We start from the raw sequence: 57,671 nt of genomic DNA, 5'->3' as shown, positions 1-57,671 counted from the left end.
GGGCAGCGAATGTCGTTGGCATTGTTCGGGATCCCGACTGCCGCGCGAGCCGACGCATGGACGTCGGAGCGGCGAACTCGAACTTTCCCGCAAGTCGGCCTCCCCTATATGGACACCAAATTAGACTGCGGCAGAAGCCCCTCGTCAAGGGGGAAGCATCGACCCGCCGGGAACAGTTAAGCGACGATCTATATCGATATGAATAACTGTCATGCATCGGGTCACGGGTTGACTCCGTGGAGGTGGTGTGCGATTTGCCCGTGATGGACTAATTGCGCAGATGGGGACAGCTGCCGCGCGATCCTTCGAGACGGCGAAGTCGAGCGGAGGAGCATGCCGCGCGACGGCTGAGTCCGCCGAGGCCGAAGTCGAACGAGCTGCGGCCGCGGGTTACTGGCAGCGACGACGCCCCTTTGGCATGAGACGGCTCGCCCGGCGGCGTCGTCGTCCCGTCCGGCTTCGCCGTTACGTGGGCGGCCGCGACCCGCACCCGACCTCGACCAGCCTCACCCGTGCAGCCCCACTTTTTGCTGCCGTCGGCCCGCAACTCGGCGGAGGGCCAGATAGGCGACCCCTGCGGCCAGCACCCAGGGTGCGGCGACGAGGACCGGGTCGAGCGGGTGGTGTACGCGGTCGACCCGCTTGCCGCGCAGCCGTGACGGGAGCCCGTGGTGGGTGAATTCGCCCAGAACGCCGGTCTCGGTGATCGGGTTGTCAGGTTGGCGGGTCAGGAACGACGCGAAGGTGCTCTCCACAGCGTCCACCCGGTCGGCGGCGAGCAGGAGCAGCCAGTGAGCCGCGCGCCCCTCGCTGTACCTGCGGTAGGAGTGCCGGCGGATCACCCCGGACAGCCCCTTGGGCGGGCACGAGGTACCGAAGACCGGGGTGAGGAACTTGTGCTCGACCGACCTTTCCCTCGGCCACTTCTCAGGCTGCCGCTCGGGGAACTCCCAGTGCGCACCGTTGAGGGACGGATCGAACCGCTCCTGCGGCACCGAGGGTCGGTCCTTCGGATCGAGGTCGACACCCCACCCGGGGATTCGCGTCCGCAGCTCATCGCTGGATTCGGCCAGTTTCGGCTTGTCTGCTGTGTAGGCCATGTCGGCTCCCGGTCGGGGTCAGGCGGGGTTCGGAACGATCAGCGGCTTGATGCAGCCGTCGAGCTTGGCGGAGAAGATGTGGTACGCCTCGGCGATGTGTTCCAGCGGAATCCGGTGGGTCACGATGTCGCTGGGCGTGAGATAGCCGTTGCGGATGTGCTCGAACAGGCGCGGCCACTGCCGCTTCACCGGGCACTGGTTCATTCGCAGGGTCAGGCCCTTGTTCAGTGCGTCGCCGAACTTGACCGCGCTGAACATCGGCCCGTACGCGCCCATGACCGAGATGTTGCCGCCCTTGCGCACCGAGTCGATCGCCCAGTTGAGGGCGACCGGGGAGCCACCCTGCAGCTTCAGCTTCGCGGCAGTGACGTGCTGCAGGAGATTGCCGTCCGCCTCGGCTCCGACGGCGTCGATGGCCACGTCGGCGCCAAGGTGGTCGGTGATCTTCTTCAGATGGACGACGATGTCGTCGTACTCGCCGAAGTTGTAGGTCTCGGCGTGGGCGAACGACGCCGCCTTTTCCAGCCGGTAGTCGAGATGGTCGATGGCGATGACCCGGCCGGCCCCCATCAACCAGGCCGACTTCGCGGCGTACAGGCCCACCGGCCCGGCACCGAAGACCACTACCACGTCGCCCTCGACGATGTCTCCGAGCTGCGCCCCGAAGTAACCGGTGGCGAGCGCGTCGGTGAGCAGGACGGCGTCGTCGTCGTCCATCCACTCCGGGATCAGGCTCGGGCCGATGTCGGCGAATGGCACCCGGACGTACTCGGCCTGACCGCCGTCGTAGCCGCCGCAGGTATGCGAGTAGCCGTAGATGCCGCCGACGGCGGTGGCGTTCGGGTTGACGTTGTGACAGTTGCTGAACAGCCCTCGGGCGCAGAAGAAGCACGACCCGCAGTAGACGTTGAAGGGCACCATGACCCGGTCACCCGGTTGGACGTTTCGCACTGACGCGCCGACCTCGTCGACCACGCCCACGAACTCGTGACCGAAGGTCATCCCGACCCGGGTGTCGGGCATCATTCCGTGGTACAGGTGCAGGTCGGACCCACAGATCGCCGCACGGGTCACTCTGATGATCGCGTCGTTGGGATGCTCGACGGCGGGACGGCCCTTCTCCTCCACCCGCAGGCGGTACGGACCGCGGTAGACCATTGCTCGCACTGACTGCCTCCTGGACCTGAGGGCTAGCGGATGTGTCGCCCCGGGTCGCGTCCGAAGCACTGCGAGTTCGGTACCCCTGTCCTCTGCCCACAAACCGGCGCCGGGATGAGCGGTGACTCAGCCGTCGGGCCGTACCGTAGCCGTGACGGCCGCAGGACTCGCGATGTTGCGGAGGAAGTTCGACCTCGTCACCGGGCTGAACGGCGGCGGGCCCGGCCTGGAGAGTGAGAACCAGGCCGGGCAACGCCAGGAGGCCGCGGAGAGTCCTCAGCTGTGCTGCGGGATGTCCGTCGTGTACGCCAGCTCGCGGCCCGCCTCCACGTCGGAGGTCAGCGCATCGATCCGGGCCTTGGCCAGCGAGTAGGAGTCCGAGCCGAGCAGTTGGTGCAGAGGAGCCTTACCCGAGACCGCCACCTCGATGATGGCGGTTGCGGCTCGGACGGGGTCACCGAGCTGGGTGCCCGGCATCGCCAGGTGCGCCTCAGTCATCTCCCGAATCGACTCGTAGCCGGACACGGTGGTCGGCGGCAGGCCAAGGGAGTGCGTACGCAGAAAGTCGGTCTGCATGTAGCCGGGCTCCACGAGGTTGACCTGCACGCCGAAATCGCCGACCTCCGCGGCCAGTGACTCGGTCAGCCCTTCGACGGCGTACTTTGCGGCGCAGTAGAGACCCCAGCCCGGGAAGGAGGTCAGACCGAGGATCGAGGAGATGTTGATGATGTGGCCGCTGCGCTGGGCGCGCAGGGACGGCAGCACCGCACGAAGAACATTCCAGAGCCCAAAGATCTGCACGTCGAACATCTGCCGGACGTCGGCGTCGGTGACCTCCTCGATGGCGGCGAGGAAGCCGTACCCGGCGTTGTTCACGACCACGTCGATCGCGCCGAAACGGTCGGTGGTGGAGCGGATCGCCGCCGCAACCGCCGGCTCGTCCGCGAGGTTCAACTCAAGTGGCAGCAGCCGGGCCCAATCCACGGATCCCAGGGCCGCGTCCAGACGCTCGGCCGACCTGGTCGTCGCCGCGACGTTGTCACCGCGCTCGAGGAGCTGCTTGACCAACTCCAGGCCGAGGCCCCGAGAGGTGCCTGTGACGAACCAGGTGGCGGGCCGGGTGGTGGGGTACGACATCGGTGTTCTCCTTGCGACTGGAGTGGCAGCGCTGCGCCCTGCCGGAAACGCATTTCATGCTGCTGCCGGGCGGGCGCGCCGAACACCTCTGGCCAGGCCCAGCCGTACCTGGGAACGACATGCCCACCCAACCCCCTGGGCGCGGCCCGCCGTGAGCGGCATCATTGGCGACATGGTGCGACGCACAGAACTGGCCGGCTTCCTGCGGAAATGCCGTGCTGACACGACGCCGGAGGCGGCGGGAGTCGTCGCCCTGCCGGGGCGACGCGTCCGCGGCCTGCGCCGGGAGGAGGTGGCTCAGCTCGCCGGGGTGAGCGTCGACTACTACACCCGACTCGAACAGGGTCGCCACAGCAGTCCGTCGGAGGCGGTCGTCGACGCGTTGGGCCGTGTCTTCCAACTCGACGCGGCCGCCCGGGCTCACCTTGTCGACCTGGCCCGGCCGGCCCGGCACCGCGCCGGGCAGGTGCCGGGCCAGCGGGTCCGGCCGGCGATGCACCAGATGATCGCCTCGATGGTCGACCACCCGGCCTTCATCGTCGGGCGCCGCACCGACATCCTCGCGTCGAACCTGCTGGCCCGCGCCCTCCTCACCGACTGGACCCAACTGCCACCCCGCGAGCGCAACTACACGCGCTGGGTCCTCCTCGACCCCGCCGCCCGCGAGGTCTACCCCGAATGGGCCACCGTGGCGGCCGACGTCGTGGGCACGCTGCGCCTCTACGCCGGCCGGAACCCCGACGACCCGCGGCTCAACGAACTCGTCGGCGAGCTGACCATCAAGAGCCCGCAGTTCCGTACGTGGTGGCACAACCACCGGGTGCACGAGCGGACCCACGGCACCAAGCACATGGTCCACCCCGCCGTGGGACCGATGACCATCCGATACGAGGCGCTGGCACTACCCGGCGACGACGACCAGACGCTGTTCATCTACACCACGGATCCTGGCAGTAGCTCACACGACAACCTGCGCCTGCTCGCGCTCTGGGCGACACAGCAGCGGTATGCCCCACCGACCGGCGCGTCCAAGGCCGCTCCCGCTCAGATCGAGGACAGCCTCACCAGATCTCCGGGCTCAGCCTGATACGACGGGCGTCGATCGCCCTTCGACAGAGGATCACGCCACGGGCGGCGAGGGCGACAGCAAAGCTGCGTACTGGTCGCTGCGGAGCATCCACCCGCGGTAGACCGCGACGTCGCCGGGCGGGTACGGCCGTGATCGCGCGGTGCGGGTCGTCGCGGGTCAGTGCGTCGTGGTCGATCACCGCGACGTCGATCCCGGCGGCACGAGCCGTGTGGGCTTCGGGCGCGCAGTGGTCCTCGGGCCGGCGTGGCCGTAGGGGGTTCGCAGGGACAGCGACATCATCCGGGCATCGTGCCGGAGGGACGACCTCAGGCTCTACCTGGTATTCGGAGCGGGTATAGATCGGCGGCTCCGCCCGACAGCGAGAGGGTTTCCACAGGTCAGGGCCTTTGGGAACCCTCCTTCTTCGTGTTCACGGTGATTCGTCGAGGTCAAGCACGCTCTGGGCTGCCGAGCAGGACCGGACCAGTTCCGCCTGGTCGTCTGGACCGGCGGGCCGAACAGCTATCCCACCGACGCCACCACATTCGACACCAGCCGAGGCGCCGATTACGACGTCGACGCGGCCGTACCGAAAACCACAATCTCGGGGCGGGTGAGCATCCAAAGATGATCACAGGGGGTGCGGCGGCTGCCGTCGCCGCGCCCCGCTACGGAGGTAGATTGACCGGCATGGCAGTGCCACTCGCGGTCCATCGCGCGTCGGTCTGGGTGCAACACGGCCAGGTGCTGGTCAGCGGCGCGGAAGACGGCGACCTGGCAGGCCTCGACGACTCGTGGGACGACGCGGTCGAATCCGGGCGCTTCGTGGGCGCTGCCGACGGCATCGTGAACATCGTGACTCCCCGCGCGGACAGCAGCGGCACCCCATTCACCGTCGAGGAATGGGCCGACGAGCCGCCGGATGACCGACACGACTGGGATCACGAAGTCGACATCGACATGGACGTGTCGAGTGGGAAGCTGGAGCTCTTTCTCACGACCGGCGAGATAGAAGACGGCACCGTCCGACTCACCAAGGCCGGCGCGTGCCGGATGCGGGTGTCCGCCCGGTTCCCCGAGGCCGGCGGCGACGCCGCCGACGTGTACCGGCTACGGGTATGGCCGCGCACGGCCGACACGCCGCCGCAGCTCCGGCAGTCCTGGCCGCACTGGCCCAGCGTCCGGTCATGACACCACCGAACACGCCCCAGCCGACTCGCCGCCGGCGGCTCGCCTCCTGGGCGCCATGGGCGCCATCGTGACCGTCGCGCTCAGCGGGCCGGTCTCCACCGGCATATCGCCGACGGCAGAATCGACGCCAGCACTCACCCGGCACGACCGCGCGCTCAGCGGGTTTGTAGTCGCTGCGTGATGAACAGGGCGGCGCGGTCCAGGGCCTGGTCGGCTTCGTCGAGCCGGCCGATGAAGGACTGGAAGACGTGCGGAACGCCCGCGGTGATGTCGAGGATGACGTCGACCTCGGCGTCGCGGGCGCGTTTCGCCAGCCGGACCGAGTCATCGAGCAGCAGCTCGTTCGTGCCGACCTGCAGCAGGATCGGTGGGAACCCGGTCAGGTCGGCGAGCACGGCGGGCGCGGTGAGCTCCTGGTTCGGGTCCTGGCCCCCGAGGTAGAGCCCCGCCGTGTGGGCCATGCCCTGCCGGGTGAAGAACGGGTCGATGCCCTCCTTGGTGTCCATCGACTCGCCCGTGCGGGTGTGATCCAGGCCGGGCGAGAACGCGACCAGCGCGCCCGGCAGAGGCAACCCGGCGTTTCGGGCGGCGAGGGTGGTGGTCACCGCGAGGCCGCCACCGGCGGAGTCGCCCGCGAACGCGATTGACTCGGCGGCGACACCGCTGTCGAGCAGGGACCGGTACGCCGCGAGGCAGTCCTCGATCGCGGCCGGGAACGGGTTCTCCGGGGCCAGCCGGTAGTCGAGGGAGAAGGCACGCACTCCTGTCCGGATGACCAGACTCGCGGTCAGACCCATCGCGGTCCGCGGAGATCCGAGCGCGAACGAACCCCCGTGGAGGTACAAAATCGTGCCCGGCCGGGTCTCGCCCTCCGGTTCGACAAGCGCTGCAGGACGGCCGCCCAGGGTCACCTCCGAGGTCCGCACCGGAGGAACCGGGAACAGTGCCATGAACGCGGCGAATCTCTCCCGCATGGTCTCGACGGGCTCCGGCGCGAAGTCCTCGGGTCCGTCGCCCAGCATGGCGCCGATCGTCGCGCGCTGTTCCTTGCTCATGTCCAACGCCTCCCCCCAGGCGATAAAGTGGATGCCGTGGAAGCTAATATACCTGCCACGGCATCTATCTCCGATGCCGGTTCCGTCACACTCGCTCAGGTATTCAGTGACCTGGTCCGCTGTGAGACGCGGCTCTACAACGCCTTGAACGAGACGTTGCGGCGGAAGCACGGCATCGTGGCTTCGCAGTTCGAGTTTCTGAGGTACCTACGTGACCATCCTGGTGCGCGGGTCGCCGATCTCGCCGAGTTCTTCGCGATCGGAGTCGGGGCGACCAGCAAGGGCGTGGGCCGGCTCGAGGCCCGGGCCTGGGTTCGGCGTGTGCCGAACCCCGCCGACGGCCGGTCACTGCTCCTGGAGTTGACTCCGCAGGGCGCGGAACTCGTCGGTGACGCCGAAGGCACCTTCCAGGAACACCTGGCCACGCACATCGGTCGGTCGATCGCCCCGGCCCGGATCGCGGAACTCGGTCAAACGCTGGCACGGCTGCGCTTCACCCTGGAGCAGGGCGGTATCGGCACGCCTGTCGGCTGAAGACCACGGCAGCGCCTGCCACGTAGGCCACGGATGGACCTCGTGGGTACTGGCGACACGAACGTTGGCCCATCGGTTCGGGCACCCCAGCGTCGTTCGGGCGACGTCACTTGCCGATGGCGTCGCCGGTGACGTCGAGGGCTCGCGCGGAAGCCCTTACCGGGAGTTGCGCCTGACCGCCGCCTTCCCCGGCGCGACCCGTCCGCGCCCGGCGCGGCGACGCGGTCGCTCGGCTTTGTGCGAGATTGATTGATCGGCGCCACCACCAGCGGCGATCAACTTCGCTGTTCCGTAGAAGTGGACGGCGGGACGGCTCTCAACCAACCCCGTCCCAAAGGAGTGGAAGTCATGATGCTGCGCAAGGCGTTCGGAGCGCTGCTGGCGTTGCTGACCTTCGGCACGGTGCTGGTCGTCACGGCGACTCCGTCGCAGGCAGCGGTGGCCTGCTCGGGCACGGTCACCTACAGCTACGCGTACCCGCCGAGCAAGCCCGTTGCCGAGTTGGTCATCTACTACAACAGCACCAACGGCGGCACGAACAGCGCCTGCATGTACCACCGCGGCGCGGCGTACGGTTCCTCGGCGCGGACCTCCGTGCAGATCGCCCGGTGCGCGGAGACCTCCGGCTCCGGCTCGTGCACCGCTACCGCGGTCTCCACGAAGGACAACGCGGACTACCTGTACTACGCCGGGCCGCGCGGTGTGACCGGCACGGCGAACAACTGCGTCGACGCGTACGGCGAGATGGACTGGGCCGGCACCACCTACTGGATCCACTCCGGTCGCCAGGGCTGTTGAGTTCGGTGACACCTGACCGGTGGCCCGGCGGGATCCGTCTCGCCGGGCCACCGGTGCTGGCTGTCCGCGTACCCCCCAATCAGGGGTAGACGCAAGCGGTACGGCGGGCGGCGAGCCGCTGGTCGGCGGCGAGCGGCAAGGCCTCGACGGTGCTGGCGCCGTCGGGGCGGGCCACCCGCACGTCGACTACGTCGGTCGGCGCGCCACCGCCGAGACAGGCGACCGCGGCCACCGGGATCTCGGCAGGGGGTCCGGGTTGCACGGACGGGCGGTCGAGCTTCCAGCCGAGGTCGAACGGCGGGGCGTCCATGCCGGTCATTCCGATCTGGTGCCAGCGGCGCTCCGCCGGCAGCGCGGGGTCGTCCGCGTAGTAGGCGGCAAAGCCGACGATCTCCACGTGCGTGCCGGTCGCGCTCAGCCGCCACCCACCCGGGCCGGCCACATCGGGGGCGATCGCGAGGGCGATCGCGGCCGGCCCGGGTCGGTCGCCCCTGCAGCGGGACGGTTCCAGGCCCGTGGGCGGGTTGCCGTGTACCACCCCGGAGGCGATCAGCCCACCGCCGGCCAGGGTGAACCACCGGATGTCGGGGGTCTGGGAGGTGGAGTCGGTGATCCGCTCACCCAGGCAGTAGCCGGTGAGCCCGACCACGCAGCCGGGCGGGATGGTGTAGAGGATGCCCTGGTCGCGGCGGGGCTCGCTCCGGACATGCACGCCACTGCCGTACGTGACGGCGGTGAAGGCCGCATCCGTGGAGGGCGCCGGGCAGGCTGTGGTGGTCGTCGTGCCAGCGGCCGCCGTCGCCCCCTTGACCGCCCACTTCAGCTGGTTCATCGGCACCACGGCGGCCGTACCGGCGAGACCGGCGACCGTCAGCGCCGCCAGCGCCAGTCGCCGTCGGAGTTTCCGGTGCCGCAGGCTGCCCGCGGGCCGGGCGTGGGTCGGTCCGGCTGCGCCGCTGGTGCCGGTTGGCTCACCCGTAGCCGGGGCGGGTAGATCCCCAGCAGTCACAGTGGATGGTGGCTCTGCGAGGGGCGTGGCGATCGGTTCGGCCGGCGTCGGGTCGGGTGTTTCTGCCCTCGCCGGGTCGCCTGGCGCGCCGGCCGAACTGGCGGGCCGCAGTTCCTCGTCCAGATCGAGCCAACGCTGCCTCCACTGGGCGGTGTCCCCGCCGCAGGCCCCGACGTACGCGAGCAGCACGTCCAGGCTGGGTTGCCGGATTCCGCTGGCTGCGGCGGAGAGGGTCGAGGCGCTGTAGCCGGCGATCTCGGCCAGTCGCCGGTAGGTGGGGTTGCCCGCTTCGACACGTAACTGCCGTAGCTCGTGGGCGAAGGACGACAACGGTCCAGCCGTCGGATCTACGGGCCGCTCGTGCCGAGCCATGCCGCTCCCTTGTCCCGGTAGCGCCCTGGAGCGGAGGTGCCGCAGCACAGGACTCATGTTCCCTGGTAAGTCGTCCAAAGTGGGGAATTATATTGAATGCCTCGGGCGGCAGACGACGGCTACCAGTGTGTGCGGGGGTGGCGTGGGACCGGGCAGTGGGCGCTCAGCCGTTGACCGTCGCCGGGTGCGGCCCGACACGCAGGTCCGCTCCAGCGAGCTGATCGCATCGACCGCTGCGGCGCTCAGGTCGAACCGGGTTGACCGACTTCGGTATGACGGTCCGGCCCGGCTGGAGGTGCCGGCGGAGGAGCACCCGTCCGCCGGTGCGGCCGTTGCCGCACCGTCAGCCCCTGCTCCCTGTCGCCTTCGCGTATTTCAACGTGCCGTTCGTGACGTGAGCCAGATGCGCGCTGCCCTCACCATCGAAGACGCCGACATCCACGTCTTCGATGGAGTACCCAGGCAGGCCGCCGCAGCCCTGGTCGTCCTACACTCGAGCGTGACTTTCCGGCTATTTCGCCGGGGACGGCTTGGGCAGGGCCCACAACTCGGAGATGTAGTCCTGAAGCTGGCCGCCCAGGAAGTTCATGCAGGGCGCGTTCCCCAAGTAGTCGCTCTCGGCCAGCATCTGGAGCATCTCTCCGAGGGTGACGGTGTGGTAGCCGACAAAAGGCACCTCGCTGAACTTGTATTGCCGCTTCTCGGTGAGGAGCGCCGCGCACGTCGAGTCCGTCGATGCGGCTGCCTGCAATTCTTCAAATATCCGCCACGCCGCCTGGTACCGACCGGTGAGTCTCAGTTCGGTGTTGTTCTGCGATTCGCTGGCGATCCGTCGCCGGCTGGTCACGACCGCCTTTTCGACGTCCCGAGGGACCTGAACGTTCTTGATCCCCGGGTTCAGGAAGCTTGCCGACTCGTTCTCTCCGAGGTCGCGAAGATATCCGGAGATCATCAGCAACAGATTGAGGGCGGCGTCGGATGGGCGGTATCGCACCGGTTGCATGTGCATCTCCGAACGAAGAGAGGATCGAGACGGCCACCTAACGTTTTCACGGAAGGTCCTTCACCGATGAGCAGTAGCGGATAGCTGACAGGATTTGGTCAGGTGGGCGAGATCCATGAACAGGCGTGAGGCCGGCCACCGAGTTACGAGACGTCCCTTGGGCTGCCGCTCAAAACTGCCGATGACAGCTGCGGGAGCGGTCGATGGGTGCCGGTAGGGTCCTCGGCGTGGACGCGAACGAGATCACGCCGCATCTGTTGCCCAATCGCTTTGCGGATGCGGTCGGACCCAGTGCGGGCGGTCCGGCCCGCGACCACTGCCGCTGCGTCGGCCACTCGGTCGCTACCCGGCCGAACAACGTCGTCTTCCACGCGGACCGTCAGGACACCGAGGCGGCAGGTTGGCGGCATCTGCTGGCGCTGATCGACGAGGCCGCGGCGGATGGGCGGACGGTGTTCAAGCCGTTCGTGGCGCTGAGTGCTCCTGAGCGGCGGCAGATCGTCACGCTACCGGCGACGATCGCGAAGCTGACCGCCGTCAAACGTCTGGTGCTCTACGGCACGAATCTGGTTCGTATCCCGCCCGAGATCGGGTCAATGACCAGCCTTGAGGTCTTCGATCCGTACACCTCCCACCGGCTGCACTGGTACCCGTACGAGCTGACCAGATGCACGAAGCTCACCGACAGCACGGTGAGCACGCGCGTCCTCTATGGCAACTTCAAGTTCCGCCCGCCGTTTCCGCGGCTGCGGGCGGTGACCCGACCGGTAGAGACGGACTTCGCCGCACTCGACCCAGAGGTGTGGGGCTGCGACGCGGTGCGAAGCTGCAGCGTCTGCGGTGGGCCGGTTGACGGTGAGCTTCGCCAAGTCTGGATCTCTGGCCTGGTCGCCACCGACGTGTTGCCGATGCTGGTAAACGCATGCTCCGCGGCCTGCGTGGCGGCACTGCCGCAGCCGTACCCCGGCTATCTCCCGACGCCGCACACCGGCGGCCCGGACCTCGTCCAGCCGGCTGCCAGGCGATGAGGCGGCTACCACGAGCCCACCCGCAACTGCCGATGAGCGGATGTCCTCGGTCCGTTGGCGTGTGATGATCGGCTGTGATGAGCAGTGGTCGAGATGCCGATTTCGTTCTCGGCGAGGCGCGTCGGCATCACCTGGCGCAGGTGAACGGCGTGCTTCGGCGCCCTGGCATGTATGGCAGGGACGAGATCGCCGAACGGCTTCTGCTCGAGGCGATGGCCGCCGTGGATGGAAGCCTTGAGCGGTGGTCGACGGAGTGCGACGGACTGCGCGAACGCGACGCGTTCACCCCGACAGGTGTCGTGGGCGCTTACCGCAACATCCTGCCGGCAGATGCCGTGCGTGATGCCGCGGCCTCCGTCTACGCCGAGATTGCCCATCGTCTCGGCTGGCTTGAGCTGGATCGGGCGCTGTCCGAGGCAGAGTATGGGCAGCTCAGCGCCGACATCAGCGGTTGGCTGTCGCGACAGCGGACGCTGGCCGACGTCATTGAGACGTTCGGGCGACCGTCAATCTGGATCGGCGGAACGAACCCGTCCTACCCCAAGACGCTTGCCTACACCACTGCCGATCGCGACCACGTCCTCATCTGTTTCCATTTATGGAATGCTCTGGCGAACACTGCAGCCGAGACGGGGCTGCAGGGCGTCCACCCCGAACCGGTGCTTCTGGCCGTACGCCATCGACCGGGCAAGTTCCCCGAGTCGTTCTCCTTCACGCCGGAGGGCCAGCAGCGTAGGCCTACTTCTGATCAGCGGAGCCCGCTCAGGTCAACCGTCTGGATCTTCCACGGTGAACCCGCCCGATATGCCTCCGGAGTGTTCGACACTCTGGACGCTGGACTCGCCTGGGCTGTCGAGCGCCGCGTGACCGGAATCCTGGCCGAGTACGCCATCGGGGGAGCCTACGACGTCGCAGTCAGCGAAGGCCGGTTCACGCCATCGAAAGCGCACCACGGCACCTCGGACCACGTCGCCGCCTTCAGTCCTGGGTTACGTCACGTCCATCTGACCCGTGGCCGCCAAAATCAATAGACATCACTCATGCCGTGGACCGCGCGTTTTCGTCGCTCGGTGCGCAGTCATGCCGATGAGCGGATGTCTACGCCTGCACGCTTTCCGGCGGTTCGACGCGCTGCTGTGCTGGATGGCGGCGCTGGCCTTCGGGTAGATCGGCCTGCCGCTGGACCGATCGAAATGGCTCATTGGATCGGTGTGTCGGTGATTCGGTATCGCCTGGGTGGGCAGCGGATGTCAGGCGGATCAGGGTCATGCCGTAGGCGACGATCCACACGACCCAGATCAGCCAGCCGAGAAGGCCGAGTAGACCAACCCGACCGGGGTCGTCGATGACCAGAGGGCTCAACACGGCCGAGCCGAACTGGAGTGCGGCGGCCAGCAGGCCGATCCCGCTGTGCCAGCGGCGGATCAGGCCGGCGTGTCGGCCGCTGATGGACAGGCCGGTCATGGCCAGTGCCAGGAAGGTGCCGTTGAAGATGAACAGTGCATCGTGTAGTGCCCAGAGTCCGGCGGTCGTGCTGCTGTCCTGCGCGGTCGTTGACGCGAGCGCGAGCCGGGTGGCCATCACGCCGGTGAAGGTGATGTTCTGCATGATCACCCCGGCGAATCCGACCAGGGACCAGGCTGTGCCTTGCTCGCGGTCGGAACGCCACAGCACGGAGACCGCGCCGGCGCCGAACAGGGTGGCCAGTACCCAGGCGATCGGTACGAGTGCTGACGCGAGGCCGACCGTGTCCTGTTGCGTGGTGAAGAACTGGACAACTTCGGTGCTCTCCGCGCCGGTGTGGGGCAGGCCGGCTGGTACCAGGAAGGCGTTGATGGAGGTGATCAGGATGGCGAAGCCGAGTCCGGCGAGGCCGGCGATTCGCGAGAACGTCCAGGTGCTTCCGACGCCGAGTATGCGCAGCATATATTGAATATAAGACCCGGAAACCGAAGGGGGCAAGCCATGACCGCCGAGGCAGGCAGGCGCAGATACGAGTCACTGCGCCGGGCGGCGCAAGCGGCAGAGACCAGGGGTGAGATCGCCAGCGCCGCCCGACGGCTGTTCCTCTCCCGGGGCTGGGCGGCGACCACGGTACGTGACGTGGCTCGGGAGGCCGGGGTCTCGGTGCCGACCGTCTACGCGGTGTACGGGAACAAGACCGGGCTGATCCAAGCCCTGGTCGACGCAGTAAACATCGCCGCGGATCCACCGCAGTCGCTCGCCGAACTGGAAGGGGCTGGAAACGATCCGGTGCGGCAACTCGCGGCGATGGCCGGCTACGACCGGCGCCTCTTCGAGCGTGCAGGTGACGTCATCGCGCTCGTGCGCGAGGCGGGCCGCACCGAGCCCGCGCTGGCGACCGCCTACCGCGACGGCCGTCAACAGGGGGACGAAACGAGGACCCAGGTGTTCTCGTCGTGGCCGGTCGGCGTTCTCCGAGAAGGATTGAACATACCGGCGGCTGTCGATATCTATGCGGCGATCTGCAACATCGACGTCTACACCACACTGACCGACGAACGCGGCTGGCAACCCGATCAGGTCGAACGCTGGTGGACCGAGGCCCTGGCCCGCGAACTCCTGACCTGACGTGCCAGGCGGCGGTGACCACAGTGCGTCCGGCTGTGACCAGATCGCGCCAGTGGCCTCGGCGAAAGAAGAAGGTGTTCAGGGTCCAGGCGCACCAGCATGCCGCTGGCGCCCGCAAAAGGGGGGCTCCCCGACATGTCCGGCGACGCCTGGTACGCAAGATGGCGAGGCCATCGGCCGGTCCCGCGGCGGACTGAGCACGAAGGTCCACCTGGCGGTCGACGGTCGCGGCCGGCCGCTTTCGATCCTGCTCACCCCGGGCCAGGCCGGCGACAACCCGCAACTCCTCGCCCTGCTCGACGCGATCTGCGTCAACAAGTCCGGACCTGGCCACCCGATACGCCAAACGCGCATCCCTCTACCGATCCAGCCTGTCCTCATCGCCGCCATCATCTGGCTCCGATGACTCGCCTCAAGCAGCGACCTGCGCCGAGCTGACAAACCAGAAACCCGACTCGACATCGATGGGCTCATCCACCCAGGGCTGCACGATGGCGGCGAGCCGCGCTGTCATGGGCCACACGTCCACGACCCACCCGTCGGGCGTCACCTCGACATGCGCGCGCAGCAGCTCGACTACCTCCGATGGCAGATCCCATGAGCGTTCGAGGACATCGTCCACGCCGAACTTTTCAACAATGTTGACCACCACCACGGCGAGACTCTAGCCGAGCCCTGCCGCACCGCCCCATGATCGACAGTACATGTCCTAGGCGGAGGTGCGTCCGGATACCGGTGTCGCATCTGGACGCATTGGCAACGCCTCCGGTCGCCACTGAGGCCTGCCGCAGCCCGGTGACGATCGGCAGGACAGGTGCCTACTGCGGCAGAACCGGCGCCAGCAGGTCCAGCAGGGCGTCGTGGTGGTGACCGGTGCTGATCAGGGCTGTTCCAGGGCCGGCAAGTACCGGTCCGCCGCGAAGGTCGGTCACCCGGCCGCCGGCCTCTTCGAGGATCACAGGCATCGGCGCCAGATCCTCGTACCCCATCTCCGACCCGGCGATCACGATTGCGTCGAGTGCCCCGGAGAGCAGTCCGCCGATACCGCCGAGATAGCCGGTGATCGTGGTGTGTCGGTGCAGAGTGAGGAGCACGTCGGCCGGCCACCCATCGGGGTTCACCAACTGCACGCGAGCGGTCGTGAGGTCGCCTGCCTCCCTCAGCAGGGGCCTCCTGTCGACGCCACCGGAGCGAATCCGACAACCGAGTCCTCGACCGGCGTGGATCAGCTGCCGGCCAACCGGCTCGTTGATGACAGCCAGGGCCGGTCCGTGCTCGTCCTCGAGCGCGAGGTTGGTGCCGAAGAGGGGGATGTGGTGTGCGAAGTAGGTGGTCCCGTCGATCGGGTCGATGATCCAGCGACGTCGTGACGTGCCGGTTGTTTCCCCGGCCTCTTCGCCGTAGGCCCCGTCGGCCGGGAAGCGCCGCGACAGCTCCCCACGGATCAACGCTTCGACGGCGAGGTCGACGTCGGTGACATCCGTTCCGTCCGGCTTGGTGGACGTCACGAAGTCGGCGGCGAAGAACCGCTCGGCGGCGAGGTTGCCAGCCCGCTCGGCGATCTCGATCGCGAAGTCCAGCAGGGTGCGGTCGACCGGGGGCGCTGCCATGCGCGAACAGTAACCGACGAACAGCCTCACCCCGTCACGTCACCACCGACCGCGACGAAGGCCGAGCATGTCGATCGTGGCAGCGAGATGATGGCAGCGATGGGGGTGGCGAGGTGTAGGCCTTCGGTGGTGAGGGTCTCGATCGTCGCGGCGGCGCGGACGGTGGCGGAGTGGTGGTGCTCTGAACCGGCGCCGAGGGCGTCCTCGGCGCCGATGAGCATCGGGATGCTGATCCGGCCGATGGTGTCAGTGATGATCATGCCGACCGTGTGGGTGCATCCGGTCTGCGGGCAGCGTGCGGCGGCGTTGGCGACGAAACCCAGCTGATCGGCGGCCTGTTGCACCCGTGGCCGGGTCTCCGGCCATAGCGCACCGCGGCCGTTGAGCGCCTCCGAGGCCGCGCCCGTGGAGGCCCCTGCGAGCGCCGCAATCTCGCTGATGGTGACGGCGCGTTCGACGGTGCTCAGCGTTTCCTCCACAGTGTCCTGTCGGTCCCTGCTGGGTGGTTGATGGGAGCATGGGCATGTCGAAGTCCGACTTGACGTGACCGCTACTCTGTTGTTGGTCAATCACGGTGACCGAGTCGTCATGGACCTCCCGGCTGGGGTCCAGTGAGGGCGACTGAAGGGTGTGCCACCCTCCGCGCGTTACACCCTTGTCGTTGTAGGTGCGTTATCTCGATTGCCGTTGGCCGGGCAGCGGAACGGGAGACGAGCGTGCCCTCATTCGACCTTGCGGCTGTGCCGGCCACGATGGTGCGACCGCTGATTGTCGCGATCGCCCACATTCCGATCATGCTGCTAGCACTGTGTATCGCGCCGATCTTGCTCCTCTTGGCGGTAAGGCCCCAGTCGCGCGGTGACCTGGCGGTCCGACTGCTGTGCGAGTTGCGGATCTGGAGCCGGGACGCGGTGGGTGCCGCCAGCGGTCGGCGTACGCGGTGACCCGCGTCCAGATCAAGGATCTCGCACGCGCCCGTCGCCGCTACACCGGTGAGAGCTATCAGCAGGCTCAGAATCTCGTCGCGGCTGTGCCTGCCGGCGAGGCGCTGCTGCCCGACGCGCTCAGCGAGCCGCAAGCGGCCGTCGAGTCCGCTGTCATGAACCAGCTTCTCCTTGCGTCGCGGGAGTTGTCGGTGGACCTCCCCGATCGCTGTGTTCCGCTGCCTGTGCAGGCTGTTCGTCCGCTGGCGGCGTCGCTTCGCGTTACGGTGCCGATCAACGAGGTCGAGCAGTTCGCCGCCATGCTCAGCACCGGGGGCACCACCTCGGGCGGGCGGGCGGGCGAGGCATTCATGGTCACCTCGGCCAAAGATGTCGTGATCCTGGCCTTGCCGGATCAGGCGGATGGGCAGGTGCAACTGCGGTGTTCGTGGGACCGGCTTCGTGCGGCGCTGCGCACCGCGCCCAGCGTCGAGGTCCTGTCCGGCGGCCGGCTACGGGTGTTTTCTGGCTCGCTGCGGGCGGTACCCCGACCGGAGCATCGTGCGGCGCTTAGTGCCTGCCTCCGGCGCGTCAGGCTGTTCTCGAACCCTCATGCCCTCTCCTGGTTGGAGGACTGGAATGAGTGGGTGCTCTCGGACCGCCGCCAGGATCGCCCGGTGCCGCCAGAGGAGGTGCGCTCGGCATTTGCCAAGTCACGCTTTGGTCCGACGAGCGCCCAGGTTTCCGTGCTCCTCTGGGGCGGGGCACAGGCGGGGACGGCTGGCGCCCCGCGGCACCTGCCTTCTACTGACCGCGTCGATCCGCGCACCGCCACCACGCGCGTTTCCCCAGCCCCGGAGAGCGATGAGGTGTCCCTCGCCGGCGTCACATTCGTTCTCTCTGCCGCCGAGTTGACGCGACTCGTCGCCAGGCGCGCTCTGCCTGGGGCAGTCATCTGGCACACCCACCCCGACTCCGATCCCATCATGGCGGCCGCAGTTCGCGCGGCGATGCGCCGGGTGGCCACGTTGGCCGCGGAGCTTGTGCGGGCTGGGCTCGGCGCGGTCTCGATGATCATCGGTTTCCAACTCCCACTGAGCACCAGGCAGGTCGACGTGGTGCTCGCCGGTGTGCATCCGGAGACAGGGCGTCCTGCGTACGTGGTTGTCGAGTTGAAGCCGTGGACGCATGCACGGTCGGTGGCGAATTCTGATTCGCTGGTGGCGGTCGGGCACGCGGGAGTGGCGAATCTGCATCCGGGTGTGCAGGTTGGCGCCTACTGCGAATACCTGGATGACGTTCTCGGTGTGCTGGCCGCTGACGGGGACGGTTCGATCCGAGGGGCCGCCTATCTATACCAGGCCGTGGATCGCGACGTCAGCGACCTGCTCGCCCGCCGTGCGGACAACCACGGCCGGGTCTTCACCAAGCAACGACGGGGACAGTTCCTCGACTACCTGCGCGCTCACCTTGGTTCCGCCTCCGGAGCGGGTGCCGCTGACCGGCTGCTCGCGAGTCCAGTACGCCCCAGCAGGCACCTGCTGGGGTACGCCGGCCAGGAGCTGCGGGAGCGCTCGCACTTCAGGCTGCTCGACGAGCAACGCGTGGCGTACGAGATGGTGTTGCGCGCGGTGAAGCGCGCCCGTACCGCGGAACGCAAGACAGTCGTGGTGGTGTCTGGTGGGCCAGGTAGCGGCAAGAGCGTCATCGGCCTGTCAGTGCTCGGAGAGCTGGCCCGGCAGGGCCATTCGGTCATGCACGCCACCGGGTCGCGGTCGTTCACGCAGACCTTGCGCCGATACGCCGGTACGGGAAGTCAGCGGCTCCGAAGCCTGTTCCGCTACTTCAACAGCTTTATGGAAGTTGAACCGAACGGCCTCGACGTGCTGATCTGTGACGAGGCCCATCGCATACGGGCAACCTCGGTCAACCGATTCACCCCGGAAAGTCGGCGAGACCGGCATCGACCGCAGATCGAGGAGTTGATGGAAGCTGCCCGGGTGCCGGTCTTCCTTCTCGACGAGGACCAGGTGGTCCGGCCTGGAGAGTTGGGTAGCCTGACGCACATCGCTCGGTATGCCGAAAAGCACGGCCTGGAGATCGAGGTTGTCTCCTTGCGTGACCAATTCCGCTCGGGCGGCAGTCGCACCTACGTCCAGTGGACCGAAGCCCTGCTCAGCGCCGACGATGATGAGCCGATGACGTGGAGCGGGGACGGTCGTTTCGACCTGCGGATGGTCGACTCGCCGGAAGAGATGGAGGCATTCCTCGCCGGCAAGCATGCCGCTGGCGAGACGGCGAGATTGTCGGCTGGCTACTGCTGGCCCTGGAGCGATCCTCGACCGGACGGTTCGCTCGTGCCGGACGTGCAGATCGACGGGTGGGCCCGGCCCTGGAACGCCAGGAGTGAGCGCAGCGTCGGCGATGCCCCCGGTTCCGCCTTCTGGGCAACCGACCTCAACGGCTTCGGTCAGATCGGCACCGTCTACACCGCGCAGGGCTTCGACTACGACTGGGCAGGCGTCATCGTCGGTCCGGACCTTGTCGCCCGTGACGGCCGACTGGTCACCCGCCCTTCAGCGTCGAAGGATCCGATGTTCCGCAACAGTGCGGCTATGAGTGACGAAGTCGCCGACCGCCTCATTCGCAACACCTACCGGGTGCTGATGACCCGGGGCATGCGTGGTGTGCTGCTCTATTCCACGGATCCAGAGACTCAGGCGTTCCTGGCTGCCCGGCTGCATGCGGGGCACGGTCTGCCACCGACTCCGGGGGTTCCGGGGGCTGACGACCGGTGAGCCGTGCGTTCGGAACGGCCAAGTTCGGTGGCGCCGGCCCCTTCTACGGGCCTGCACTCGCCAGACAGGGCTCCGGCAAAGTCGGGCCATTAGACTCCGCGCATGCAGCATTGCCGACTTTTCTCCGCCAATCGCACAGCGATCGGGGCGTTACTGCTGGTCTTGGCCGTAGCCGGCTGCGATTCCAAGGCGGAATCGTCCTCCGATGCCACCTGGTCGAGCCCTGACACCGCCGCTACCGCGACCGCCTCCCGCGCTGCTTCCCCCTCAAGTCCCCGTGACGCCGTACCTTCGGCCTCTTCCTCCGCCACCGCGGACGAGTCACGGAAGGCTGAAGTGGTACAGGAGCCCAAAGCAGCACAGAGGACGGAGGCGCCGAGCGGGGGCGGCACCAAGTACCCGGCGTGTGCTGACGGCGACTGCAAAGTGTCCTTCTCCGGTTCGGTCAAATTCCCACTCGGCAAGTGGACGGTGTCGTCCTCCGTGGAGAATGGCGGTGTCAGGGTGCGACTGACCGACGCCAATGGCAGAGGCGGCGGGGGCGGCTTCATGGCAGGGCCCGGGTGCGCTGTGGCGATACACGCCGACGGCGGCGGGCGAGTCGGATGCGACCAACCCGGAGCCGAGCCCGAACCGGGAGGGTGGGTCGTACACCTGCTGGAACTGGACGGGAAAGCTGCGGTCATCCGAGCGATCCTGGGCTGACTGTGAGGATCGCTGTCGCAGCCACAGGGGAGGTGCGGCTCTGCGCCAAGGCGCGCCACCACTTGTCCGCAGCGCCGCCCTCTACGACTGCGCGACGAGGAGATCCGCCATCTAGCGGCGGTCAATTTTGCGCTACGCCACGTGTGTGCCGAATGGCAAAGTAGCCCATGTGAGCCTGACTCAGGCGCGCAGCGCGTTTCAGTGGCGTCGGCGGCGATCAGCGGAGCACGAGCAGGTCGAGGGCGTCGATGACTGGCCCGGTGTCGATCCTCGCCGCATGGCGAAGTCGGGCGAGGCCCGTGGCGTAGTCATCGTCGCTGATCAGATGCAGGAGGGTGTGCGCCTCGCGGCGTAGCGTCGTGGCGGCCTCGTGCAGGGACGCGGCGGTGGTCTGCGGAACCTGTTCGCAGGCGACGGTGTTGAAGCCGGCGGCGGCGAAGGCCGTCTCGACGTCGGCCACGCTGGGATAGGTGTCGAGCACGTGAACGGCCTCCGGGAAGTACCGGAAGAGGGTGATCGCCTGGTGCCGGCCCGCGAACGCGGAGCGGATCAGCAGCGGAGCGCCGGGGCGCAGGACCCGGCGCACTTCGTGGGCCGCGGCGGCAAGGTCGGGCACATGGTGGATGACAGTGGAAATCCAGACGGCGTCAACGCTGTCGTCGTCAAGCGGGATGTGCGCGGCGTCGCCGGGAGCCACAGGCTGGTACATCGAGCGGGCGCGCATCGCCTCGGACGGGTCGACCGCGACGACGTCGACGCCGTTGTACCAGGTGGTGAAGGACTGCGCCCAACTGCCGGTGCCGGAGCCCAAGTCGAGAAGCCGCATCCCGGGGCGGGGACCGAGGTGCCGGGTGATCGCCTCCCGCCAAGCCGTGAGTCCGTCGTCGGTGAGGTGGCGGGTCGCCTCGTACGCCGCCGCGTCCACGCTGTCGTACGCGATTCGAGCCATACCCCTGACTCAACCCTTCTCGATCTGCGGAGTGAAGGGGGCGATGCATTACTTCACATTCGTGGGTCCTGTTGGCCTCATACGACGCGGTCGCCGCGCTGGAGAGTGCCGCGGTGATGGGTTTACCCCGAGGTCTGACCGCTGCGGCAGCATGGTCTGTGACGAACTGCGCAAGAGGAGGGGCAGCCCGCCGACGCCACCGTGCCTAGGGTCAAGTCCATGAGCGTTGACGCGGATACGCGGGCCTGGCTACGTCGATGTGGCGCTGAGGCGATCGAGCACCCCGGCGGCACGCTCTATGCGCACCTGTGCCGTGTGCAGGAGCGCCTTGCCGCGCTCGGGTCGGACGTGGATACGCAGCGCGCTGGCCTCGTCCACGCTGTCTACGGGACGGATGGCTTCGACCTCGCGCTGCTCGACCGGACCGACCGGAAACGGGTGCGCGATCTCATTGGGGACAATGCCGAGGCTCTCGTCTACTTGTACGGCGCCTGTGACCGCAGGCGTACCTGGCGGGACCTGGCGACGACCGGTGAGGTCTTCGACCGCTTCACCAAGGAGCTCAGGACACTGGCCCCGGTCCAGCTCCAACCGTTTGTCGATCTGAGCATCGTCAACGAACTCGACGTCTTCGAGCACGATCGTTCGGTGGTTGACGAGCATGGGGCGTACTTCCGTGAGCTGTTCGCTGCCTGGGCTCCCGTCGCCTCCCCACAAGTAGCCGGGGAAGCGCTGCGGGTCTTGGGGCCTTAAAGAACAATTGCGCGGGCGGCGCCGGTGCCCGTCCCGGCTCAGCCCCGCCGGCCGGGATCCGGCTTCTGCCGCACTCGGCTGGCAAGTGAAGGTCAGGCGTGCGATTCGGGGGAGCAGGTTGGGAGCAGCCGGGTGCCCTGGACGGCCGTGAAAATCGGCCAACGGCATCGGACTGCACTCGACCGCACCCACCGCTTCCGCAGATCCAGGTTTTCGCAGTTCGTCGAGCGGGTGCGCGGGTCCCCGGTGGCGATTCCTTTTCCGTGCGGGCAGAGTCGTAACCGGTGATGAATCCTGACGACCTGGCCCTCGACGAGCGGCGGTTCGCCGACCTCTTCGAGGCCCATCGGCGAGAGTTGCGCGCGCACTGCTATCGCATGGCCGGAGCACTCGGCGAAGCCGAGGATCTGCTGCAGGAGACCTTTCTTCGGGCCTGGCGCGCTCGTGATGGGTTCGAGGGGCGATCCACAGCGCGGGCCTGGCTGTTCCGGATCGCCACCAACGCCTGCCTGGACGCGCTCGCCGGCCGCGGACGCCGGGTCCTGCCGTCGGACATGGTGTCCGACGGGGTGCAATCCTCCTGGCTGGAACCATGCCCGGAGCATCTGCTCGACCCGGCCGACGAAGCAGTCGCGCGGGAGACGCTGGAGTTGGCCTTCCTCGCCACCATTCAGCACCTCTTGCCGCGGCAGCGGGCAGCATTGCTGCTGCGTGACGTGCTCGGCTGGCCGGCTGCGGAGGTCGCCGCCGCGCTGGAGATGACCGTACCGGCAGTCAAGAGTGCGTTGCAGCGCGCGCGAGCGACGCTGCGCGACCGGCTGCCTCGCCACCGCGAGCATTGGGCGCAGGGCGAGGCCACCGCCGACGAGCAGGCGGTGCTGCGCCGGTACGTCGAAGCTCACCGCCGAGGTGATCGGCAGGCACTCGCCGACGTGCTGGCCGAGGAGCTGCGGGTGGAGTTCCCGCCGCTGCCGCTCTGGGTCGAAGGCCGCCAGCCCTACCTCGACGGGATCCGCCGCCACGCCGATCCGGGCGACTATCGATGGATGCCGACCGCAGCCAACCACCAGCCAGCCGTCGCGGTGTATCTGCGTGCGCCCGGCGCACCGCGTTTCCGCCTACGCGCCGTGCAGGTGCTGAACGTGATGGGCGATCGGATCGCCGGGATCGTCGACTTCCACGACCCGAACGTGCTCGATTCCTTTTCGCCGGCTATCCCGTCAGACCTGACATGAGAAAAGTTGTTCTAGCGATGCAGCTGTCTCTCGACGGTTACGTAGCCCGTCCGGGCGGCGAGCTCGACTGGATGTGGCCGACCTTCACACCCGAAACGATGGCCGACATCATCGAGGCCATCAAGCTGACCTCGACGCAGGTAATGGGCCGGGTCACCTACGAGGCCCAGTCCGCACACTGGCCCGGCTCAACCGACGAGGTAGCGCCTCTGGTCAACGCGGCGGAGAAAATCGTGTTCTCCCGCACGCTGCGGGAGCCGCTCGGCTGGTCGGGCGCGCGACTGGCCACCACCGATCTGGCCACCACGATCGAGACGTTGAGGGCAACCGGCGACGGCGACATCGCCTTGGTCGGAGGCTCCGCACTGGCCCGGGCCGCGACCCGGGCCGGCCTCGTCGACGAATACCAACTCATCGTCCACCCAGTCGCTCTCGGCGAGGGGTTGCCGCTGTTCGATACGCCCGTCTCGCTGCACCTGCGGGACCAGCGCCGCTACTCCAGCGGCGCGATGCGCCTGACCTACTCCCGTTGAGCTGATCGTGATCCGGCCGCCGGGCGAGATGCACCCGGCGGCCGGAATCGTGAACACCATCCAACAGCCTCGGATGGTGACTCTTCTCCACTGGGATCGGTGATGGCGAAGGGCCGGGGTGCGGCCGACGACCAGGCCGGCTACGGCTTCGTCTTCTACGGCTATGGCGGATGCGACAACGGCGGCGCTCCGGGCTGCCGACCAGGACCGGACCAGTTCCGCACGGTCGTCCGGACCGGCGGGTCGAACAGCGTCGCAGGCGACCTGTGGCGGGCAAGCAGTCCGACCGCTCGCGGTGACGCCCGTTGCTAGGGTCATCGCCATGATGACGCCGCGACAGGAGGGCGCTTCCGTCGCGCGCTCACACGACTCGACGGCGACAGTCTGCGCTGTCGTCCGGAAGGGACCCGTCCGATGATCTCCGGGTCACGTGAGCCCTCAGGTCCCGACGTGGCTGCCCCTGTCCCTGACGTGGATGCCCACTCGCCGGACAGGTCCGTTCGCATCGCCGCAACGAGTCGGGGTGACATCGCGGGTCGAGGTAGACGGCATACGAACGAGTCGCTGGCCCGGCAGGTGCGGGCCGCGGCCAGGCTCGCGTTGGCGTCACTGCACCCGTGGGTACGCGACGGGGAGCCCTCCGTGTACGAGCAGCGGTCTGGTTGGTGAGCGGCCGAATGAGCAGGAGGATGCAGGCCGTTGTGGCTGGTGTTGTCGTCGTGGCCCTTGGGTTGCTCGGCGGGTGGCGGTGGGGGCCGTTCGGCGACGATGAGGTCGTTCCGTCGTGCAGTGAGTTGGCGGGGGCCTTGCCGAGTGTCGTCGAGGGGGTGTGGACCCTGACCCGTGCCGAGCCGACACGTGAGGTCAGTAAGTCACTGGTCAGCTGTGAGTTCGACTTCTCGTCGGCCGACCGGTCGTATACGGGCAGGATCGCCGTGAGTCTTACCGAGAGCGACGACGAGGCGTATCTACGCGAGACGGCGACGGAAGGTCCCTGTTACGGCGAGCCGGTGCCGTACCCGAGCGCTCCCAAATACCGGGTCGCGCGATCCTGCTCGCAAAAGATCAACGAGAAGATCTTCGCGGGCGTGTTCGTGGCATCCGAAAACCGGTACGCGCACGTATACGCGGACTTCAGCAGCCCAGGTTCTCCCGTCAAGCAGCTCGCCGAGTACGCGAACACCAGCGCTCAGCGCATCACTGACCGGGCGATGACGCTCAAGTCCACCGACTAGGAGTACGCCGTGGGCACGTTGGAGCGCCACTTCGAGGACGTGGTCCAGATCAAGCCGAAGACGTCTCCACCGATGGTTGGGTGACCGTCGTTCGGGTCGGTGGAGGGTTGCTGGCGAGCTTGCTGGAGTCCACCGCGCTTCCGTCATTCGAGACGCCGATCCCACGGGCAGCTCATGCCGATCAGCGGGCGCCCGTCGGCGTCTGCCACCATGGACCCGTGCGGCGATCTCCGGTCCAGCCACCGATCTCCGTCCTGGCGGACACCGGTGTGGCGCTCGTGGGCTTGTTCTCGGCGAAGGATAAGGAATTCGGCGCGAAGCTAGACGTGCTCGCGGCCTCCGTGGAGGCCCATGGCGGACGGGTAGTGGGCCGGCACGTTCAGCGACGGGGTGTCTCGCACGGCGGTGCGGCCAGAATGTCTGTGCCGTTCTCGCGGCGGACACTGCTTAGCCCGGGCAAAGCGCGGGAGATTGCGCAAGCGTGCCGTGCCGCAGAGGTCGGTGTTGTGGTGTTCGTAAACCCGCTCACGAAACACCAACGGGCTGTGCTCGGCGACATGTTCGGGTGCGTCGTGATCAGCGGCGAGGACCTCTTGACCTCCGGTCGTTGAGCGCCCGCACATGGCGCACTCCGCGTGCTACGCAGCGTCTCGCTGAGCTGGCACGGATGCCGTCCGGACGTGCCAATGAGTGGGCACCTAATCGTGGCGGCATTAGGCGTTGACGAGCCGACGTGCTGCCCGCCGGCTCGCGGTTCACGGTGCGGACCACGATCGACGGCAGCTGAGGACCTACGAGGGGATTGGTAGGTTCGCGCGGTGAGGAGCTACGAACTGCTGAACTACGTCGCGCGGCCGGACCGGCTCACCGATCCGCTGCAGGCGCTCGACGTCTTCGACTTCGTGGCCCGGGAGATCATGTGGCACGGCCTGTCAGGGCAGTCGGTGATGATCGGCCCGGAGGGCGGCGCCAAGGACCTGCGGGTCGACATCGACGTCGACGCGGGCCGGGCGGCGCTGACCTGGCTCGCCGATGAGACGATCGCCGTAGAGCTGGCCCCGGGCAACCCGCTGGAGGTGGTATGGAACGGCGACGCTCCGCTGCAGAGCATTCCCGCCAGCATGGCCCGGTCGGCGTGCTGACCGCCCGGCAGGTGGTCGCCGACTACATCGCCACTGGTGAGCGGCCCCGGCCCGTAAAGTGGATCGCGGCCCCGGCGGAGGCAGCGGCGCTGCCCCGCGGCATGTTCTACCGCGGGGGTGCCTGAGCCCTTCTCCGGCGCCGCATCACGAAGAACCCGCCGCGGACCACGGCCAGGCCGCCGCCGCTCACGGTGACGGCGACGAGCCGGTCCACGGCCCGCGCTCCGGGTCGGCGGGGCGGGTCACCCGCGTCGTCAGCAGCCCGGTCGAAATGCGGATCTCGTACGCCTGGCACGTCTGCCGCCACTGGGACATCACGGGTTATGAACGTTCGCCGAGCGTGCCAGTTTGCGCTGAACGGCCCGGAGAAGAAAGATCGTCTCTTCGTCTGACAGACCGGTCGTGGCCGACCAATCGCAACCGGATCCGAAAATGTCGCTGACGAAAACTACCTCAGTGGCTATCAGGACACGTCGCCAGTCACGACGGCTAAGCGGCTCTTCAGCGCGGACCGACGCGTGCAAAGGACCGGCCTGCGCATAGAAATCCTCGACCCCCTCGAAGCCCATGGCGACTGCCAACGCTTCAGTGCTGTGAGCAGGCCCGCCCCACTCCTTGAGCCCCCGGGCGAGTAGGTGGCGTTCAGCTGCGGTGAGGTCGACCATGACCAGGTCGCTGAGATCCCCGGCTGGCTGACCTGGTTGCGCGTCCGCTCCGTCCATGCGTCGATCGTGCCAGCCTTGCGCCGTGTGGCTGTACAGCCATCCGTGCAGTCAAGCCGGCCGACGGCGGTAGGGCGAAGGCGGCATCAGCCGACAAGAGGAGCAGGCCGGAGAACATGAGCGACGCGGGCCGACAGCAGTCTTGAACTTTGTCGGTCAGGGGTAGCCGTCGGGCTCGCGGCCTGCCCTGCGGGCGGATCTGGCCGAGCTTCCGCAGGGCCTTCCGGGTCGCCTTCGATGAGACCTGGCTGTAGATCTCCAGCTCACGGGCGCGGCTTTCGCCGGTGGACTGACTGACAGAAGGATGCGGTGACGAGAGGTGCGGCCCGCAGCCGGCGGGAGCTGCGTAGGGTGACTCGGTGAGCACTGATGAAGATCGCGAACGACTCGCCGAACAGCTCGTGGCGCTCCCGGTCCATGAACTCGTTGATGTCATGCGGCGGGTCTTGCCGCACTACACCGAGGACGAGAACGGCCTTCGATCGGTGCTGCTCCTGGCCACCACGACCACTGACGAGGACCCCCCACACGTGCGTGACCTTGCGCTCGTCGTATGGCCTGACCGGCAAGCGGTGAACGAATCGCTGAGAGCTGTATGCACTTCGGGCACCCAGTCGATGTTGGCGTAGGGCTCCGCAGCCTTGCCGGCTTCGTATGCCTCGGACCAGGTGCGGTCACGCTGGGGACCCCTACCAGCGAGGCCAATCAGCCCTTTACTGCCTCTGGGCGTTCGACCGTGTGGCGCACGCCCAAGTCGCATCCCCACGAATGGCCTACTACGATCCAGCTGTCGACACCGACCGCCTCACGGACGCCTTCAAGATCAGCAATTGCTTCTTCCATGCTGTGCGGGCCGCCCCCGAGCGGCCGACGCCGCGCGGCTCTGGGTACCAGGCGCGGTGGTCCAACGGCGAGATTTCACCCCGTTCCAGGTACTGCACACAGCCCGGGCCAGCGGTCAAGACGACGACGTCAGGCCCACGGCAGTTCACGCCAACGTGCATTGCAAACGCTCCGAGCTGGACCGTCCGCGACTCCATGTTCGAAAACGCTACCCAACGTCAGCCGTACGGATATGGGAGCAGTGCGGGTGAGGTGTCGCAGATCAGTTGGCGGACAGATTGCCGCGCATCAGCTGAGGAAGGAGCCACGCAAGCCCGAACAGTACCGAGCCCCGTTACCAGATCAAGGCGGCCGGCAGAGCGGGCCGCACCCGATGGGGCAGACCCGCGGCGAGCACTGACCCCGTCCGCCGAGAGGAGAAGAGCGGCCCATGTCTGTGCAGGAGCCACCAGAGGCAGTGACGGAGGAAGCGGTGGCGATGCTGCTCCACCTGGCGTTCATCGAGATCCGTTTCCAGGCATCGACCTTGACCGACGACCAGTCGCCAGAAGGACTGGCCAAGCGGTGTGGCCGGATAGGTGAAGTCGCTGATCTCTGCCACAACCTGCCCGGATACCTCGCGCCAGAACGGCGGGGCCGGGCTGCGGAAGGGCTGCGATACGCGTGGCGGATATCGTCAGGACGCAGACGCAGCTGGCTTCGGAGTCGCTTAGACCACCTCGGATACGACTATGGCTGGCTGGAAGCCCTCGATGTGGAGGAAGCCGCTACATAAAGCCGTTTGTCCCCCTGTCGATGGCGATGTGACTGCACCCAGTAAGATGTCAGGGCAACGAAATCTCTATCCGGATTCCGTCGCCAGCGGTTATCAGAACAGCTGTCGGCGGGCCGAACCTTTCCGCTTCTGGCACGACAATGAACTGGTCACCCCGGACCGCGAGCAGACGTAGGCCCGTGTAACGGTACTTGAATCCGTCGCTTGCGGGAAGCGTGGTCGACGTTATTCCGTGGCCGGTAAAGGATTGATCTTCCTTGGAATACACTGTCACGCTTCTCAGCTCCCCGGACAGAGTGACACGCAGCGCCTGCTCGAAGCCGAGATCTGAGGCGTACGAGCCGGTGGCGGCGGTCACGAACGCCACGACGAGCGCCGCAGATGCCCACACCCTGAGCCCGTAAGCCCTTCTCCGCCCCTGCGTGACCGGGATTCTATTTCGATCTTGGAGTTGCGCCGCGTAGTTGAAGAGCAGTACGCCTGCGGCAGCCGAGAGATACTCGGGCCATCCCGCGCCGCCAGACCAGTCGGTCAGGAAAACCGTCGGCAGCCACTCGAACAGGAACGGCAGGAACGACGCACCTGCAACAATTGCAGCTATCGAGGCTGCACCCCGCAATGGTAGGAACAGGCTGTGTCCGTGCTGCTCCAGCCTTGCGGTGATCGACCGGTGGAATGCTGCTGCCATTAGTGCCAGCCCTGCGAAAATGGCAACCGGCGTGACGAGCGACATGATGCTGTCGGCGGCGTTCTCTCTGCTCTGGAACTGCAGGCCGATCGCTCCGCTGACGCCGAAGAATCCGTAGTAGGCAGATGCGCGTACGTATGCGAACCAGTATAGGTACGCGACGAGCACGCCTACCGGTGCCAAGATGTTGGTTACCACGGTCAGCCACTGAGAAGGCGGATCTCCGTTCAGCGCCGACTCGGGCAATCTGCGATCGGCGACCGCGCGCCGCAACCGATCTGGCATCGGATCCTTCCCATATCGATGGATTTTGACCGCCTGCGGCGAGCATTGTACAAAACAGTCGACGTCCAACGGACTGTCTGTCCTGTTTGGACCTGAATGCAGAGGCAGCCCGTATGGCCGACTCAGCAGGGTTGACCAGAAGGTGCCGGAACACAACGCCGGCATCGATGCCCTGGCGACCGTGTGCAGGCGGTCCAGAAGACGTCAAGGGTGGCGGCGACCGATGAGCGCGAGCTCGGTGATCTTGGTTGCCATCGGGAAGTTCTCGTGAGGAGGACCCCCGCCATGGCCTTCGATGAGCCGGGACAGGTCCGCAATCAGCTCGGCTTGAAGCGCGGACGGGGTGGTCTCCCAGGCATGCTTGATCACATTGAAGTACGCCTCATAGGTGCAAGTACCTCCGACGGCCGCGTTGTCAAAGACCGGGAAAATCCGGGGAAGTAGGAAGTGGCAGAACTTCGACGGGATCACCGGAGACTCCGACTTCACCGGTTTGAGCCGCGCGACGACCGCAGTGAACGCCTGCACCTGAGCCCAGGTGACGCCGGTGATGTCCATGTCCTGCACCGGCGCGCACGCCTCATGCCAGGTGCGAGCCAGGTCGTCTCGGTTCTCGTTCAGCAAACGGGTCACGTCGGCTTGGGACAGAGGTCGCAGGGCCTTCCACGCAGTCAGCCGCCGCAGGAAGCCCGCCCACCAGTCGTCCCGAAAATCTCCGCCCGGGTTCTGAACGGCCAGGACCTTGTAGGTGCTGTTGTGAAAGTCATTCGGCCAACTCGTCTTCGTCTGCCACCACCGGACGCCGGCAGCGAACTGCTCCCTGTCGATCGACACGGGCGCAGCCTATGACCCGGCCACAAGTCTCGACACCAGAAGGACGCGACATCGGGGACTTCCCTCACCAAGGCCCGCCGCCAGCGACGCTCCACAGGCGACCTCAGCGCTCCGCACCGAATCACGGTCCTCCACAGAGAACCGCACCAACCGTAAGCAGCGCCTCCTGCGCTCAACAAGGCCGTGGATTGAGGGTGACCCGCTGGCAGCGGTGCCAGAGCGGCGCTACTCGCGGCCGACCCAGGTTGCGACGCATGCCTCGTTGCCCTCGGCGTCAGCCAGCACCCACCACATCGGCGCGTGCTCCTCGGATACGAGGTGGCCGCCCGCGGCCAACGCGGCGGCGATGCGGGCCTCGGCCTGATCGTGCGGGACGGCGATATCGAGGTGCATGCGGTTGCGTTGTGGACGCGCCGCTTCCATCGTCTGCAACCCGAAGCCTGGGCCGCGTCGTGCCGGGTCGGCCAGGTAGTTGTCGCCGATCTCGCGGTAACCGAGCAGCGCCCGCCAGAATGGCAGCACCCTCGCGCTGACGAGTACGTCGAGGGTGACGTTCACGAGCTGCACGGCGGTCGGGTCGGCGGGAATGTTCAGTGCCCTGGCGGCGGCCGAGATCTGCCGGGCCAGCCCGATGTCGCGCCGTGACAGGGACACTGTGACGGCTGCGTGGCGCAGGTCGACGTTGAGGTGCCGCTGCTCGCTCTCGCTGGCGAGCTGACCGATCTCATCGACGAGCGCGATGCCTTCGGCCAGCGATCCGGTACGGAAATAGGCCGAGACCAGGTGGTACAGGGACCGCCAGTCCTCGACACCGTCGGCCTCGTGGAACTGCCTGGCGCTGATCTGCGCAGTCATGCTGGCGAGGCTAACATCGGCGGCGCGGGCCGCCCCTTCGACAATAGGTCGACTGGCAACGGCGAACTGAGGTGAGGTGTCAAGGACCCTTTCCGCTGCTGCCCGGGCCGGCGAGACGGCAATCTGACCAGACGCCACATGACGGTCACCGGCAAGGAGGGCCGGGGCCGGCAGGTTCTCTCCAGGCACGCCGGGCGGTTCGCCGCAGGCACCGGCATCGGGGGTTTGGCCGTCCGTGACTGATCGGGTACGTTCCGGCGTGTGGCGTCCCGGAAACTGGCCTTCGTCGACGCGGTGCGACTACTCGGCGGCGACGCGGATGCGGTGGGCTGGCTCAGCCGGCTGGCCGGAGTCGCCGCAGCGGCGGTAACGGTCACGACCGTCGGTGCCGTGGACCTGTTCGCGGTGCGCGACGAGCTCGTCAAATGGGGCAACGCGGCTGTCGGCCGGATCCGGGAGCGGACGCACGGGCTGGGGCGCTTCGACCGGACACAACTGCTTGTCGCCGCGCACTCCGTCATTGTCGTGACGTCGTTCTACGAGGCGCTCGACGAGTTCCTGATCGAGATACCCGAGCTGGATCTGAGTCGAGCGGAGCTGACCGCGGACGAACAGGTCGCCTTGGCGACGAAGGGACCCGCGACGCAGCAGTACGCCGAAATGGTGGCCGCACTGGTCCACAGACCGCCACCGATGCCCGCACCGCACCTACCGTTCGAAGAAGCGCTGAAGGCGCTGGGGGAGCACTACCGAGCGGTGGCGGGTCGGCTGCACGCGTTCCTTGGCGGGCTCAGCGCGTTCGAGCGAAAGCCCCTCGACGATGCGGCCCGGCTGATGCGCCAGCGGTTGCCTGGCCTCGCGGTCGACCGGTACGCGGCGGCGTATCGCGCGCTCGCGCTCCAGGCACCGGAGTTCGGGGTGTGGTCGGGGATGGTCGACGGTCAGGCTACTCGCGCGGCACTTGCCGACGCGGTCGCCGGCCTGCGGTCGGAGCTGGGCGAGCTGCGCGACGCCGGGCACACAGCCGTCGACAGCGTCAGGGAGGGGCTCGGCGTACGGCATCGAGCGTGGCTGACGCGGTCCGTCCTCAGCTCGTCCGCCGCTCCGCCCCACGCCACGCTGCCGACCCTGAAGCAGTCCTACGTGAAGCCGTCGGGGCGCGTCGCTGTCGCTGGGCCGACCGACCTGCCCGTTGGCGAGGCGTGGTGGTGGGCCAGACCGCCGGTATCGGACGTCCACGATTTCCTGTTTGGTCATCTGACCGGGCAGGCGGCGGTAGAGCAGCCGGCGGTGGTGCTCGGTCAGCCCGGGTCGGGCAAGTCCGTGTTGACCCAGGTGCTCGCCGCCGAGCTGCCCGAGAGCGACTTTTTGACGATCCGGGTCGAGCTGCGCAAGGTCCACGCGGACTCGTCCGTCCAGCAACAGATCGAGCGGACCCTCTACGAGATGCTCGGCGAGGCCGTGACCTGGCCGGATCTGGTCCGCCGAGCCGGCCCGGCGCTGCCGGTGGTCATCATGGACGGGTTCGACGAACTGCTACAGGTCACCGGCGTCAACCGCGCCGACTACCTGGAACAGCTCCGGGAGTTCCAGCAGCGAGAGGCCGAGCTTCGACGCCCGGTCGCAGTCCTGGTGACGAGCCGGACTGTCGTTGCCGACCGCGCCCGCTTCCCGCCCGGCACTGTCGTCGTCCGGCTGGAGCCGTTCGACGACAGACAGGTCGCCACGTGGCTCGACGTGTGGAACGACGTCAATCAGGCGAACCTGCGACAGCGCGGCCTGCGCACCCTGCCGGTCGCGACCGTCGCGCAGTACGGCGAGCTGTCCAGGCAACCGCTGCTCCTGCTGCTGCTCGCCCTCTACGACCTGGGCGACAACGCGCTGCAGACCGCGGGCGGCGGCATCGGCCGAGTCGACCTCTACGAGCGACTGTTCGCCGACTTCGTCGCCCGGGAGGTCGACAAGCACGACGAGGGCCGCAGCGCCGAGCAGCGACAGCTGGAGATCGACGCGGAATGGCGACGGCTGTGCGCCGTCGCCATCGCCATGCTGAACCGGGGCGGCGACGTGATCTCCGAGACGGACCTGGAGAACGACATCGTGCACCTGCTCACGCCGAGCGATCTAGGGTGCGCGCCGTCCGACTCCATGCGCCGAGGGCTCACGGTAGGGCAGCTGCTCGTCGGCCGATTCTTCTTCATCCACCAATCCGAAGCGAGCCGGGGGACTGGCGCTTCGGAGCGTAGCTTCGAGTTCCTGCACGCCACGTTCGGCGAGTTCCTTGCGGCCCGCCAGCTCGTCAACGCGCTCACGGACCTGGTCGAGGACCGATCCCACAAGCGCCTCCGACCTGGAGCGGTGCTCGACGCCGGTTTCCTGTACGCCGTAACGTCGTTCATCACCGTCGCGCGTCGTGCGCCACTGTGGGAGTTCTCCCGTGGCTTCATCGACCGGCTCGACGCCGACCAGCGGCGACGGTGCCGGCAACTGGTGATCGAACTGCTGGCCGATGCCGGCTTCCTGCACCCGACCTGGTCGCTTGCCGGGTACGAGCCTCGCCGCAAGCCGGTGGCCGCCCGGCACGCCACGTATTCCGCGAATCTCGTCTGCTTCGCCGTCCTGCTGTCAGACGCGCCGATAGACGCGGCCGAGTTGGTGGGGGAGCCGGCCGTCGTACGGTGGCGGGCCCAGGCCCTGCTGTGGGAGAGCCAGCTCGATCCGGAGGACCGCCAGCGTCTGTGGCGGGTGCTGAGGGTGACCGGGTCTGCCGCATTGACCGTGTGGGGCCGACGATCCTATGACGATGCGGTGTCCCGTCACATGGTTCCGGACGTTGCGGGCCCTGCGCTCAGGTCGCACCCCGTGAAATAGCTCTTCGCACTGCACTGGGACCGATCCGACGTTGCATGCCAGTGCCTGGCGCCGCTTGGCTGTCCTGGTGGCCGCGTGGTTGGGCCGGCTCTACCGCCAGCGTGCTTCGACTGAGGCAGCTGGGGCTGGCGGGGAGTAATCGTGATTCGGGTTCGACGAACTGTTTGCCGGGCGGGCCGGGGCTTGCCTCAGGCGGAGCTGCCAAGAGCCGGGACGAGTTCTACGGCGGCATCGTGTTGTTCGTCGATGGTCAGGCTGTCTGTGCTGCCCGGAGGGTCTACTCCATTGGTGACGAAACCGTTCGAGGCGTCGGTCCGACGGCGGTCACCTGCTCGGCTACGTCAGGTTCGGCAGGGTCCGGGAGCCATCGTCACCGAGCAGCAGGCGGGCACCTCGGCGGACGACGCTCCAATCGGTCTTCGGGGAGCGGTCGAGGTTTCTGGTGAGCCAATGCCGCCGGTCTTCGTGTTCCCGCCGCAGATGGACGAGATCAAGGTCCACGCCGGGTAGCCCGCCGCGGCGTTCCAGCTCCTCGACCCGCTGCCCCATGGCGTCCATCAGCTCGCGGTTGAGGGTGTGCACGGCCTCAAGGTATGCGGTGGTCGGGACGCTAAGTCGGACTGAGGTGTCGGCGGTAAAACCGATCTTGCCGTCGTCCGCGTGCCGCCAATCCATTGTGATCTCGTCGCGATCGTTGCGGGCGGTACGCCAGAGCCGGAGCTGGGGAGGATGGCGCAGGTAACCGAAGTCGAGGTAGTGCTCGTCGTGCCAGATCGCGGCCGTGACGACTGGATGGTCGGGTACGTCCGCGTTGCCGTCGTCGGTCCGGTCCTCATCCGGTCCTTCCACGAACTCGAGCGGGTCACACGTCCACTGCGCGCGGGAGGCTCAGTGATCGCAGCGAACATTCGACGCTCGGGCGACGACGTGTCGACGCCCGAGCAGGTGCGCGAGGCAGCTTCCGGCGACTGGGTGTTGAGCAGCCGGACGCTCGACGTGTATGGCGACGTCCTGCTCGCTGTGCGCATCGGCCGCGTCCGTGGTGCGTTCGACATCCTGGGCTGGGAGACGGTCGACGACGGCCGGATCCGATTCGACCTGCGTGAGTCCGATGAGTATTCCTGGCTGGTGGGAGGGGAGAGCCCCGTGAAGTGGAAGCAGGGCCAGCAACCCGGTCGTGTATCTCGAAACCGGCGACGTTGGCGAGAAGCCGCCGAGCGGCGCCGTGGCCCAAGCGGTCCGGCCTCGCCGCGGCGTTCATCGCATCGTTGTCGAGACTCGCGGCCTGTCAGACAATCAGGCGGCCCAACTGCACCACACGCTGATCACCGTGGCGGGGATGACCGGCGCGCTGCACAACTACCGCGCCACTTCGTTGGTGCGGGAGATGGTGGCCGCGCGGGAGGCGCTGTCGTATGACTATCGGTCGGCGAGCAGCCCGAAGAAGATCGCCGACTGAGCAGGCAAGGGCCGGGCCAACGGCCATGACGTCACGATCGTTGGCCCAGCCCGGAAGCCCGGAAGCCCGGAAGCCCGGAAGCCCGGAAGCCCGAGCAGCCGGCGGCCGCCCGGGCTCCCGGATCATGACGCGTTCGTCACGGGTACATCTGCGCGACGGTGAAATTCATCGATTGGGCATAGAGGCTGACACCGGTCGGACTGTTGGGGTGGAAGGACTGCTGCGACGTCGGGCCGTCCGGGATGTCACCCGGCGACTTGTCGGTCACGATCCCGTGGATGCCCACCGGCGAGCCGCATACCGACTTGCCCGCGAACTCGTCGATCGGGTCGGAGTAGTACGCGATCGTCCCGCCGTGCGCGGTGTTGAAGTCGCGGACGACGTCCAACTGCTCGTCGCGCAGCAGCACGCTCATCTCGGACAACCACACCCGCTCCTCGTCGCTGAGGAGGAGCTTGATGGGGCAGAGCGGGTCGCCGCCGATCTCGACGATCTTCGGGTACCCCATGAGCATGATCTTGGCGTTTGGCGCCTTCTTGTGGATCTCCTCCAGCACCTTCGTGTTCGACCGGGGGACCGTGTCGGTGATGCGGCGCCGGGTCGACACGTCCACGGTGTCCGTCTCGCCCGACAGATTCGCCTTGAAGCAGTCCAACGGACCGGCCATGACGAGGCATTCCTTGACCACCGGGCCGAACTTCGCGTCGTTGCCGCCGATCGAGATCGTGACGAGCGTCGTGTTCTCGTCCAGGTAGCCCTTGTCGAGCTGGGACACCTCCAGGTACTGGCCCTTGCCCCGTTCGTTGTCGGCGTTGCGGGGCTCGTTGCTGACGGTACGCAGCGGCAGGATGTTCTCCGTCTCCGCGCCCGAACAGGCGATCAGGTGGTAGTCCATGTTGACGTCGTGCTGCTGGCTCGTGATGTCCGCCCGCGACCCGATCGGCGTGGACGACCCGGGCAGCACCGCCGTGCGCGACCACGCGTTCTTGGAGCGGTGGCAGCCGTTACGGAAGGCGTTGTCCCTGTTGTTGTCCGTCTCGCGGTAGTAGTCCGAGCCGTTCACCGGCGAGGCGCCCTCGCCTGACGAGAACGAGTCGCCGAGCGCCACCACCTGGTGCTGCGGCTTGCCCGGCAGCGGGATGAACGCCGCCGCGTCGAAGGCCACGTTCTCCTGCGGCCGGCCCAGGGCCAGGTCGCCCTGCCCGCTGCTCGGTACGTCGTCGCGCAGTTGTGCCAGCTCCTCCGGCGTCAGGTCCGACACCATGTTGGTCAGCTCCACCTTCGGGACGTTGTTGAACTCGAACACGCCGAGCGCCACCCAGCGGTTCGCGTACCCGCGCTGCTGCACCATGCGGGTCTTGACCACGCCGTTCTTCGTCGTGATCTTGTATGCGGCCTGCTGCGTGGTACCGAGATGGTCGGGTATGTGGACCATGACCCGCATCCAGCCGTTCACCGTCCGGTCCAGCGTCCACGTCCCACTGACGTAGAGGTTGCTGCCCGGCGGGCGGGTGTGCGTGAACCAGTAGTGCGCGCCGTACCCGCCGCCGACCTGGTGCAGGTCGATCTTGCCCGGGTACTGGAGTGTGCCGTTCTGCGTCTCGCCGGCGAACCCGTGCGTGAACGTGCCGCTGTTCGTTCGTCGGGTGCAGAGCCAGCCGGCCTCGTCACGACGTGGGCTGACGACGTCGTTGATCACGTCGTCGACCACCAACGCGTTCGCCGGCAGGTTGGTGCCGCACGCCGGGTAGTAGCTCACCCCGGCGGCCGGATACGCCCAGCCAGGGTCGTACCTGATGGCTTCGTTACCGCAGTCCAGACAGCCGGGTTTCCAGTCCGCGGACTGGTTGTACCAGCACTTGAGGTCCCGTTCGCCGATGACGTTCACGTGGTGGCACGGGCCGGCCGGCTCGTCGATCACATCAGGCGCCGTCGGCGGGAGGTTGTTGCCGTAGTAGCAGTCGTTGGACTGGTCGCAGAACGTCTGGAGGTGCGGCTTCACCCGCGCGCGCCCGTCGGGCGTGCTCCACCACGCGTACCGGTAGCCGTCGGTGTAGGTGTCCGGCTTCTCGATCGCGTTGAGTGGGTGTCCGGCCCAACCCATGATCTTCTCCGGGTACGGCCAGTGGCTCGGGTGCCGCGCGTCGTCGTAGGTGTACTCCAGGAACGCCTTGCGGTTGGCCGGGTACCTCGGGTTGGCCGGGTTGTTCGCCCAGCCGACGCCCCACGGCCCGTCCGTGCTGCCCTCCGGCTCGTAGAAGCCGGTGTTGTAGGCCCACACCGCGAAGAACCAGCTCTCGATGTACTGCGGGTCGCCGCCGTTGACCTTCATGTTGTACGCGTCGACCTGGTTCCACTTGTCCTGCAGGATCCGCAGCGACTGGGAGATGTTCGCGGCGAAGTCCACCGAGATGGCCAACTGCTGGTTGTACGGCAGCGGGACCTCGTTCGGCTTCTGGAACCCGGGCTTGCGCATACCGTCGGTGACCTGCCCGACGCCGTAGCCGCAGTCGGACTTGTCCCAGCGGATCGTCCAGTCGTCGCTCGTGTCGGCGTCGTAGATGTCCAGCCCGTAGTAGTTGCCGATGAGCGGATTGCCGAACTCGCCGGGCAGGACGTGCGGCGAGGCCTGCCACAGGTTCGACTCCTGGGCGAGGATGCCGAGCATGATCTGCGCGGGCACGTGGCCACCGCCGTTGAGCGGCCGCATCGGGAACCAGTCTGCGACGCTGTAACCGGGCAGGCCGGACTGGTTGAAGTTGTTGCCCCGGTTGAGGATCAGCGAGTCCTGTACCGCCATGTCGACGACCCACTCGATCTCCCGGGCGCGTGGCTGGTACACCTGCACCCGCACGTCGTTGCGGGGAATCGCGCACCAGGCGGCCGTGTCGACCGGGTCGTGCAGCGGTGTCGCCAGCGTCGTGGCGCCCGGTGCCGGCCGGGCCCGCCCCGGCGTCTTCGGGTTCGCCTGGGCGCCGGCGTCACCCGACGTCGGCGTGGTCGGCGCGACCGCGAAGTCCACGCTGCGACCGGTCGCCGGCACCTTCGCCTTCATGGTGAGCGACCGCCCGCGACGGTCGTCCGCGGCCTGCGCCGCCCGCGGGTCGGTCGTCCACTTGATGTCGTCAAGCAGCAGGTCACCCTCGCTGGACATCTCCGCCTGCGGGGCCGCGTCGAGCTTCGCGACACCCGTGGGCAGCTTGTGCACCTTGGTGGGGGTGCCGGTGATGCCGACCCGACCGCCCGCGCCCTTGACCACGTTCATGTCGGTCGTGCCGCCCTCGGCCAGCGTGGCCGTCGCGCCGGACTTCACAACGGTCCGCTTGACCCGGCCGGCCTTGCTGTCGGCATCCATGTACACGACGGCGTCGCCGTTGGCCGCCAGCCGGAACGGTACGCCGGTGGTCCTCGCGACGGCCGACCGGCGGCCCTTGCCGTCGACCTTGACCAGCGCGCCGTTGTCGGCGGCGATGATCTCGTCCTGGACCGGTAGCGCCGAGGTGAGCTGGCCCGCCACCTGGATCGGGGCGGCCACGGTGCCGGTCGCGGCGTCGAGCTGCGTCAGACGGGTCTTGCCCGAGCCGGTGTCGCCGCCGGTGAACGTGCTCAGCACGACCTTCTCGCCGGTACCGCAGCCGGGGCTGAAATACGCGAGGGACGCGTGTGCGGCCACCTTCCGGACGGACTGGTCCTTGAGGTCCACGACCGCCACGAAGGCACCGCGGTCGAACAGGTCGGGTTTGTTGGTATAGGCGCGCGGCGCGTACGTGACGACCAGCCGCCGGCCCGACTCGGTGAGGCAGCCGTTGCCGATCCACTGGTCGGTCTCCAGCCCCGGCTCGCTCAGCGTGGCCGCGGTCGTCCAGCTGTAACCGGAGGTCGCCGACGCCACGAGCACGTGCAGGCCGGTCATGTCGCCGGAGAGGGTCCAGGCCCGGTCCTGCGACGTCCGCCAGCCCCGCTTGAGGACGGAGTCCCGCTGACCGGGCGGCACCGTGGTGGACGCCACCTCCTTCGGGGGCGGGTCCGGCGACGCGGCGGCCGGCGCGGGGAGCGCCACGAGACCGCTGGCGACGATCGAGGTGGTGGCGAGCGCGACGGTGGCGCGAAGGGCGGCGCCGGGACTGAGACCGCGCGGCAGCGCGGGGCGGTGCGGCGATGCTGACACTGCGGTTCCTCCACTGTGGCTTGGGGTCGATGCAGTGTCGGAACCGCGCTCACCGTCGGCGCATCACGATGCCATCGTGGGCGTATCGCGCCCCACCACACGGGCACAAACACATGGACCTGGAATTCGGCGTACGCGGCCCGCTCCGCAGCACCACAGGCACCGGACCGATCGAGGTCACGGGCCTGCGCACCCGGCCGATCATCGCGATGCTGCTCGTCAGCCGCCGCCGGACGGTAACGACCACGGACCTGATCGACGCCGACGTCGATGGCGGCAGGACAGCGCGCGGATGACCTGACGATGCGGCAGCGGTGCGGCGACGCCGAAGGATCACTCCCACGACATCCGGTACGACTGAGGAGAACAGCATGAACGTAGGAGAGGTCCGGAAGCATCGACTGGTGCGGGCGCTGATCGCCCTGGTGGCGTTCCTGGGACTCGGCGTGGTCACCGCGGCGGTACCGGCGTCGCCGGCGCTGGCCGCGTGTTCGGGCGCCGGCTGTTACAACGTCAATCCCGACGGCCAGTGCAGCGGCACCCGGTACGGATGGACCGGCGGCGGCTACGACAGCGGACTCGGCATCGTCGTCGTGAAGTCGCCCGGCTGCAAAGCGGCCTGGGCCCGCCTACAGAACGACCAGTACCTCCGCTACAACGGTGGGACGTTCACCGTGCGCATCGAGCGGCGGGTGTGGTCGTCCTACGGCTACTGGTACACGGGCAGCCTCAGCAAGCAGTTCCCCTCCACCCACGGCGGGGTGTGGACAAACATGCTCGAGGATCTCGACTCCTGGGACGAGCACCAGGCCTGCTTCAACTTCCTGGGCGGCGCTTGGACCTGCACCCCCTGGATCAGCTGAGCAGCAGGCGGAGGTCAGGGTCCCCCGGTGACGCGGGGGCCCTGAGATCCGTCATCCTGCCAGCCGGGTGTCGACCCGGGGGATCTGCGGCCGCGAGGTCATGTCGAGCGCCACCGGAAAGCTGGCCGCCAGGTGCGTTGTCCATAGACGTTCGACGCTCGGTCGGTGCTGGTTTGCCTTGTTAGCATGCGGCTGTGGAGCTGCGCCTGCTTGGCCCAGTCGAGGCTGTCATCGACGGACGGGTAGTGCCCGTGCGCCGCCGTCAGGAGCGACGACTGCTCGCCATCCTCGCGATGCGACCGGGCCAGTTCCACTCCGCGGAGCGACTCATCGACCTGCTCTGGGAAGATCGGCCTCCGGCCCAGGCCCGAGGGGGCCTACAGGCCATGATCTCGCACCTGCGGTCCACGCTGGAGCTGGGCCGGTCGGTGGAGCCCGCGTTGCTCGCCCGACCCAACAGCTACGCACTGGAGATCCGGGCGGAGCGGGTCGACGTGCACCGGTTCACCGCCCTGGTGGCCGAGAGCAGGGGCGTCACCGACGCCGGTCAGCGCATCGCGATGCTCAGCACCGCGCTCGGCCTGTGGCGGGGCGCCGCCCTGGCCGACGTCTTCGACGACGCCCAGCGGAGCCGGCTCTTCCCGGAGCTCGACGAGGCGCGACTGACCGCGCGGGAAGAGCTGCTGGACGCGCGCCTCGACGCCGGCCAGCACCGGGAGATGTTGGCACCGCTGCACGAGCTGATCAGTGAGGCGCCGACCCGCGAGCGCCCGGTCGAGCTGCTGATGCTGGCCCTGAGCGGGATGGGTCGTCGCACCGAGGCCACCGCGGCCTACGCCACCCTCACCGATCGGCTCGCCACCGACCTCGGTGTCGCTCCCGGTAAGCAGATCCAGGCGACCTACCGGACGCTGTCGCGCGCCACCGCACCCCCGGACACCGCGCCGACATCTCCCGGCGGGCCGGCGCAGCTACCACGGCCGCCGGGGCACTTCGTCGGCCGCGACGCCGAGTCGCGTCAGCTCGACCGCCTGCTCGCCGACGCGGCAGGGCCGCAGGTCCTGATCCTCTCCGCGGTCGTCGGCACGGCGGGTGTGGGAAAGACGGCGACCGCCGTCCGGTGGGCGCACAGCGTCCGGGACCGCTTCCCGGATGGGCAGCTCTTCCTCAACCTGCGTGGTTACTCTGCCGGCCGGCCCATGCGCTCGGCGGAGGCGCTCGGCGCGCTGCTGCGGGGTCTGGGCGTGCCGGCGGCCCACATTCCGGCCGATCCGGAGGAGGCAGCGGCCCGCTACCGCAGCGTCGTCGCCGATCGCCGGCTGCTGATCGTGCTGGACAACGCCCTCGACGCCGAGCAGGTGCGGCCGTTGCTGCCCGGGTCCGCGGACAGCCTGGTGGTGGTCACCAGCCGGGACCGCCTGACCGGGCTCGTGGCCCAACAGGACGCCCGCCGCCTGACCATCGGACTGCTCCCGGAACCGGACGCGATCGAGTTGCTCACCATTCTGCTCGGCGCCGACCCGCGAGCCGCCGAACGCGACGCGATCCGGGACCTCGCCCAGGTCTGCGGTCGGCTCCCGCTGGCCCTGCGGATCGCGGCGGCGCTGCTGCACGACGAGCCTGACCTCGCGGTGTCGGCGTACGTGCGACAGTTGCGGCAGCGGAGCATCGCCGCCCTGGCGATCGACGACGACCCGAGCGTCGCCGTGCAGACGGCGTTCGACCTCTCCTACACCCGGCTTCCCGGCGAGGCCCAGCGGATGTTCCGCCTTCTCGGCACCGTTCCGGGGCTCAGGCTGTCGGTCGACGCGGTCGCGCACCTCGCGCAGACCACCCAGGACGCGGCCCGTCGGACGCTGGCCCGACTCTTCTCGGCGCACCTGCTGGAGTTCGACGACGATCGCGTCGCGCTGCACGACCTGCTGGGGCGCTACGCGGGCCAGCACAGTGCGCGGCAGGCCGGCCGGCCGGAGGCGCAGACCGTCCTCGCCCGCCTGTTCGCGTGGTACCTGGTCCGCGCGCAGGCTGCCGGTGACCTGTTGGCGCCGGGGCGGGTCCGCCTGGAGCTGCCGGCGGGCCTGGCCACCGGTGACGCCGGCTTCCCGGACCGTGACGCGGCACTGGCCTGGCTCGAGGCCGAGGAATCGAACATGGTGGCACTGATCAGGGCGGGCGCCGACGGCACCTCGAGGGCCGCTGCCGCCCTGCTCGCCGACCAGCTACGAACGTACTTCTGGGTGACCCGCAATTCACTGAACTGGCTGCTCGTGGCGCAGGCGGCGCTGCACGCGTCGGGTGGGGACGGCGACCCGGCCCTGCGGGCGTCGGCACACATGAGTCTGGGCAACGTTTACCACCTCACGGGCAACCAGCTGGTCGCGATCGCCCACCAACGACGGTCGGGTCACCTGTTCCGCAGCGCCGGCCACACGCAGGGCCAGGCCGCCGCGGCCGGCTCGCTCGGCGCGGTCTTCGGCGACCTCGGGCAACTGGCGACGGCAGCGGCCTGCTTCGAGCACGCGTTGCGGCTCAACGAGCGGATCCGCCACCGTTACGGCATCGCGGTGATGTCGAGCAACCTCGGGACGATCTACGGCATGGCGGGTCGACTGCGGCTGGCGGTCGAGCGACTCACCGCCGCCATCGACATCCACCGGGAGGACGGCGGACGACCCAACGAGGCAGTCGTCCTCACCAACCTCGGCCTCGTGCGAATCGTCCGGGGTGAGTACCCGGCCGCCCTGGACGATCTTCACGCAGCGGTGCGGACGGCCCACGAGGTCGACATGGCGTCGATCGAGGCGAACGCGTTGGCGGGGATCGGCCAGATCCACACGCTACGCGGCGACGTACCGGAGGCGAGATCGGCGCTTGCCGCCGCGCAGCGTCTCGCCGACCGTACCGACGACTGGCACTGCAAGGCGTCGATCGACATCGCCGAGGGGTGCCTGCTCCGGCTGACCGGCGACCCCACCCGCGCGGCGGCCCGGTACACCCGGGCCGCCGAGTGGGCCAGGTCGGCGCGGACGTTGGCGACGGAGGCCGAGGCCCTGGTCGGCCTCGCCGCATCCGTCGCGGAGCGGACGCCGCTGTTGGCCAGCTCATCCCTGGAGCGGGCGGTCACGTTGGCCCGACAGTCCGGCGCCGCGGTGATCGAGATCGACGCGCTGGCGGCGTTGGGCGAGGTTGCCCGGAGGCGTGGCGACCCCGTCCAGGCGGCCCGGCTCGCCGGCGATGCGGCACATCGCGCGGAGGCGATCGGGGCACCCCTGGTACGCGCCCGCGCGCTGATCACCCTGGGCCACCTGGAGGACTCCTCGGGGGCCTGGCAGCAGGCGCTGGGCATCCTGGATCCGCTCGGCACTCCCGAGGCGGACATCGTCCGGGCCCTGCTGGAGCGGCACGACGGCCGTCCGGTCGGCGTGCCGGCCGGATAGCCGACCTTCCCGCCGGGGCGGGGCCGGTGCCCGGGTGATGCGCCGGTGATGGGGGCCGACGGAGGCAACCGGAGGGGCCGCAGCGCGCGACCCCTCCGGACCGAGGCGGGCGCTACACGTTGTCGATCGAGCCGTCGGCGCCCAGGGCCGTCCCGTGCAGTTCCAGCCGGTAGCTCGAATAGAGGCCGGGCACCCGGCCCGAGGTGCAGTTCGCCGGGCCGATGTTCCCGCTCTTGACGACCACGCCGTTCTGGTAGTCGCGGACGCGGAAACTGGCGCCGATCGTGCCACCGCAGACCTTGTAGTCGATGAAGTGTTCGACGTAGTTGGATGGGATGTAGTACGTCTGGCAGCTGGTCGACAACCCGCTCACCGAGCAGTAGTCGCTTGTCGCCAGCGCCGGGGACGCGACAAGCAGCGACGCCGCCGCTCCCGCGACCGCCGCGGCGGCCAGGCCTCTGCGAGCCCGTCTGGTGATTTCCACAGTGCCTCCTGATGGGTGTTGTCAGCCCCGTGAAGTCGGGGACGCCTCGTCTGGTTGCCACGACGTACGGCGCTGCCAAGGAAACGCCAACCCGGCCTGGGCAACCTGACGACCAGGCCGTGCGCGGGGTGCGGTCGGCATGGAGGTCATCGCATGGAGTTCCGGATCCTCGGCCCGCTGGAAGCGTCCGTCGAAGGAACGCCCCTGCCGCTCGGCGGACGCCGACAGCAGCGGATCCTGGCCGTGCTGCTGCTGCGGGCCGGCCGGGTGGTCCCGGCCGACAGACTGGTCGACTGCCTGTGGCCGCTGCGTCCGCCGGCCACCGCGGCGAGTCAGATCCGCAACTGCGCCGCGGCGCTGCGCCGCCAGCTCATCGCCGGCGGCCTGCCCGAGCATTCGCTGGTACGCCGGCCGGGTGGTTACCTGCTGACGGTGGAGCCTGGCGCGCTGGATCGGACCCGCTTCGACGACGAGGCCCACCGGGCTCGGCAGGCGCTCGCCGCGGGTCGCGCGGCGGAGGCCGTGGGGTCCTTCCTGCGCGCCGAGAACCTGTGGCGCGGGCCCGCCATCGCCGGTCTCGCCGACGGCATGCTGGAGCCGGAGGCGATGAGCCTGGAGGAGTCGCGACTGCAGGTGATCGAGGAACGGCTCGAGGTCGAGCTGAGTCTGGGCCGACACGCACGGGCCGTACCGGAACTCACCGCACTGGTCCGGACTCATCCCGGCCGTGACCGCCTGCAGGCGGCCTTCATGGTCGCGCTCTACGGCAGCGGGCGGGGTGCCGACGCGCTGGCTTCCTTCGACCGGCTGCGCTCGTCGCTGCGCCGAGAACTCGGCCTGGAGCCGAGCCGGCGGCTGCGAGACCTGCGCCAGGCCATCCTCACCGAGGACGAGGTCCGGCTGCCGCCGCTGGGCGGATGGGGGCCGGCTCGCGACGGTGAGCCTCATCGGCGGGCATCTCCTCTTCGTCCACAAGGAAGGTGACGAGATGCAGCTTCGGCAGTCGAGACATCAGCGGAGCATCGTCACCGCACCGGCCGCGGTCCGCGGCTCGTCCGATCGAGTCGCCCGGTGAGAGCGCCGCTTCTGCTGGGCTGGTCGCCGCTCTGTCGATGCCTCCGGGCAGACTGATGCCGTGCCAGTTATCACCGCCGTTCCAGGTGACATCACGACGCAGGCTGTAGACGCCATCGTCAACGCGGCGAACACGGCTATGCGCGGTGGCAGCGGTGTGGATGGGGCGATCCATCGCATCGGAGGCCCGGCGGTCCTGCGTGACTGTATCGCTCGGTTTCCTGACGGCCTCGCCACCGGCGACGCCGGATGGACAACAGCGGGCGACCTGCCCGCGCGGTGGATCATCCACACGGTCGGCCCGAACTACAAGGCCGGACAGCGCGACCGCTCGCTGCTGGTGTCGTGTTACCGGCGGGCCCTGGAGGTCGCCGACGAACTGGCCGCGCGCAGCGTCGCATTCCCGCTGATCAGCACGGGCGTCTTCGGCTGGCCGCCCGCCGATGCCATCTCTGCGGCGATCGAGACCATCGCGGCTGCCGAGACGTGCGTCGACGAGGTGCGGCTTGTCGCATTCGACGAAGGCATGTACAAGCAAACGCGCGCCGCGCTCTGGGGTCGCTGTCCGCCACCGGTCGGCGCCCACACGGTCGGGTTCCTGTTCGAACGCGAGCCATTGCAGTACGGGCTGCGCGGCGATTCGTACCTGTGGCGAGAACTTCGCGCGCGGTTCGCCGACACGCCGCTGCCAGACCGCTGGTTCACCCTACGGGCGCTCATCACGGATGCCATCGAGGAGGTTGTTGGCGAACCTCTCACCAGCCGCGAATCTGCACCGTGGCACGACAGCGACGGGGCGATACACGTCCCCGCGTTCGACCCTGGCCACGGCATGTCTGCCGGCGCCGTGCACGTTCCGTGGTGGGTGCGCACGGGAATACCGATCTTGCTCGACCGCTACGCCGCGCTACGTGAAGCCGACTGATTCCCGGCTGACTCACCCTCGCCTGCGCCATCGTCTGCTGTCATCGGCTGAAGCGCCCCAAGAGTAAGTGGCTCTTGGCCGTCTCGAAGGATCACGCGATGGCCGTCTCAGGTGGCACATCAGTGCGCCTCGGGGCGCGCGGGCCTGCCGAGGAGCGGATGGCAACGGCCGCCGACACCGCCGAACGTGGGTGCTCGCCTCGCTGTCGGTAGCTCCCACTGGTTGATCAACCTCAGCGGGCATCATGAGTGCCATGAGCGACGGGTACATCCGCCTGGTTCCGACCGACCCACACTGGCAGCCGACTCCCGGGGCTGCCACCGCAACCACGGCCTACGTCACCCGGCTCTTCTCGGGACCCGGCGACGATGTGGAGCAGGTCGAATATGAGTTCTATGCCCATGTCAGGTTGATCGACGCGGGAGAAAACTTCACCCGTGTCACATGTCCGCGCTGTGCCAGCGACATCGACGTGACGTGGCTCTTCGACCTGATGGACGAGAACGGCGGACGCTTCGATGAGCTGGACGTGACGGTTCCCTGCTGCGGGACGACGGTTTCGCTTGACGCTCTTCACTACGACTGGCCGATCGCCTTCGCGCGCTTCGAGGTGAGCGCCATGAATCCGACGCGCGCCAAGTACGAGCTTGATGTGCAGGAGCTCGCCGAGGTGTCCGCGGTTCTCGGCCATCCGGTGGCGCAGGTCCTTGCGCACTACTGACCTCAGGGGCTGCACTTCGGTCCACACTCGATCAGCCGCACTCTCCTGCCGCGATCAGCGCTGGCGTGGTGACCCGCCCGATGGGTAGCCCCCGCACGCCTGCGGCGTCAGGGAGTGGAAGCCAGTGATCACCGCCGGGTAGCCGCACTCGCCGGGCTGGCTCCGTGGGGCCGGGCTACGGTCTCGTGTATGGACGTCTTCGTGCTCTGGCACATCCGGCACGCCCGGAACGTCGACGGGAGCCCAACCGTCCACCGCGAGGACGGCGAGCTGGTTTGGGACGAGGAAGACGGGGACGACCTCAAGGTCCTGGGCGTCTACTCCACCGAGCATCGGGCGAGTGAACGGGTCGAGGCAGCCCGACTGCTTCCCGGATTTCGCGACGAGCCGGACTGCTTCATGATCGATACCTACGAGTTGGATGAGGACCTGTGGACAGGCGGCTTCGTCTCCATACCTCGCGGTGAGGAATAGGCGGTCGGGAGTGCGGGGGTCGCCGCGCGACATAGCGGTGCGCAAGCCGGCGGGGACGGCCTGCCTGTGGAGTTGCGTCCGCAGCTCGAGGAACCCGTCTTCTGCGACGAGGCCGGGCAGTTCATCGTTTCGTCGAGTTCGCCAGCGACTACTACGAAATCGAGGTGGACCGGGCGGCAGTCGGACACGTGGTGGCCAACGGGCCGTGACCAACACCGTGATACAGGCGCTGAACCTCAGCTCACCCATGCCGAACTGCGGCACGACATCGCCACGATTGGCTACCCGATTGCCGTGGTGTAGCGACAGGTAGCGGCGGCAGATCGGCTGGGGCTCCTGTGTGGCGGCTGCTCGACGGCGCGGTGTCCAGGCTCGTGAGCGCTTTACTCAGCGGGCGGCCCATCGACTGGATGCTGGCTGGGTCAGGTCTGTCCGGACGTTCGAGGGCAATGCTCGTTACGCTCATGCTCATGAAGACGTGTCGGCTTGTGGCCGTTGCCTGTCTGGCCACGCTTGTCACATCGGGTTGCGGCGCCGGGCGGCCCACCACCCCAGCAGGCACCCCGACGACGTACACGTGTTGCGATGGCGAGGACGTGAACACGGTCTACCAGCCTGGCCAGGCAATGACGGTTCACTGGATCGTCAAGCCGGGGACGGACCCCGCCGCGAAGGCGGCGCAGGTCGAGCTGACTGCGCGCCTGACGGGCCCGTACGGGGATGCCAGCGAACTGAAGAGCGCCGCAGGGGGCACGACTCGGCCCGGTTCGGCAGAGGTGACCTTCGAGGCCCAGCCGGTGCGGCCATCCGGTGCGGCGGGCGAACGACCGGTGAGCGTCATTCCCATCGCGGTGGAGGCGCTGCCCGGTTATTACAACCTGACCTTTGCCGTACAGCAGGGTGGCGCAACCGTGGGCGGAGCGAGCATCGTGCGGGTCGCCCCCAGAGCCTGAGCCGATCGCGTACTCAGGGCTGCGGTGGTCCGGGCCCTGACCCGGTCACCCCGGGCACACCCGGACGTAGCCGTGGTTTCCTTTGATAGCCCTGGGCCATCGGTGCGGTGACCAGCAGAGAGGTGTCGAGAGTGCCCAGTCGGCCCGCCCGCAGTGCGTCGTCGATGGTCAGACGGGCGGCCAACGAATCGATTTCGCGAACAACCTTGCGCTCGTAGACAGCCCACGTCTAGCGTCTTCCATTGAGGTTCACCGCTGTTGCGGGTAAGCCTGGCCGGCGTCGTTTCCAGGTGGGCGCCACCGGACGAAAACTCTATGGAGCGCGCTCGTGCGCCGCGCGCCCCGCGCCACGGGCACCAGCGACGGTCCCACGGCCATCACCTGAAGCTGCGCCGGCAGCGCCAACCAACAGTGGAGCCTGCGCGGCTGACCGCAGCCCGGGGGTCGGACGCCGCCGGCACGCCGGCAAGTCTTGTCGCAGGAGGCAGCGGGGCAGCGAGCGCAGGGGGGACCACCATGACGGGGATCGCGGAGCAGGCCCTGGCCCAGATCACCATCCCCGACCTCGCGGACGTGCGGGGCAACGTGACGCTCCCGGCCACCGTGGCGGCGGTGCCGAAAGCGGCGGTGAGCTGGCGGTCGTCCAGGCCGGAGGTGGTCTCCGACGCAGCCGACGGTCCGATCGCGGCGGGGGTGGTGCGGCGGCCACCGGCGGGGTCGGCGCCGGTGTCGGTGACCCTTACCGCGTGCGTCAGCGCCGGCGGAGACCGCGCATGTCGTGACTTCGTCCTGACGGTGCGACCCGCCGTGGAACTGGCGCCGTTCTCCCGGTACGGCATGACGAACTTCGCCAGGTCCAACAGCCAGGCGGGGCAGCAGATCTACATGGCCACCAGCGTCGGCAACGACGCGACCCGCTGGACGGCGGTCAGGGGTGGGCAGGTGTTCCTCCAGTCCAGCAAGGGCATGCACGCGGTGCGGGACCCATCCGTCGTCCGCTCGCCGGAGGGGGACCGGTTCTACCTCGTCGCGACCGACCTGAATGTCGATGGCCGGGCGTACGGGTGGCAGAACTGGGACTGGGCACAGAGCGGCGCGAGTCGCTACATCGAGGTGTGGGAGTCCACCGACCTGCGAACCTGGTCGGAGCAACGGCACGTTCTGGTGGCCCCCGAGGAGGCGGGCATGACGTTTGCGCCGGAGGCCATCTGGGACACCTCGATCGGCGCCTACGTCGTGTACTGGACGTCGTCGGTGTATCCGAGCGGGACGTACTACACACCCGACCGCACCGACCCGAACGGTCGCTACCCGCTCAGCAGGAACCAGACCCTTTACACCACCACCCGGGACTTCGTGACCTTCACACCGCCGCAGGTGATGATCAACAGGCCCGGACACGGGACGCTGGACGCCGTCCTCATCCAGGACGGCGAGGACGGCTCCTACCACCGCTTCGTCGCCGACCGCACCTCCACCGGCGTCGGGACCACCAGCTACGTCCCGTCGTGCGGCTCGGAGGACATCTACCAGGAGCGGGCGACCTCGGTGCTCGCGCCGCCTGAGCAATGGCAGCTGGTCAGGGGCTGCATCACCCACGACACGATGGGCACCACCTACGCCGAGGCGCCGATGGTGGTGAAGGCCAACCCCGGTGACGTACGCGGGGCGGGCTACTACCTCTATGCCGACCAGAAATGGCTCGGCTCGCCGTCGGGAGCCCGCCTGGAGGAGCAGCTGCACCCGTACTGGGGCGACGATCTTGCCTCCGGCCGGTGGACGCCCATCGACTGGGCGCAGAAGCCGAACTACGAGCTGGCCCAAGGCGTCATCCGCCACGGCAACATCTTCGCGTTGACCCAGGCGGAGCACGCCGCCCTGCGCGGCGCGGATCCGTCGTCGATCGCGGTGCGAATCCCTCCGGCGCGCACCAGCTACGCCCGAGGTCAGGCCCTGGATCTGACCGGCCTCGTCGTCACGGCCGACTACACCGACGGTGTCCAGGGTGAGGTCCTGCTCGCCGGACACGGCGGATACACCATTTCGGGGTACGACCCGGACCGGCCGGGGAGGCAGACCGTGACCGTCTCCTACACGGTGTCCGGTCAGACGCGGACCAGTTCGTTCCACGTCGACGTCGTGGGTGTGTCGGCGATGGTCCGGTCCCGGTGCGCCGCAGGCAGGGTGACGCTGACCGTGGCCGTGCGCAACGAGGGGTCGGCGGCGATGGATGCGGATGTCCGGACCGACTTCGGCGCGACGTCAGTCAAGAACCTCCGGCCGGGTAGGGAGCGGTCGCATCCGTTCGTGACGCACAGGCGCAGCGTTGCCGCCGGGGTGGTCACCGTGACGGCATCCGTCGAGGTCGACGGCAGGACGCTGCGGGTGGCACAGACGCTCGCGTACGAGGCGACCTCCTGCCGGTGACGGCGGGCGGCGGCCTGGCCCTCGGGTCACCACGTCGCCGACATCCCCGAGCGGGGATCGAAGTCCTGGCGGGGGATCAGGGGGAAGCGGGCGGCGCGGTGCTGCCACGCACGACGAGCGCGGTGCCGAGCTCGTACCGGTCCTGTGTCAGCGGGTGGCCGTCGGCCAGGCTCAGCGCGAGTCGGGCAGCGGTCGCGCCTATCTCACCGAACGGCTGCCGCACCGTGGTCAGTGGCGGTGCCAGCCACGCCGCCTGGTCGACGTCGTCGAAGCCGACGACGCTGAGGTCGTCAGGAATCCGCAGGCCGGCATCGCGGGCCGCGGCGTAGACGCCCATCGCCTGGAGGTCGTTGCCGCAGACGACGGCCGTCGGCGGGTCGGTCCGGGCAAGCAACTGCGCGCCGAGGTCACGGCCGTCGTCGAAGCTGAAGACACCGCGTCGTTCGAGCGTCGCGTCGAACGCGACACCGGCATAGTCCAACGCGGCGCGGAAGCCGTCCAGACGAGCTCGCGCGGACAAATCGTTGACCGGGCCGGTGATCAATCCGATCCGCTGGTGCCCCAGATCGAGAAGATGTCGAGCGGCGGCCAGAGCGCCGCTCCAGTTGTTGGACCCCACGGCGGGGGTGGGGAACAGGTCGTCAGTCGGGTCGATGGCGATCAGTGGTATGCCGCTGGCCGCGAACTGCTCACCGTGATCGGCGGTGACCGTGGAGAAAGCCGTGATGACGGCTGTCGGTCGGCGCAGCAGCAGAGGCTCCACCCAGGGCTGGCCGGCCAGCAGACGGCGATGCACATCGGTGAAGCCGACCATGCAGTCCCGGGCGCTGGCGACCTCCTGAACACCTCGCAGGATCTCCATGGCGATCGAGGGCAGCATCCGGTCGAAGACCGCCTCGATGCAGAGGGTCGCGCTACTTGTCTGTCGCCGCCGGTACCCGTGGTCGCGCAGCAGTGCCTCCACGCGCCTGCGCGTCTGCTCGCCCACACCGCCTCGGCCGTTGAGGACCTTGGAGACCGTGGGCGCGGAGACGCCGGCGAGCTCGGCGATCGCGGCGATGGGCAGGTCACCGCGCCAGGGCTTGCGGGCGCGCGGCAGTTGACCTTCCTCGATCACGCGGGAATTCTACCGGTTGTCCGGGCCGTACCAAATCCGCCGCGAATACCGCAGAAATGTTTGCGACAACATTTCGTGTGCCGACCGGGTGGGAAGCGCTTGCCGTCAACCTCCGGTCAACTTTGGAATGCTTTCGCGAAACCTCGCCGGCGTACCTTGACGCGTGGCATGCTATCCACCACAGTCGATGTGGGCGAAAGTGGCGTGTCGTCGGGAGCTCGGCCGCCAACAGGGCATCACAGTGAGTCAGTGTCAGGTGCGCTGGGCAGCACCTGTTAGCGCTAACGATGTCCTGCACAGCTGACCTGGCCGCGGTGGCGGCGTGGCCTGGCGGCGAACGGTCCGCATCGTGGAATCCGTGTCGATCGCGACCCTCCGGCAGGAGAACGACCGACCTCACTCTGGTGCAAGGCCTGCCTCCCGCGGTCTTCGCGGCAAATTCCGGCAGTGACGCGGCGCGGATCTCGACTTCGCCGCGATCAGTCGAACAGGCAGGCCGGCGAGTCTGGATTGCATTGCCTTGGGCAGTATTCGTCCCCCGAATTTCAGGAGAATGATCTATGAGGAGATCCAGCGTCATCAAGGCCGCCGCGGTGTCGGCCGGTGCGGTGCTGTTGGCATCGACAGCGGTTGCCGCGATGCCGGCCGGTGCGGCGGCGGCTGGTTGTTCGGTGGATTACGGAGTGTCGTCGCAGTGGCAGGGTGGATTCGGTGCCAACGTCGCCGTCACCAACCTTGGTGATCCGGTCAGCAGTTGGACGTTGGAGTGGTCCTACAGCGCGGGGCAGAGTGTCACGCAGGCGTGGAACACGACGTTGACCCAGAGCGGTGCCGCGGTCACCGCCAAGAACGTCAGCTACAACGGGGTCATCGCCACCAACGGCACTGTGTCGTTTGGTTTCAACGGATCGTGGACCGGCAGCAACCCCGCTCCGACAAGCTTCACGCTCAACGGGGTGGCCTGCACCGGGGACCCGGCGCCGACCACCCCGGCGCCGACCACGCCACCACCGACCACCCCACCGCCAACCACGCCACCACCGACCACCCCACCGCCGAACGGGCCGGCGGACATCACGGTGAACAGTGCGACCAGGTATCAGACAGTTGACGGGTTCGGGGCCGCGCAGTCGATCTGGGGTAGCGCGTGGTCGACGGCCGAGACGCAGACGCTTGTCGGGCTGGGCGCCAACCAGTTGGGTCTGTCCATCGTGCGCACTGGTCTGTCGCCGGTGTCGAGTGAGTGGGCGACGCATGTGAACTCGTTGAAGACGGCCAAGGCGTCCGGGTCGAACGTGAAGATCCTCGCGTCGCCCTGGACCGCGCCGGCGGCGTGGAAGACGAACAACAGCCGGGTCAACGGCGGCAAGCTGAAGACCGACTACTACGACGACTACGCGAACCATCTGAACAGCTACGTCCAGTACATGCGGGGACAGGGGGTGAGCATCGACGTCACGTCGGTGCAGAACGAACCCGACTGGCACCCGGACTACGACTCGATGGACTGGAGCGGCACCGAGCTACGCAACTTCGTCCGTGACCAGGGCACGAAGGTGCAGAACACCAAGCTGATGGTCGCCGAGGCGGTCAACCTCAACTACGGCTTCACCGATCCGACCCTGAACGACGCCACCGCCCGCAACAACATCGGCTACATCGGCGGCCACCTGTACGGCACCGAGTCCGCCGGCCGGCTCGCGCCGTACCCCCTGGCCCAGCAGTACAACAAGCCGGTGTGGATGACCGAGTGGAACCTGCACGCCGCCGACGGTGGCGGCTCCAACATCTGGGGCAACCCCAGCAACGTCACGGTCTGGAACGAGACGCTCGACGACATCATGCGCACCGTGCACCGCTCGATGGAGGCCAACTGGAGCGCCTACATCTGGTGGTACGGCAAGCGCTACTACTCCTTCATCGGCGACGGCGAGTCGGCCTACGGCACCATCGCGGGCGCTCCGCTCAAGCGGGGGTACGCGTTCTCGCAGTACGCCAAGTACGTCCGCCCCGGCTACCAGCGGGTCGGGCTGACGAAGAGCTCCAAGGCCTCACCGCTGGAGGTGACCGCCTACCAGGGTGACGGCAAGGTCACGCTGGTGATCCTGAACCGCTCGAACAGCGCGGTCAACAACGCGGTGGTCCAGGCACCGCAGAACGTCACCCGAGCCGAGCACTACCTCACCTCACAGAACGCCAACGCGGCCAGCCAACCGACAACCGTCAATGGCGGGCAGGCCACCATCAACGTCAGCGCCCGCAGCATCTCCACACTCGTGTTCACCCTCTGACGGCTGCACCGCCCAGTCGGGCGTGTGGGTGGGGATCGCGCATCCGCACCCACACGCCCCACTCACGTGACTCCTTCTCCCGATCCGGCCGACGGCGCAGGCCGCCGGCACGTGCAGACCCACCTCACCCCAGGCGCCACCACGGCGAGGAGTTCTCCTGATGAATCCGCAGTACGTTCGAACGACATATCGACGGGTCAGCCTCGTCGTCGGCGCGGTGGTCACACTTGTGCTGGCAGGGCTGATGGTCGCCGGGAACGCCCAGGCGGCGGCCGGCTGCCAGGTGGCGTACACCGTGCCGTCGCAGTGGCAGGGCGGCTTCACCGCCGACGTTAAGGTCACCAACCTCGGCGACGCGGTCAACGGCTGGAGCCTGACCTGGACGTTCCCGTCCGGCCAGCGCGTCACCCAGGCGTGGAACGCGACGGTCACCTCGTCCGGCAACCAGGTCACCGCGAAGAACGTGAGCTACAACGCGGCCATCGCCACCAACGCGACGGTTGCCTTCGGCTTCAACGGGTCGTGGACCGGCGGTAACACCGCACCGACGTCGTTCGCCCTCAACGGGGTCACCTGCACCGGCCGAGTGGCCGAGACACCGACACCCACGCCGACACCGACCCTGACCCCCACCCCGACCGATCCGCCGCCGGCCGGCGGCGACGCCATGGCCACGGTGGCGGCGATGCAGCCCGGCTGGAACCTGGGCAACACCATGGACGCCATCCCGGACGAGACCGCCTGGGGCAACCCACTGGTGACCCAGGCGCTGCTACACCAGGTGAAGGCACAGGGCTACAACAGCATCCGCATCCCGGTGACCTGGAGCAACCACCACGGTCCTGCCCCTGCGTACACGATCGACGCGGCCTGGTTGAGCCGTGTCCGGCAGGTGGTCGACTGGGCGCTCGCGGAGAACCTCTACGTGCTGGTCAACCTGCATCACGATTCCTGGCAGTGGATCAACGGCTATCCCGGTGACCGCACGAACGTCATGAACCGTTACACAGCCCTGTGGACCCAGATCGCCGCCACGTTCCGCGGTCACTCGGCGAAGCTCACCTTCGAGAGCATCAACGAACCGCAGTTCGCCGGCACGTCCGGTGACGCCCAGAGCGACGAGGTGCTGCGCGAACTGAACGTCGCGTTCGTGCGGCTCCTACGCCAGTCCGGTGGGAACAACGCCACCCGGCTGCTTGTGCTGCCCACCCTGAACACCAACTCCAACCAGGCCCAGCTCGACGCGTTGGCGACCACGATCAGCCAGCTTGGCGACAGGAACATCGCGGCTACCGTCCACTTCTACGGGTACTGGCCGTTCAGCGCGAACATCGCCGGTGGCATCCGCTACGACACGAACGTCGAGCAGGATCTGCTCCAGAGCTTCGACCGGGTGCACGCCGCCTTCGTCGCCAAGGGTATCCCGGTGATCGTCGGCGAGTGGGCCCTGCTCGCCTACGACTACACCCGGCCCGGAATCATCGAGCGCGGCGAAGTGCTCAAGTTCTTCGAGGCGGTCGGCTACCAGGCCCGGACCAGAAAATTCACCACCATGCTCTGGGACGCCGGGTCGTTCCTCAACCGCACCGACCTCCAGTGGCGCGACCCCGGCCTGTACGCACTGATGAAGGCGAGTTGGACCACCCGGTCGGCGACCGCGTCGTCGGACCAGATCTACGTACGCCGTACCGGCACCATCACCAGCAAGTCCCTCACCCTGAACCTCAACGGGGCCTCGTTCCGGAGTCTGCGGCAGGGCAGCACCGTGCTGACCAGCGGCACCGACTACACTGTCGCCGGCGACACGCTTACCCTCACCAGTTCTGCGTTGACCCGGCTGGTCGGCAACCGTGCCCCGGGCGTCAACGCCAACCTCGAAGTGCACTTCTCGCAGGGGGTGCCCTGGCCCATCAGCGTCATCTCCTACGACCCGCCGACGCAGGCCGCGGCCACGGGCACCACCACCTCATTCAGCATCCCCACCCAGTTCCGCGGCGACCAACTCGCGACCATGGAGGCTAAGTACGCCGACGGCAGTCCCGCCGGGCCGGCCAACTGGACCTCGTACAAGGAGTTCTGGAGCACCTTCCAGCCGGACTACGCCACGAACACCATCATCCTGAAGCCGGAGTTCTTCGCCGAGGTCAACGACGGCCCGGTCACGCTCACGTTCCACTTCTGGAGCGGCACCCAGATCACGTACCGCCTGACGAAGTCCGGCACGTCGGTCACCGGCAGCGTCTCCTGACCAGAGCGAACAGCGACGATCGGTCGCCAGGGCATCGACGATGCCCTGGCGACCACTGTCTGGATGGCCAACCGGTTCACCGCTCGTCGTCCACCACCAGAGCAGCACAGGGATGTCGTACTGCATCCGTTCGAGCTCTAGATCAGAACGAGGGCCGCACGACCCGTCGACCCGTACAGTCGTGGTGCTGGTCTCGCTAGCCTCTGCGGATGATCACTTACCGCGCTGCTGCCTCCGCAGACCTCGACCGCGTGACCCGATGGCTCGTCGCCGAGCCTGTCGGGTGGATCCCCGCCGACCGTTACCTGGCCGATCTGGCCGAGGACATGTACCGGCCGGAATGGACCTGGATCGCCGAGCACGACGGTCAGGTCGTGGGACGGGCATTGTGGTGGGGGCCGAAGGGTAGCCCGCATCCGGTAGCGCTCGACTGCCTCGACGTGGACCCGGCCGTGGGCGACCGTGCCGCCGTCGCGGCCGAGCTGATCAGGGCCGCGCTGGCCGGGTTCCCAGAGCCGGTGCAGTACCGGATCAAGGTCACCGGTGACTGGCGCGACGACTCGGCCACCTCGACGGCCGTGGAGTGGCGGCGGGCGGCGGCGTACGCGGCGGGCCTCACTCGGGAGGTGGAGCGGTTGCAGTTCGAGTGGGCGCCCGCCGACGGGGTGCCCCCGGCGGCCGGCAGGCTGCGGTTCGCCGAGGCCTCCGACGAGGAGTTTCTCGCGGTGTTCAAGAGAATCGCCGAGGGCAGCCTGGACGCCCAGACCCGTGCGAACCTGGCCGCCAAGGGCGTGGACGCGACAGCGCGCGAGGAGATGGACTTCTATCTCCGGGCGCCGGGTAGGCGGGAGTGGTGGCGGATCGCCCACACGCGCGAGGGCGAGGTGGTGGGCATGGCGATTCCCTCCGCGACCTCGTACAACGTGAACGTCGGCTATCTCGGGGTGGTGCCGGAGTTCCGCGGGCGTGGCTACGTGGACGAGGTGCTCGCCGAGATCACCCGCCTGCACGCCACCAACGGGGAGTCGCACATCACCGCCACCACCGACATGGGCAACACGCCCATGGCTGCCGCTTTCCGTCGCGCCGGATACCGCAACACGGGGATCCGGATCAGCTTTTCCAACGACGTCCAGCCCTAGACGAGTAAGTCCTAAGTCAGGGCGGGGCTGCGGACGCAGCGAAGGGTGTTGATGATCCGTTTGTGACGACAGACATCAACACCCTT

At 68.1% G+C, this 57,671-nt stretch carries 49 protein-coding genes and 1 pseudogene; 31 read left to right on the top strand and 19 right to left on the bottom strand.

Annotated elements, in window-relative coordinates:
- Nucleotides 1-506: 506 nt before the first annotated feature.
- The 3 genes from AB0B86_RS28065 to AB0B86_RS28055 all read right to left on the bottom strand — a co-directional run bounded on the left by AB0B86_RS28065 (nt 507) and on the right by AB0B86_RS28055 (nt 3,395).
- Nucleotides 507-1,100: a hypothetical protein gene (locus tag AB0B86_RS28065; RefSeq protein WP_357409922.1), complete on the bottom strand. Its 594-nt coding sequence runs from the start codon at nt 1,098-1,100 to the stop codon at nt 507-509.
- 18 nt (nt 1,101-1,118) lie between these two features.
- Nucleotides 1,119-2,258 (bottom strand): zinc-dependent alcohol dehydrogenase, encoded by a 1,140-nt coding sequence (locus AB0B86_RS28060; protein ID WP_357420146.1) that lies wholly within the window; start codon nt 2,256-2,258, stop codon nt 1,119-1,121.
- Between the two features lie 276 nt (nt 2,259-2,534).
- Complete coding sequence (locus tag AB0B86_RS28055; protein ID WP_357409920.1) at nt 2,535-3,395, bottom strand: SDR family NAD(P)-dependent oxidoreductase; 861 nt, start codon at nt 3,393-3,395, stop codon at nt 2,535-2,537.
- A 172-nt stretch (nt 3,396-3,567) separates the two neighbouring features.
- Between AB0B86_RS28055 and AB0B86_RS28050 the strand changes: the two genes are divergently transcribed.
- On the top strand, nt 3,568-4,482 hold the full coding sequence (locus tag AB0B86_RS28050; protein ID WP_357409918.1) for a helix-turn-helix transcriptional regulator: 915 nt from the start codon (nt 3,568-3,570) through the stop codon (nt 4,480-4,482).
- 672 nt (nt 4,483-5,154) lie between these two features.
- A complete protein-coding gene (locus AB0B86_RS28045) occupies nt 5,155-5,655 on the top strand; it encodes a hypothetical protein (protein ID WP_357409916.1) in 501 nt (166 codons plus the stop codon).
- A 155-nt stretch (nt 5,656-5,810) separates the two neighbouring features.
- On the opposite strand, the gene AB0B86_RS28040 is transcribed toward AB0B86_RS28045, so the two are convergent.
- Complete coding sequence (locus AB0B86_RS28040; protein WP_357409914.1) at nt 5,811-6,710, bottom strand: alpha/beta hydrolase; 900 nt, start codon at nt 6,708-6,710, stop codon at nt 5,811-5,813.
- A gap of 27 nt (nt 6,711-6,737) precedes the next feature.
- Between AB0B86_RS28040 and AB0B86_RS28035 the strand changes: the two genes are divergently transcribed.
- Both AB0B86_RS28035 and AB0B86_RS28030 read left to right on the top strand, forming a co-directional pair.
- Nucleotides 6,738-7,244, top strand: a complete 507-nt coding sequence (locus AB0B86_RS28035; protein WP_357409912.1) for a MarR family transcriptional regulator — start codon at nt 6,738-6,740, stop codon at nt 7,242-7,244.
- A 348-nt stretch (nt 7,245-7,592) separates the two neighbouring features.
- A complete protein-coding gene (locus AB0B86_RS28030; RefSeq protein WP_357409910.1) occupies nt 7,593-8,042 on the top strand; it encodes a hypothetical protein in 450 nt (149 codons plus the stop codon).
- 79 nt (nt 8,043-8,121) lie between these two features.
- Here AB0B86_RS28030 and AB0B86_RS28025 read toward each other — a convergent pair whose 3' ends face one another.
- A complete protein-coding gene (locus AB0B86_RS28025; RefSeq protein ID WP_357420133.1) occupies nt 8,122-9,423 on the bottom strand; it encodes a helix-turn-helix domain-containing protein in 1,302 nt (433 codons plus the stop codon).
- A 511-nt stretch (nt 9,424-9,934) separates the two neighbouring features.
- A complete protein-coding gene (locus AB0B86_RS28020) occupies nt 9,935-10,426 on the bottom strand; it encodes a hypothetical protein (RefSeq protein ID WP_357420132.1) in 492 nt (163 codons plus the stop codon).
- Between the two features lie 227 nt (nt 10,427-10,653).
- Between AB0B86_RS28020 and AB0B86_RS28015 the strand changes: the two genes are divergently transcribed.
- Together AB0B86_RS28015 and AB0B86_RS28010 are read left to right on the top strand one after the other, a co-directional pair.
- On the top strand, nt 10,654-11,454 hold the full coding sequence (locus AB0B86_RS28015; protein ID WP_357409904.1) for a leucine-rich repeat domain-containing protein: 801 nt from the start codon (nt 10,654-10,656) through the stop codon (nt 11,452-11,454).
- Nucleotides 11,455-11,531: 77 nt separating this feature from the next.
- Nucleotides 11,532-12,485, top strand: coding sequence for a hypothetical protein (locus tag AB0B86_RS28010; RefSeq protein WP_357409902.1), 954 nt, complete (start codon nt 11,532-11,534; stop codon nt 12,483-12,485).
- A gap of 67 nt (nt 12,486-12,552) precedes the next feature.
- Here AB0B86_RS28010 and AB0B86_RS28005 read toward each other — a convergent pair whose 3' ends face one another.
- A complete protein-coding gene (locus tag AB0B86_RS28005; protein ID WP_357420131.1) occupies nt 12,553-13,380 on the bottom strand; it encodes a hypothetical protein in 828 nt (275 codons plus the stop codon).
- Between the two features lie 39 nt (nt 13,381-13,419).
- On the opposite strand from AB0B86_RS28005, the gene AB0B86_RS28000 reads away from it, so the two are divergent.
- Nucleotides 13,420-14,046 carry a helix-turn-helix domain-containing protein gene (locus AB0B86_RS28000; protein ID WP_357420130.1) on the top strand — a complete coding sequence of 209 codons (627 nt, stop codon included), beginning with the start codon at nt 13,420-13,422 and terminating at the stop codon, nt 14,044-14,046.
- Nucleotides 14,047-14,218: 172 nt separating this feature from the next.
- A pseudogene (locus AB0B86_RS27995) lies at nt 14,219-14,353 on the top strand (transposase); the annotation flags it as partial.
- A gap of 105 nt (nt 14,354-14,458) precedes the next feature.
- Here AB0B86_RS27995 and AB0B86_RS27990 read toward each other — a convergent pair.
- From AB0B86_RS27990 to AB0B86_RS27980, 3 genes are all read right to left on the bottom strand, one after another.
- A complete protein-coding gene (locus AB0B86_RS27990; RefSeq protein WP_357409896.1) occupies nt 14,459-14,701 on the bottom strand; it encodes a hypothetical protein in 243 nt (80 codons plus the stop codon).
- Nucleotides 14,702-14,864: 163 nt separating this feature from the next.
- Nucleotides 14,865-15,656: an inositol monophosphatase family protein gene (locus AB0B86_RS27985; RefSeq protein WP_357409894.1), complete on the bottom strand. Its 792-nt coding sequence runs from the start codon at nt 15,654-15,656 to the stop codon at nt 14,865-14,867.
- Between the two features lie 26 nt (nt 15,657-15,682).
- Nucleotides 15,683-16,135 carry a LacI family DNA-binding transcriptional regulator gene (locus AB0B86_RS27980; RefSeq protein WP_357409892.1) on the bottom strand — a complete coding sequence of 151 codons (453 nt, stop codon included), beginning with the start codon at nt 16,133-16,135 and terminating at the stop codon, nt 15,683-15,685.
- A 461-nt stretch (nt 16,136-16,596) separates the two neighbouring features.
- On the opposite strand from AB0B86_RS27980, the gene AB0B86_RS27975 reads away from it, so the two are divergent.
- A complete protein-coding gene (locus AB0B86_RS27975; protein WP_357420129.1) occupies nt 16,597-19,377 on the top strand; it encodes a DUF2075 domain-containing protein in 2,781 nt (926 codons plus the stop codon).
- Between the two features lie 922 nt (nt 19,378-20,299).
- On the opposite strand, the gene AB0B86_RS27970 is transcribed toward AB0B86_RS27975, so the two are convergent.
- On the bottom strand, nt 20,300-21,031 hold the full coding sequence (locus tag AB0B86_RS27970) for a methyltransferase domain-containing protein (protein WP_357409888.1): 732 nt from the start codon (nt 21,029-21,031) through the stop codon (nt 20,300-20,302).
- Between the two features lie 219 nt (nt 21,032-21,250).
- Here AB0B86_RS27970 and AB0B86_RS27965 point away from each other — a divergent pair, with 219 nt between their 5' ends.
- The 6 genes from AB0B86_RS27965 (at nt 21,251) to AB0B86_RS27940 (ending at nt 25,929) form a co-directional block, all read left to right on the top strand.
- Nucleotides 21,251-21,784 carry a DUF6817 domain-containing protein gene (locus AB0B86_RS27965; RefSeq protein ID WP_357409886.1) on the top strand — a complete coding sequence of 178 codons (534 nt, stop codon included), beginning with the start codon at nt 21,251-21,253 and terminating at the stop codon, nt 21,782-21,784.
- 287 nt (nt 21,785-22,071) lie between these two features.
- A complete protein-coding gene (locus AB0B86_RS27960) occupies nt 22,072-23,019 on the top strand; it encodes an RNA polymerase subunit sigma-70 (RefSeq protein ID WP_357409988.1) in 948 nt (315 codons plus the stop codon).
- Nucleotides 23,016-23,552 (top strand): dihydrofolate reductase family protein, encoded by a 537-nt coding sequence (locus AB0B86_RS27955; protein ID WP_357409884.1) that lies wholly within the window; start codon nt 23,016-23,018, stop codon nt 23,550-23,552. The genes AB0B86_RS27960 and AB0B86_RS27955 overlap by 4 nt, the downstream gene beginning before the upstream one ends.
- Nucleotides 23,553-24,241: 689 nt before the next feature.
- Entirely contained in the window at nt 24,242-24,787 is a 546-nt protein-coding gene (locus tag AB0B86_RS27950) for a hypothetical protein (RefSeq protein ID WP_357409882.1), read from the top strand.
- 416 nt (nt 24,788-25,203) lie between these two features.
- Nucleotides 25,204-25,398 carry a hypothetical protein gene (locus AB0B86_RS27945; RefSeq protein ID WP_357420145.1) on the top strand — a complete coding sequence of 65 codons (195 nt, stop codon included), beginning with the start codon at nt 25,204-25,206 and terminating at the stop codon, nt 25,396-25,398.
- A gap of 207 nt (nt 25,399-25,605) precedes the next feature.
- Nucleotides 25,606-25,929: a hypothetical protein gene (locus AB0B86_RS27940; protein WP_357420128.1), complete on the top strand. Its 324-nt coding sequence runs from the start codon at nt 25,606-25,608 to the stop codon at nt 25,927-25,929.
- A gap of 314 nt (nt 25,930-26,243) precedes the next feature.
- Here AB0B86_RS27940 and AB0B86_RS27935 read toward each other — a convergent pair whose 3' ends face one another.
- Complete coding sequence (locus tag AB0B86_RS27935) at nt 26,244-26,651, bottom strand: hypothetical protein (RefSeq protein WP_357420127.1); 408 nt, start codon at nt 26,649-26,651, stop codon at nt 26,244-26,246.
- A gap of 359 nt (nt 26,652-27,010) precedes the next feature.
- Between AB0B86_RS27935 and AB0B86_RS27930 the strand changes: the two genes are divergently transcribed.
- Nucleotides 27,011-27,280 carry a hypothetical protein gene (locus tag AB0B86_RS27930; protein WP_357409874.1) on the top strand — a complete coding sequence of 90 codons (270 nt, stop codon included), beginning with the start codon at nt 27,011-27,013 and terminating at the stop codon, nt 27,278-27,280.
- A gap of 644 nt (nt 27,281-27,924) precedes the next feature.
- Nucleotides 27,925-28,269 (top strand): hypothetical protein, encoded by a 345-nt coding sequence (locus AB0B86_RS27925; protein ID WP_357420126.1) that lies wholly within the window; start codon nt 27,925-27,927, stop codon nt 28,267-28,269.
- 49 nt (nt 28,270-28,318) lie between these two features.
- Here the strand turns inward: AB0B86_RS27925 and AB0B86_RS27920 are convergent, their stop codons facing one another.
- The 3 genes from AB0B86_RS27920 to AB0B86_RS27910 form a co-directional block, all read right to left on the bottom strand.
- The gene (locus AB0B86_RS27920; protein ID WP_357420125.1) at nt 28,319-29,242 is read right to left on the bottom strand and encodes a hypothetical protein; all 924 of its coding nucleotides are present in this window, start codon (nt 29,240-29,242) and stop codon (nt 28,319-28,321) included.
- Between the two features lie 204 nt (nt 29,243-29,446).
- A complete protein-coding gene (locus AB0B86_RS27915) occupies nt 29,447-30,076 on the bottom strand; it encodes a hypothetical protein (protein ID WP_357420124.1) in 630 nt (209 codons plus the stop codon).
- 225 nt (nt 30,077-30,301) lie between these two features.
- Entirely contained in the window at nt 30,302-30,931 is a 630-nt protein-coding gene (locus AB0B86_RS27910; RefSeq protein WP_357409865.1) for a VOC family protein, read from the bottom strand.
- A 261-nt stretch (nt 30,932-31,192) separates the two neighbouring features.
- Here AB0B86_RS27910 and AB0B86_RS27905 point away from each other — a divergent pair, with 261 nt between their 5' ends.
- Complete coding sequence (locus AB0B86_RS27905) at nt 31,193-33,802, top strand: NACHT domain-containing protein (protein WP_357409863.1); 2,610 nt, start codon at nt 31,193-31,195, stop codon at nt 33,800-33,802.
- Nucleotides 33,803-34,138: 336 nt separating this feature from the next.
- Here AB0B86_RS27905 and AB0B86_RS27900 read toward each other — a convergent pair whose 3' ends face one another.
- Nucleotides 34,139-34,651: a DUF5984 family protein gene (locus AB0B86_RS27900; protein ID WP_357420123.1), complete on the bottom strand. Its 513-nt coding sequence runs from the start codon at nt 34,649-34,651 to the stop codon at nt 34,139-34,141.
- Between the two features lie 328 nt (nt 34,652-34,979).
- On the opposite strand from AB0B86_RS27900, the gene AB0B86_RS27895 reads away from it, so the two are divergent.
- Nucleotides 34,980-35,261: a hypothetical protein gene (locus AB0B86_RS27895; RefSeq protein ID WP_357409859.1), complete on the top strand. Its 282-nt coding sequence runs from the start codon at nt 34,980-34,982 to the stop codon at nt 35,259-35,261.
- A 136-nt stretch (nt 35,262-35,397) separates the two neighbouring features.
- On the opposite strand, the gene AB0B86_RS27890 is transcribed toward AB0B86_RS27895, so the two are convergent.
- Nucleotides 35,398-39,429 carry a hypothetical protein gene (locus AB0B86_RS27890; RefSeq protein WP_357420122.1) on the bottom strand — a complete coding sequence of 1,344 codons (4,032 nt, stop codon included), beginning with the start codon at nt 39,427-39,429 and terminating at the stop codon, nt 35,398-35,400.
- Between the two features lie 113 nt (nt 39,430-39,542).
- Between AB0B86_RS27890 and AB0B86_RS27885 the strand changes: the two genes are divergently transcribed.
- From AB0B86_RS27885 to AB0B86_RS27875, 3 genes are all read left to right on the top strand, one after another.
- Entirely contained in the window at nt 39,543-39,725 is a 183-nt protein-coding gene (locus AB0B86_RS27885) for a hypothetical protein (protein ID WP_357420121.1), read from the top strand.
- Nucleotides 39,726-39,800: 75 nt separating this feature from the next.
- On the top strand, nt 39,801-40,292 hold the full coding sequence (locus AB0B86_RS27880) for a hypothetical protein (protein WP_357420120.1): 492 nt from the start codon (nt 39,801-39,803) through the stop codon (nt 40,290-40,292).
- Nucleotides 40,293-40,486: 194 nt separating this feature from the next.
- Entirely contained in the window at nt 40,487-43,729 is a 3,243-nt protein-coding gene (locus AB0B86_RS27875; protein ID WP_357420119.1) for a BTAD domain-containing putative transcriptional regulator, read from the top strand.
- Nucleotides 43,730-43,841: 112 nt separating this feature from the next.
- Here AB0B86_RS27875 and AB0B86_RS27870 read toward each other — a convergent pair whose 3' ends face one another.
- Nucleotides 43,842-44,213: a hypothetical protein gene (locus AB0B86_RS27870; protein ID WP_357409848.1), complete on the bottom strand. Its 372-nt coding sequence runs from the start codon at nt 44,211-44,213 to the stop codon at nt 43,842-43,844.
- 153 nt (nt 44,214-44,366) lie between these two features.
- Between AB0B86_RS27870 and AB0B86_RS27865 the strand changes: the two genes are divergently transcribed.
- The 6 genes from AB0B86_RS27865 to AB0B86_RS27840 all read left to right on the top strand — a co-directional run bounded on the left by AB0B86_RS27865 (nt 44,367) and on the right by AB0B86_RS27840 (nt 50,787).
- Nucleotides 44,367-45,197 carry an AfsR/SARP family transcriptional regulator gene (locus AB0B86_RS27865; protein ID WP_357409846.1) on the top strand — a complete coding sequence of 277 codons (831 nt, stop codon included), beginning with the start codon at nt 44,367-44,369 and terminating at the stop codon, nt 45,195-45,197.
- A gap of 151 nt (nt 45,198-45,348) precedes the next feature.
- The gene (locus AB0B86_RS27860; protein ID WP_357409844.1) at nt 45,349-46,212 is read left to right on the top strand and encodes an O-acetyl-ADP-ribose deacetylase; all 864 of its coding nucleotides are present in this window, start codon (nt 45,349-45,351) and stop codon (nt 46,210-46,212) included.
- A 253-nt stretch (nt 46,213-46,465) separates the two neighbouring features.
- A complete protein-coding gene (locus AB0B86_RS27855; protein WP_357420118.1) occupies nt 46,466-46,933 on the top strand; it encodes a hypothetical protein in 468 nt (155 codons plus the stop codon).
- Nucleotides 46,934-47,122: 189 nt separating this feature from the next.
- Nucleotides 47,123-47,407, top strand: a complete 285-nt coding sequence (locus AB0B86_RS27850; protein ID WP_357409840.1) for a hypothetical protein — start codon at nt 47,123-47,125, stop codon at nt 47,405-47,407.
- Nucleotides 47,408-48,003: 596 nt separating this feature from the next.
- Entirely contained in the window at nt 48,004-48,360 is a 357-nt protein-coding gene (locus AB0B86_RS27845) for a hypothetical protein (protein WP_357409838.1), read from the top strand.
- Nucleotides 48,361-48,876: 516 nt separating this feature from the next.
- Nucleotides 48,877-50,787, top strand: coding sequence for an immunoglobulin-like domain-containing protein (locus AB0B86_RS27840; RefSeq protein ID WP_357409836.1), 1,911 nt, complete (start codon nt 48,877-48,879; stop codon nt 50,785-50,787).
- A 76-nt stretch (nt 50,788-50,863) separates the two neighbouring features.
- Here the strand turns inward: AB0B86_RS27840 and AB0B86_RS27835 are convergent, their stop codons facing one another.
- Nucleotides 50,864-51,904 carry a LacI family DNA-binding transcriptional regulator gene (locus AB0B86_RS27835; protein ID WP_357409834.1) on the bottom strand — a complete coding sequence of 347 codons (1,041 nt, stop codon included), beginning with the start codon at nt 51,902-51,904 and terminating at the stop codon, nt 50,864-50,866.
- 560 nt (nt 51,905-52,464) lie between these two features.
- Here AB0B86_RS27835 and AB0B86_RS27830 point away from each other — a divergent pair.
- The 3 genes from AB0B86_RS27830 to AB0B86_RS27820 all read left to right on the top strand — a co-directional run bounded on the left by AB0B86_RS27830 (nt 52,465) and on the right by AB0B86_RS27820 (nt 57,585).
- Entirely contained in the window at nt 52,465-54,195 is a 1,731-nt protein-coding gene (locus AB0B86_RS27830; RefSeq protein WP_357409832.1) for a cellulose binding domain-containing protein, read from the top strand.
- Between the two features lie 160 nt (nt 54,196-54,355).
- A complete protein-coding gene (locus tag AB0B86_RS27825; protein ID WP_357409830.1) occupies nt 54,356-56,443 on the top strand; it encodes a cellulase family glycosylhydrolase in 2,088 nt (695 codons plus the stop codon).
- A gap of 209 nt (nt 56,444-56,652) precedes the next feature.
- On the top strand, nt 56,653-57,585 hold the full coding sequence (locus AB0B86_RS27820; protein WP_357409828.1) for a GNAT family N-acetyltransferase: 933 nt from the start codon (nt 56,653-56,655) through the stop codon (nt 57,583-57,585).
- Nucleotides 57,586-57,671: the final 86 nt, after the last annotated feature.

Source organism: Micromonospora sp. NPDC049047 (assembly GCF_040649135.1).
Classification (GTDB): Bacteria; Actinomycetota; Actinomycetes; order Mycobacteriales; family Micromonosporaceae; genus Micromonospora.
Note: the sequence above shows the minus strand (reverse complement) of the source record. Positions and strands in the feature narration are given on the sequence as shown.

Coding starts and splice junctions, on each gene's coding strand:
- AB0B86_RS27920 (WP_357420125.1), bottom strand. CDS start 29,242: ATGCCAGATCGGTTGCGGCGCGCGGTCGCCGATCGCAGATTGCCCGAG.
- AB0B86_RS27865 (WP_357409846.1), top strand. CDS start 44,367: ATGGAGTTCCGGATCCTCGGCCCGCTGGAAGCGTCCGTCGAAGGAACG.
- AB0B86_RS28000 (WP_357420130.1), top strand. CDS start 13,420: ATGACCGCCGAGGCAGGCAGGCGCAGATACGAGTCACTGCGCCGGGCG.
- AB0B86_RS27955 (WP_357409884.1), top strand. CDS start 23,016: ATGAGAAAAGTTGTTCTAGCGATGCAGCTGTCTCTCGACGGTTACGTA.
- AB0B86_RS28020 (WP_357420132.1), bottom strand. CDS start 10,426: ATGCAACCGGTGCGATACCGCCCATCCGACGCCGCCCTCAATCTGTTG.
- AB0B86_RS28045 (WP_357409916.1), top strand. CDS start 5,155: ATGGCAGTGCCACTCGCGGTCCATCGCGCGTCGGTCTGGGTGCAACAC.
- AB0B86_RS28055 (WP_357409920.1), bottom strand. CDS start 3,395: ATGTCGTACCCCACCACCCGGCCCGCCACCTGGTTCGTCACAGGCACC.
- AB0B86_RS28025 (WP_357420133.1), bottom strand. CDS start 9,423: ATGGCTCGGCACGAGCGGCCCGTAGATCCGACGGCTGGACCGTTGTCG.
- AB0B86_RS27910 (WP_357409865.1), bottom strand. CDS start 30,931: ATGACTGCGCAGATCAGCGCCAGGCAGTTCCACGAGGCCGACGGTGTC.
- AB0B86_RS28030 (WP_357409910.1), top strand. CDS start 7,593: ATGATGCTGCGCAAGGCGTTCGGAGCGCTGCTGGCGTTGCTGACCTTC.
- AB0B86_RS27820 (WP_357409828.1), top strand. CDS start 56,653: ATGATCACTTACCGCGCTGCTGCCTCCGCAGACCTCGACCGCGTGACC.
- AB0B86_RS27880 (WP_357420120.1), top strand. CDS start 39,801: ATGAACGTAGGAGAGGTCCGGAAGCATCGACTGGTGCGGGCGCTGATC.
- AB0B86_RS28060 (WP_357420146.1), bottom strand. CDS start 2,258: ATGGTCTACCGCGGTCCGTACCGCCTGCGGGTGGAGGAGAAGGGCCGT.
- AB0B86_RS27950 (WP_357409882.1), top strand. CDS start 24,242: ATGCAGGCCGTTGTGGCTGGTGTTGTCGTCGTGGCCCTTGGGTTGCTC.
- AB0B86_RS28010 (WP_357409902.1), top strand. CDS start 11,532: ATGAGCAGTGGTCGAGATGCCGATTTCGTTCTCGGCGAGGCGCGTCGG.
- AB0B86_RS27885 (WP_357420121.1), top strand. CDS start 39,543: ATGGACCTGGAATTCGGCGTACGCGGCCCGCTCCGCAGCACCACAGGC.
- AB0B86_RS28050 (WP_357409918.1), top strand. CDS start 3,568: ATGGTGCGACGCACAGAACTGGCCGGCTTCCTGCGGAAATGCCGTGCT.
- AB0B86_RS27855 (WP_357420118.1), top strand. CDS start 46,466: ATGAGCGACGGGTACATCCGCCTGGTTCCGACCGACCCACACTGGCAG.
- AB0B86_RS27850 (WP_357409840.1), top strand. CDS start 47,123: ATGGACGTCTTCGTGCTCTGGCACATCCGGCACGCCCGGAACGTCGAC.
- AB0B86_RS27935 (WP_357420127.1), bottom strand. CDS start 26,651: ATGGACGGAGCGGACGCGCAACCAGGTCAGCCAGCCGGGGATCTCAGC.
- AB0B86_RS27925 (WP_357420126.1), top strand. CDS start 27,925: ATGTCTGTGCAGGAGCCACCAGAGGCAGTGACGGAGGAAGCGGTGGCG.
- AB0B86_RS28040 (WP_357409914.1), bottom strand. CDS start 6,710: ATGAGCAAGGAACAGCGCGCGACGATCGGCGCCATGCTGGGCGACGGA.
- AB0B86_RS27970 (WP_357409888.1), bottom strand. CDS start 21,031: ATGGCTCGAATCGCGTACGACAGCGTGGACGCGGCGGCGTACGAGGCG.
- AB0B86_RS27960 (WP_357409988.1), top strand. CDS start 22,072: ATGAATCCTGACGACCTGGCCCTCGACGAGCGGCGGTTCGCCGACCTC.
- AB0B86_RS28065 (WP_357409922.1), bottom strand. CDS start 1,100: ATGGCCTACACAGCAGACAAGCCGAAACTGGCCGAATCCAGCGATGAG.
- AB0B86_RS27830 (WP_357409832.1), top strand. CDS start 52,465: ATGAGGAGATCCAGCGTCATCAAGGCCGCCGCGGTGTCGGCCGGTGCG.
- AB0B86_RS27945 (WP_357420145.1), top strand. CDS start 25,204: ATGTCTGTGCCGTTCTCGCGGCGGACACTGCTTAGCCCGGGCAAAGCG.
- AB0B86_RS27985 (WP_357409894.1), bottom strand. CDS start 15,656: ATGGCAGCGCCCCCGGTCGACCGCACCCTGCTGGACTTCGCGATCGAG.
- AB0B86_RS27840 (WP_357409836.1), top strand. CDS start 48,877: ATGACGGGGATCGCGGAGCAGGCCCTGGCCCAGATCACCATCCCCGAC.
- AB0B86_RS27825 (WP_357409830.1), top strand. CDS start 54,356: ATGAATCCGCAGTACGTTCGAACGACATATCGACGGGTCAGCCTCGTC.
- AB0B86_RS28005 (WP_357420131.1), bottom strand. CDS start 13,380: ATGCTGCGCATACTCGGCGTCGGAAGCACCTGGACGTTCTCGCGAATC.
- AB0B86_RS27965 (WP_357409886.1), top strand. CDS start 21,251: ATGAGCGTTGACGCGGATACGCGGGCCTGGCTACGTCGATGTGGCGCT.